This is a genomic window from Paenibacillus sp. Cedars (assembly GCF_003184205.1).
GTDB classification, from domain to species: domain Bacteria; phylum Bacillota; class Bacilli; order Paenibacillales; family Paenibacillaceae; genus Paenibacillus_AQ; species Paenibacillus_AQ glucanolyticus.
Window position 1 is genome coordinate 4,155,975 of the sequence record NZ_CP020866.1, and the last position, 57,671, is coordinate 4,213,645.

Genomic DNA, 57,671 nt, shown 5'->3' on the forward strand with positions numbered 1-57,671 from the left:
AGCGGCGTCGCAAATTTGGACACGCGTTCGAGCTGGTTGTTCGAAACAATAATGAGCTGAAAGCCAAGCTCCTTCACTCTTTTGAACCAAACGACCAGTTCCGGTGTCGCCAGCGGAGCCTTTGCACCAACGAGGGTGTTATCCAGATCCGTAATGATTCCACGATACCCCTGCTCATATAATTCTTCTAGGTTAATATCAAAAACCGTATTGACACGGAGCTTTGGGATTAACATTTCAAACAAGTTCGTCACCTCAATTTCATACGAAAAACTATACCATATTCCGGTTCCTTAGTAAAAATAATCACGAGCCTTTTTCATCCTTCGTACCGCGTAATCATCATGACCAGCAAAAGACCACCCGGCAGCTCAGGAAGAGAGCCGGGCGGTCTTGAAATTACTGGATATCAGAGCACGTATCCATATCGAGGTATCCTGATATCGCAAGAACAACCACCACTATGCGGTCTGTCTTCCTGGAATTACGGCGACAGCCGTTTTTCATGCACAATTCGAATCTTTTTTATAGACTTCTTCAGTTTCTCGGCATCATTTTGAACGGAACGCCACTGCTCCTCCTGCACTTCAGCAGGACTGTAACGTGCAGCCTCGAATTGCTGCAGCAGCGGTCTCATTTCGGATTCCAGCGCAGGATGTGCTTGCAACCAGCGCTTCACCGACTCACGAAGCGTTTCATGTTCCTGGCGTACCAATCCCTTGCGGTGCACGGAACGAATCCAGCGTTCGGTTTCGGCAATGACTTTATCCGCTGCCGTCAGCGGCTTGCCTGCACGAATGCGCGCTCCTGCAAAACGCAGGCTGATACGCATTCTCCACAAAATATACAGAATCCACAATACGATTACAACCGCGGCAGCCGTTACAATCATTTTGACCCACCCGGATTGTTGATCATTAGAGGCGGAAGCAGGAGTGGTTTCATCCTCTGCACTCTCTTCTTCTTCAACGTCTTCCTCAATGACCGGCTCGGCATCTGTGTCGGCTGTCAGGATGGGCATGCTAAATCCCGGCGTTGCCTCAATCGGAACCCATCCGTACTCACCGAAATATACCTCCACCCAAGAATGGGCGTCTGCATTCGTTACGGTATAGTTCCCTGGCTCAATCGGGGTTTGACCATCCATCGGCATGTATTCCGAAGCCGTCAGGCTGCCGGGAGCATAACCCTTTACCCAGCGTGCTGGGATATCAAGGGACCTTGTCATCATGACAAGCGAGGTAGAAAAGTAATCACAATATCCTTCCTTGACCTCAAACAGAAAACCATCCACGAAATCATCGCTCTTCTTGCGGGTAAGGTCAGGGGTGTTCGTATAGGTATAGTTGCTTGTTAGATATTGTTGCAAAAGCATAACCTTCTCATACGGAGTATCTCCTTCAGCCGTAATTTCCTCAGCCAGCGTTGTGACGCGTTCCGGGAAATTTCTCGGCTTCTGGATATAGGCATCGTCCATAGAGCCGGAATACAACTGATCGTATGTTCTTGTGCTCAGCTCATCAATAGGAATAACCGGCACTTCAGAGGTTAAGGTATAACTCTTCGGATAATCTGCATCCCGGACATCATCCAGATGCATTTCCGCGCCTTCCATCTGCCAGCGGAGCCGCCCCGGATCAATATCTTCATCCAGGCCCTCCAGCTGCTTAACAGAGTATGCACCGAACAATACGGGGTACACCGTATCACTCAGCATCGTCACTGATTGCTCCAGTTTCTTGGTGGATAGTGATCCGTTCGATTCACCCGGCAGCTCCTCGCCGATCTCTACGCCTGTACCGGAACGCCGGCTGCTGGCTCCGTCTGCCCAACCTGTGCCGGAATACACCGCTCTGGTCTCGCCGCGCCAGTAGCTGCGTTCATCCGAGGTGATTGACATCACCGGTGAGTAGTCGAAGTTAAAGCCGCCGCCAAGATCATTGTCCTCTCTTCCGTAACCGGACATGCTCTCTGATGAAGACTCGATGAGAGTTCCGGTTCCGGTTGTACTGCCCGTGGACAGCGGCACCCCGCTCCATTCCCTCCATGCCGTATAAGGATCTGTTAATGTCGGCTGCACATGAGGCATATTCACGCCAGCTACAATAATCAAAGAGAATATAACCAAAATGTTAGCAATAATCTTAAACGGGTATTTTGATAAGTTGATCCAGCCCTGAGGAAACCGTCTGCGGAACCGGTTGAAATGGCTGGAAACAAGCCAGCCCATTCCGGCTCCGACCACCCAAGCGATCTCATCCCACAGCACAATTTTTGTAAAGGAATCCAGCACGGCAAAGCTGATGACATTCAGCCCGACAATAAAAAGGACGCGTCCTTTGGTTTTGGCCCAGTGTGCAATGAACAGGAAAATCGCCCAGGCAGCGACAGCGAACCATAAATAGGGAAAGAGATACATGATTTCTTCAGCCAAAACACTTTCACTTGTCATGACAGGAACCGGATTGCCGTAAGACTTCAGCAAACTGTACACGCAATAGAGAATCAAAACAAACTGTATCAGCAGTCTGTAGCCCTGTTTAATGGGAAGCAGGGCTTCAATGACAGCCGTGATGGTTAACGCCGCTATGACAATGGCCGTCGTTTCCGAGAGCCAGATCGTTTCGGTGAAGGATACCCACTGCATGCCCATGATCCAGAGCCAGAGCATCGCCAATGTACTGAAAAAGGTCGTGGACAGTTTATCCAGCCATAGTCTCATCAAACACCACCTCCAAGCGCTGTCGGAAGCTCATCCAGCGAGGAAACCGAATAACTCGATATGCCCCGGGATTGAAGGAGCGATATGGATTCATCCTGCCGCTTCTTTTCGTTCGGGTTATGAATTTGCAGAAAACAAGGGTTCATCCCCCTGGTTTCAACCCAGCGCATAATCTCGGATGCTTCCTTGCCACTCATCGGACTGATCAACAGGAACAAGGCGCCTTTGGGAAAATGACGATAGGACTTCTCCAGGGAAGCGATCAATTTGCCCTTTCGGTTATAATCCACATCAACCAAATGCTGAATCATCCGCATCCGTTCGCCCGCATGGTCGGCGGGAGCGAACATTTTGGCTTCCTGCGTGGTTGTGAACAGACCTGTACCCGCATGCTCCTTGGCACCATATTCAATCAACGACGCCGCTGCCGATACAGCGAGCTCAAACTGCTGGGCGTTATCAAACCCTTCTGCGGTGCAATCCAGAACGATCATCGTCTTCGGAAAGGATTCATGCTCGAATTCCTTCGACTTCCAGGAGCCGGTCTTTGCCGTAGCGTTCCAGTGAATCCGGGAGATCCGGTCACCATATACATAATCGCGGACTCCATTGATCTGCGTTGTTTCCCGTCTTGAAGCCGATATCGTTGTATGCGTGCCGCCTAATCTGGAATTCCGAATGTTTCGATGCCACTTGGGGATATAGATGGTTCTCGGCAATACGCGAAAATCCGTCTGAACTTCAATCCGTCCCTTGTGCTCCATTAAGCCGAAAATATCTTCGCTTATGCATTCCGTCTTGGAAAAAGCATACCGCCCCCGCTCAAGCGGCGGCGTCTGGAATACAAGCTTGCCTGTACCGCGAAGGTTCGGAATGATGCTGTCCTCGAAAGACCAGGAGTCGCCGTTATGCCTCTGCAGCACTTCACGTACAATCATGTATGGCATAGGCAGCAAGCCTGGAACATGAACCTCCAGCTTCACGCGAACCTGTTCACCGGCATGAAGCTGCTCTCCAGCACGCTCCGACCCGCCCAATACGCTGCGCTGCGCCTTGACTCGATTGACACCGCCAAAGCCAGCACCGATCAGATATATCGTCAGGAGGCTCACCATCGAGAACAGCATGAGCGAGGTTTTGCCTCCTTGAAACAAAACGTACATAAGACACAGGCACCATACCGCCAACACCGCTGCCAGTCTGGACGGCTGCATGCCATTCAAAAATAACGAAACCGCACGGCGCATGCCTATTTCCCCATTTGTACAGGCACTTTGACCTGACGCAGTATAAACTCAAGCACCGATTCCGGACTCGCATTGTCGAGTCTGGCTTCCGGACGCAGCATGATCCGGTGCGAAAGTACGTACGGAGCAAGCGTCTTGACATCATCAGGCAAAACATAATCCCGCTCGTTCAAGAAGGCGTAGGCTTTGACCGCGTTCATGAATGACAGGGTTGCCCGGGGGCTTGCGCCCAGCATAACGGAAGGATGTTCACGCGTCGAGCGGGTGATATTCAGCAGGTAGTCGGCAACAGGCTCGCCGATGAAGACGTCCCGAATTTCACGCTGAATGGCGGAGATTGTATCCATATGTGTTACCGGCTGCAGCTTGTCCGCCAGCTGTCCGTCACGTGAACGGTACATCAGCTGCTTCTCCGTTGCGGCATCAGGGTAACCCAGGCTGAGTTTTAACATAAACCGGTCCAGCTGGGCCTCCGGGAGCATGTACGTACCTTCAAAATCGATCGGGTTCTGGGTAGCGCACAGCATGAAGGGATGGGGAAGTTCGTGGGTCGCCCCGTCCACCGTTACACTGCGCTCCTCCATCACTTCAAGCAGAGCCGATTGCGTCTTGGTGGTAGCTCGATTTATTTCATCCGCCAGCAGAATATTGGTCATGACCGGGCCTGGACGGAAGTAGAACATTTCGTCACGAGGGTGGAATACCGAAACCCCTGTTATATCACTCGGGAGAATGTCCGGATTGCACTGAATGCGGCGGTAGTCTCCCTGCATGGATTTAGCTAATGCTTTGATCAATTGGGTCTTTCCTGTGCCGGGCACATCTTCGATCAGAACATGTCCGCCGGCGAGCAGCGCCGTAAGGAGCAATTGGATCTCAAATTCTTTGCCTAGCAGGCACGACTCCAGATTGGTTCGTACCGAGGTAATGATTTTCATGGATTCTTGGCTTACGGGCATGTATGACTAACCTCCTGTAAGGGAATAAATACTTAATTTAGTACTATTGTACATGATCGAAGTCCCGGAGTACATTCGAAGAGATATTTTGGTTATTAACCTGTTTACAGGTCCGCATAAACAGGCAAAAGACCCTGGTACAGTACCAGGGTCTTGCAAACCGCATCATATGGCTTATCCCTTCGGACGGACGAACAAAGCTGCAAGAAAAGAGAAAATGATCGCTGAGGATATCCCTGCACTCGTTACTTCGAATATCCCCGTCACGACCCCGATCCAGCCGTCCCTCCCCAGCTCCGTTAAGGCGCCGTGAACAAGGGAATTGCCAAAGCTGGTGATAGGCACCGAGGCTCCGGCTCCGGCAAATTTGACAAGCGGTTCATATAACCCGAAACCGTCAGCAACGGCTCCGGCCACCACTAAAGTACTCATCGTATGTGCGGGTGTCAGCTTGATAACATCCATCATAATTTGCCCAATAACGCAAATCAGACCGCCTATAATAAAAGCCCACAGAAACTGCATACCATTATCCTCCCATCTCTAAGGCTACGGCATGAGCAATACACGGAATGCTCTCGCCCTGCTGGTACGAAAGCGGCGACAGCAGAGCCCCGGTAGCCACAATCAGCACCTTTTTTAATTCGCCTTTGCGCATCCGTTTCAAGATATGGCCGTATGTGACTACAGCCGAGCAGCCACACCCGCTGCCTCCGGCATTCACATATTTCTGTTTCTCCAAGTCGTAGATCATCAACCCGCAATCGGCAAACACCGTACCGTCCATGATGACATCATTCTTCTTCAGAAGATCCTTGGCGATGGGAAGCCCCACCGAGGCCAGGTCACCGGTGACAATCAAGTCATAATCCTTCGCCTGCCGGCCTGTATCCTTAAAGTGCTTGGTAATCGTATCTGCTGCCGCAGGAGCCATTGCCGCCCCCATGTTGAACGGATCCTTAATACCCAGGTCCACAACCTTGCCGATGGTGGCATAGGTGACCGCAGGGCCATCCCCCTTGTCCGAAACAACGGAGCAGCCTGCTCCCGTAATCGTATACTGCGCATAGGGCGGCTTCTGTGATCCGTACTCCGTCGGATAGCGGAACTGCTTCTCCACCGTGCAGTTATGGCTTGCCGTTCCGGCCATCACATACTTGGCTCCTCCCGAATCCACCAGCATCGAGGCGACGGCCAGACTTTCCATGGAGGTGGAGCAAGCACCAAATACGCCGATATAAGGCACACCCATCTGTCTGGCGGCAAAAGAACTGCTGATGATCTGGTTCATCAGATCCCCGCCGACAAAAAACTGCAGCTGGTCCTCTTTGATGCCCGCCTTCTCCACTGCTTTTCTGGAAGCATCCTCAAGCAGCTTCCGCTCGGCCTTTTCCCATGTTTTTTCATTAATTTCGATATTGTCATACACAAAATCAAAATCATTCGCCAGCGGTCCCTCGCCTTCTTCCGGTCCTACAATGGTTCCCGTGCTGATAATGACGGGTTTATTCTCGAACTGCCAGGTTTGGCCAATCACCTTCATTGAACGTTACCTCCCTTCGATGCCAAAAATGGCATAGATGACACCGATAATAAACGCAGCAACGGTACCAAACACAATGACAGAGCCTGCAAGTTTAAACATGCTGGCCCCCACGCCTAGAACCAAGCCCTCTGCCCGATGCTCCAGCGCTGCGGAGCACATGGAGTTGGCAAACCCCGTAACCGGCACGGCACTGCCTGCCCCGGCCCACTGCGCGATTTTGTCATACACGCCGAAGCTGGTCAGGATGACCGACAGTATAATCAGCACGGCAACCGTCGGATTGCTTGCTTCGGTTGAAGTCATATCGAATACGGACATAAAAAACCGCTGGATACACTGGCCGATCAAACAGATCAAACCTCCGACCAAAAAAGCGCGCAAACAATTTTTAAGGATGGCGCGGGGAGGTTCGTGCTTTTTGGCAATGGCCTGATATTCCGCCGAGCTCATGGTGGTGATATCGGACTTGGACTTTTGATTAGAGCCGGACATTCAAAACACCTCCGCTTGAATTAAGTATGGAATTTCATGAAGCGCCGAAGAGACACTATGGATATCACTCGATATCATTATGCTTTGAATGAACTTCCTTTATGTTTGGAAAATCATCCTTCTCATGGTGAGGCACAGCTTGTCCCCCAGCATATGGAGAATCCGCACGAAAATCAGCCTTCAGGAATACGACCTGAAAGCTGAAAGAAGTCTCGCTGCCATTATGCTTAAGGCTGTCATTATATAAGAATGAACTTCAGCAAAATGACGAGTAGGATGAACAGGACCATAATGAGCAGAAGTTCTCTGACTTCGGCATGATGGTCGTACCAAACAACCCCATGGTGGTTCATATTCTGCCCCTTCCCCGACTGACAAAATTTCACTTGTTTTCCTATCATCCTATTCCTATCCCACATACAGGGTGCTTGTCATTTACTTTTTATTTGGAGTATCTTGCACGGCGCCGGTTTTGTAGACTTTTCAGATATATAGGGGCATACTAGAAAAGTAAAACTCATACATACCTTTTCAAAAGGAGCGATATTCGTTATGAATGAATCAACATTGGAATTATTTCGAACACTAACGGAGTTTCCGGCTGCGCCGGGCTTTGAAAGAGAACTTCGTTCATGGGTGAAGGATGCCCTCTCTCCATATACAGATGAGTTCGTGCAGGATCGCCTGGGCAGTCTGTTTGCTGTTCTCCGCGGAAACGATGAAGGGCCAAAAGTCATGGTAGCCGGTCACATGGACGAAGTTGGATTCATGGTCACCGGCATCACCGAAGCGGGCATGGTCCGTTTTCAGCCTCTAGGCGGCTGGTGGAGCCAAGCGGTCCTTGCGCAGCGCTTGCAAATTATTACAGATAAGGGCGCGGTTGTCGGCGTTGTCGGCTCCATTCCTACTCATCTGCTGGATGAAGCACAGCGCAGCAAACCTGTCGACATCAAAACGATGTATATTGATATCGGTGCGGACAACAAAGCGGAGGCCGAATCGTTTGGCATCCGTCCCGGTCTGCAAGTGGTTCCGATCTGTGAATTCACCCCGCTGGCCAATCCCAAAAAAATCATGGCCAAAGCATGGGATAACCGCTATGGCGTAGGCCTGGCCATTGAGCTTGTGAAAGCTCTTCACGGCGAGAAGCTTCCAAACACGGTATATGCCGGTGCGACGGTTCAGGAAGAGCTGGGGCTGCGCGGGGCGCGCACTTCGGCAAACCTGATTCAGCCGGATATTTTCTTCGGACTGGATGCCAGTGCTGCAAACGACATGATGGGTGACAAGAGCCAGTTCGGTCAATTGGGACAAGGCGCGCTGCTCCGCATCTTCGATCCAACGATGCTGACTCACCGCGGAATGGTGGAATACGTTCAAGATACCGCGGAGACCAACAAAATCAAATACCAGTATTTTGTCTCTCCGGGCGGTACCGACGCTGGCCAAGTACATCTTAGCGGCATCGGTGTTCCATCCACCATCATCGGCATTTGTTCCCGCTACATCCACACTTCTTCATCCATCATCCATACCGATGATTATGAAGCAGCTAAAGAACTTCTGATCAAGCTTGTTAAAGGTCTTGATCGCTCGACGCTCCAGACGATTCTGGACCGCGCATAAGCGATATCAGTTCAAGGAAGCCCCTGCTGGCTTTCAAAGTATATATTTCTGATTATGTTAAATAAGGGTATCCTGCATCGTCTTGATCAGACCGCGGGATACCCTTTTTTTCCTCATGTTCACACTATGAAGACAGCGTCTCTTTATGCCTTGCCAAACGAAAGGAGATAATCATCGTTAAATAGACGATGACCACCAGCACCGTGTTCAGCACAAAAATCATGCGAAATCCGGTCAATCCTCCTGCCGCCTGGCCTGGAAGCGCCAGCATGGCACCGCCAGCCGCCGTCCCAAACATCATGCCCAGATTCCGCGACAGCGCCAGAATACTGCTGATCAAGCCGAGATCGCTCTTGGATGTTCGGCTCATCACCAGAGAATTGTTTGGAGGCGTAATCAGCCCCATGGAACCGCCGAGCAGTACAATCAGGAGAATCAAAAAGAATATGGGGTAGGCAGGCGATACAAAGCCCAGTACGAGTAATGCCGCCGTCATAACCAGCAGACCGGCCGACAGCAGCGGAAATGTCCCCAGCTTGTCCGACAGATTACCGCTCAAGGGAGAGAATATGATCAGCGACAACGGATAACCCATCATGATCAGCCCTGCCGTCGCAGGCTCAATGCCAAGCTCACTCAGCAGGAATACTGGGAGTACAAGCTGGGCCGAGAAAGCCGCCATATAGGAAATGATGGTAATGATAATCCCCACGCTGATGCCCGCATCTCGGAACAGATCCAGCTTCATGAACGGCAGCCGCCCTTTTCCTTGCCGTTCCCAGCGTGAGGACAGACACCACCCGATGAAGGAAGCAGCGCCCACTCCAAACAGAATGAACAGTACCGCAACCTGCCATGAGCTCCAGCCCCACTGAGCGCCCAAATTCACAGCCGTAACCAGACCAGTCAATGATATGGCAAAAAGGGCAGCCCCAGGCACATCCAAACGGCTTTCCGACCCTTCCGGTTTGTCCTTCGGTATGAACCGCTGAGCAAACATCCACGCAATCAGCGACAGCGCCGTCAGCAGCCAGAAATTGCTTCGCCAGCTGAACCATTGGATCAATATACCGCCAAGGCTCGGACCAATCATGGAGCCTGCTGCAACAAACGTGCTGATCAGCCCGAGCGCTTTGCCTCGCTGCTCCTTGGGAAACACAGAAATGATCAAAGCCATATTGGTGGCCTGGTACATGGCCGCCCCTATACCTTGAAGAATGCGGGAGGATATCAGTCCGTTTAATGAAGGCGACACGGCACAGCAGAGAGCCCCGGCCATAAAAATAAAATAGCCGATATTGTGAATTTTCCGTCTGCCCAGCATATCGCCGAGCTTGCCCATCACAGGCAGCAATATGGAAATCACAAGCAGGTAAGCCGTAACGATCCATTGGGCTGTTGGAATAGTTGAATCAAAGGTTCTTGCAATGTCTACAAGCGCAATGTTGAACATGCCGGCTGACAGATTGGACAGAAATGCTCCTAAACAAATGGTGTATTGAACGATCATCCTCGATCTGTTATTCACGCAGGCTTCACCAGCTTATTCATGAATTTGTGCATGCGAAGAGAGGACCCTCACAGAAAAAGCTCCCGCATGCGGAGAGCTTCATTCTGCCTGGATCATGCACTCAGACAACCTAACGCGCGGTCGTCTGAGCCGCCGACATCGGCCTTACTGATTCATCTGGAATCTTATCCATCCAGATATCAATCACATGCTGCACCCCACTAACTTTCCCGAAATACCCTTCAATATTCTCGAGTGTCATATCATGGGCGCTTTGCGAATACGATGCGCAGGCATCCGCTACAAGCACGATATGATAATCCAGCATAAAACCGTCCCTGGCAGTGGATTCCACGCAGACATTGGTGCTGACTCCCGTCATGATTAACGTTTCGATTTTCAGCGTTTTCAACACGGAATCCAGCCTTGTATTCACAAAAGCGCTGTACCGGTGTTTATTGACAATGATGTCATCCTGCTCCGGAGCAACCTCATAGAACTCGGCTCCCCAGCTCCCCCTCCGGCAGACATGGGCCGACCGTCCCGATGACCTGGTAGTCCAGGCGTCGGAATCCGTTGCTTTCTCATGGAGTGTCTGAATGAAAATGACGGGCACATGAAACTCCCTGGCGGACTGAAGCAGCTTATGCAGCTTCGGCATCATCTCTCCTACCCCGCTAACATCGCAGCCCGCTCGGGGCAGCGCTCCCTCCGGATGACAATAATCATTCTGCACATCAACCACGATCACCGCCGCTTTGCTCTCAAGCATCAGCTGATTCAACGATTTCATCGCGACTCTCCCCTTCCGATTGTGTATTTGAAAGAATGAACCCCATCATTTACTTCTTGGCATTGTTCACAAACTGCATGTCCACAAGGGCATCGTAGGAATAATCCCCCTTGAATATCCCCGTTTCGATCATGACATCCATGTCATGTTTCAGCGCGTCTTCCGAGATCAGCCCGTCCAAACTCCATAAATTGTCTTCATAAGCCCGGTCCAGCGCCGCTTGAATCGCATCATCGGAAAGCGTCGGGAATTCGGCCTTCAAATTCTTCTTCGCCAGTTCTTTATCGCTCTGAACAGCTCCAAGCGCTTCGATGATGGCGTCTGTAAAGCTTTGAACGGCTTCTGCATCCTTCTCGATTGTGGACTTCCTCACACTGAGCACCGAATACGAGAAATCACCCAAATCATGAAACTTGTAAAACGGCTCCTCCCACACATTCTTCGATATCCCGTCGCTAATCTGCGGCTCCGCCCCATTGGCGATATCGGCAGCCCCTTGCTGAACCATCGTCACGACCGTGGAGCCGTCTGCCGGCTCAAGCAGCTGCACGTCCTTCTCCGGATCCAGACCAAGCTGAATCAGCAGATAGCGGGTTAACAGATTGGGCGTACCGCCATGGCGCCCGGCATTGATCTTTTTTCCTTGTAAAAAAGCCTTCAGGTCCTCGGGAGAATGGCTGGCGGGTGCGGTGCCTTTCTTAGCCATTAAATACACATTCGCCCGGTTGACAACGTTGACGACAGAGATGATCGGATCGGAATTGTTGTTGTTAGCCAAGGCGTTGGACTCCGTCCCGCCAATGACGCCCCAAGCATCGCCGCTGACCACGGCGGTTACATGCGCACCTCCCGCGGCTTGGATGACCTCGACATCCAGCCCCCTTTTCGCAAAGAAACCTTCGCGCTGGGCCACATATAGAGGAAGATAGCCTGTCGAATGGAGCGGCTCGGCGATCACGATTTTCTTCAGCTTACCCTCGCCGGAGGCGGAGGCAGTGTCATTCTTCTCATTGCCGCAGGCTCCCAGCAGACTTGTGAATATGACAAGTGCGAACAATAGCGAAAGCTTCCTCATTTTACGGTTCATATGAATTCCCCTTTTATATAGAAATAATAAGTTCGATTTCTGTCTATTGTTTGGTCAAGCCCTTGGACAACCATTTCTCTATGACGACTACTCCCCAGTACATCACCATGGACAGCAGCGACAAGACAACTACGCCCACCCACACGAGATTAATATCGAGTATGGTCCCCGCATACATGATCATCCGGCCGACACCCTGGCTTGAAGCGATAAACTCACCCACGATGGCTCCTGCCAGCGCAAGGGCAATGTTAATCCGCAAACTGCTGATAATCCAGGGCATGGACCATGGGACAACGACCTTGGTGAAGACCTGATGCCGTTTGGCGCCCAGGGAATACATCAGCTTTTCCATATCAGGGTCCACGCTCTTTACACCGCTGTATGCGGAAAGCGCAGAAACGACAACCGTCATGGAGAAAGCGAGAGCCACCTTGGAGAAGAATCCAATTCCCAGCAGAATGACGAGTACCGGAGCCAGGGCAAGCTTGGGCATGGCATTCAGAATGATAAGATACGGCTCGCTGATGCCTGCATACGACCTCGACCACCAGAACGATAATCCGAGCAGCGCTCCAAGCAAGGTTCCGAACACAAAGCCGAGGATCGTCGAGCCGGATGTGTACGTAATGTCCCTCAACAGAGTCCCTTCGGCCATTTGAGTCCAGGTCGTGCCAAGAATGGCGCTAGGACTGCTCCAATAATAGGAATCCAGCAGACCGACCCGGGTGAACACCTCCCATACCAGAAAAATAAATACAGCCACAGCGGCGCGTCCCCAGACGATCCGCCGACTCCTGCGGCGCTCCATCGCCTCTTCATCCAGGATGTACGGTACAACCTCCGGCCGTTTGGATGATCCGGTCACCGACTCCGCCGGTGCCACGGCGTGTACAACAAATGCCTCTTTACGTGCAGTTTCCATCGCTATCCCTCCCTCTTCGATGCTTGTCGCTTACGATATTTGCTCTTCTTCATGCCCGGCCGACAATAAATCCATCAGATGATGCTTCAGCTCCATAAATGCAGGAGACGTCATGTCTTCCGTTTTGCGCGGACGTTCCATCGTTACCGTAATTTTGGATTTGATTCGCCCCGGTCTGGAAGAGAACACATAGATATCATCCGACAAATAAATCGCTTCATCGATGTCGTGGGTAACAAACAGAACCGTCTTTCCAAAATCCTCCCAGATCTGCAGCAGCCAATTTTGCATAGTCAGCCGGGTCTGTGCGTCCAATGCGCCGAACGGCTCGTCCAGCAAAATAATATCCCGGTCGTAGAGCAGCGTCCGCAGCAGAGCGGCGCGCTGTTTCATTCCTCCCGACAGCTCCCTCGGATAATGCTTGTCAAAACCCTTCAATCCATACTTCTCCATTAAGGGCAGGGCCCTTTCCACGGCTTCCTTGTAGGGGACGCCTCTAACCTCCATGCCCAGAATGATATTGTCGAGGATCGTGCGCCAAGGCAGGAGCATATCCTTTTGCAGCATGTAACCCACGTAACCGGTTTTGCCCACGATGTCCTTCCCATCAGCCAGCACTCTTCCCGTGGACGGCGGCATCAAGCCGGCGATAATGTTAAACAGGGTTGATTTGCCGCACCCGCTCGGACCAATAATGCTAACAAAGCGCCCTTCCTCAATCGACAGACTCGTCTCCCGCATGGCAGCAATTTCTTCCCCATTTCTGCGGAACCATTTGCTGACACCCGAAATTTCAATTTTGTGAGTCATACCCCTTCCTCCTTCATTCTGATTTCATGATTTTTCAGAAATACCAAACATTTATTTTCAAAAGCGGATGAAAAAAATCGCCAGTCCAGCCCCAATCTATGCACATACGTGCATGCTTGGTACCAAACTGACGATCGGCCCGCTCTCTACTTAGAGTTCCGGCATGTCGTTCAGATATGTTTCTACATCCTTCTCCAAGAATACGATGGTACCGGAGTATTCGGTCTCTGCATCGTAGTCTTTAAGAATGGAGATGATTTTAAATTGAAATTGCGCTTCGAGACAGGTTTTAATCTCCTGTTTGAATACCTGAAATAAAAGATGGTCCAACTGCCGGGTAGAGAGGGGGTAATTCTCATCCAGCAGTTTGAGGACGGGGACTCTACTATTCCTCGATACAATGATGATTTTGTTGCCGACGAAATCGACTTTTTGCTGCTTTACACCCACGTTAAATATTTTCTTATTTATCGCGTTGTAAACCCTCAAAAGATCCTGTTTGAGTTCGCCTGCTGTCGTCATTGTCCAACATCCCTTTGTGTAAATTTTCATTACATTGACCGGGGTAGGTATAGGGTGTTTATCGAGTTTTCTCTGTCCTTGGGTATAATTATAGGCGATTACAGACACTTGTCAATACAATAACGTCAAAAAAGTTACCAAAAATCAATTTTATGTTAAAATATATAACATTAATATGACACAATTTCATTTCTCTACCTTAGCTCTACTCTGTTCTTGTTTCATAGATTGTTAGAGATATCCACTGATTCGGCTAGGCCCTGTGCCCTCTTCTATTCCCCGTTAAAAATCCGCTCCAGGAACAAAACCGCCTCCCGCTTCTGGTATTCATTGACTTCATGGCCCGAGAACGGGTAGTCCCTGATTTCTTTATTCGCCTCTATCCTGTTGTATGCGGCATATATCGTCTCAGGCATGCAAACCGTATCCTTCCAGCCCACGGATACCATGACCGGCGCCTTGATTCTGGGCGCTAAATTCAGCATGTCAAAATGCGCGAGATGCGCCAGAATATGATCCAGCTGCTCCGGGAAACGTTTGATGTACTGGGCGATTTCGGTCAGGGAGCTGACCGAATACAGAATTCCGTAATCCATTCTGCACATATTGGGAATGTCTGCTACGATGGCTGAAACCTTCGCATTCAGAGCCCCTGCGAGCAGCGCCAGACCTCCGCCTTGACTCCCGCCAACCACGGCGATTTTATCCGAGTCCACACCCGGCTGCTGCGACGCTGTTTCAACTGCCCTCACAGCATCCATGGCAATTGCCATGTAATAGGAACGATGCATATCCGTAATCCCCTGTGTCACCCAGCCCTTCACCACGCCGCTGTCCATGGACAGCAGATTTCCCGTCTCCCCGCCCTGTCCCCTGACATCAACTGCAAACACTGCGTAACCGAGCATCACCCAGTGAGCGTACCGTTCGGGAAGTCCCCGATCTCCCGAATAACCCGGGAAGGTCACGATACATGGCATGGTCTTCTTCGTTGAAATACCGCTGGCTGGCGTGATATACCATGCATGGATGGGGGTATCATCATAACCGTGATAGGTAACCTTTGATACTTTCATATGAGGAAATGGCGTATCTTCCGGATGATTGACAATCTGCAGCGGCTTATCGTCGTAGTTCTTGAGCGCCTCCTCCCAAAACCGATTCAGTACCTGCTCGTTCATCGTTGGTTCCGGACGCAGGTTGCCAAGTTCATTCTTGCGAAGCTTAATGGTATCCATCTAGTGTTCAATCCCCTTTTCGCGTGTGAAGTAGAAGTACATGGTTAACATGATTATTCGGCAAGTGACCTGCAATCCCCTTCGATAGAATAGGAAGCAGCCCCGAACAAAAAACGGCAGGTCCTTCGATAAAGCGGTACAAGGAACGGGACGGCTACCCGTTAACCTTTTGTAAAAAATAATAAAAGCTATCATAGATTTATAGAGTCGAACATATCATAATAGAAACTATGAAATAACGAGGGTTGATATAGACGAAGCACTCACCTAACCCCCAAATGACATCTTATAGCGAATGGAGACGATGAATATGCTGCAAGGTTTAACTAGCGCAGGACTCGGAAAACTTGAAAGCGATTTACAGTTTATCGAACTCGCGGCCAAATATGAGTTTCAATGTGTCGATATCGATGCCAAGGGTCTTGCAGACCGTCTTGGAGTAGAAGCGGCAGCCGATCTGCTGCAATCCCATCACTTGGAGATAGGCGCAATCGGTCTCCCCGTTGAATGGAGAGGATCAGACGAACAGTTTCTCAGCGGCCTTGAAAAACTGCCGGCAGCGGCAGCGGCTGCCAAAGCCCTGGGCTGTACGCGCTGCTGTACATATATTCTGCCTGCGACAGATGCGTCCGCAGCACATTTTATGGCGCTCGCCACAACAAGGCTGCGGGCCTGCGCCAGCATTCTCGGAGCTTACGGGATCCGATTGGCGCTGGAATTTGTAGGACCGCATCATTTGCGTACCCAATGGAAGAACCCGTTCATCTGGACCGTCCAAGAGACTCTGGACTGGGTTGATGCAATTGCAGAACCGAATGTCGGGCTTCTGTATGATGCATACCATTGGTATACCAACGAGATGACAACCGCCGATATTCGATCGCTGCGTGCCGAGCAGATTGTCCATGTTCACATTAATGACGCCAAGGACATTCCTGTCCAGGACGTACTCGACAATGATCGGCTCTACCCGGGTGAAGGCGTCATCGATCTGCCGGGCTTCCTTACGGCCCTGAACGATATCGGTTATACCGGCCCGGTTACGCAAGAAATTCTGACCCCGTCTGCACCAACGGGAACACCGGAAGAGCTGGCAGCCAAATCACGCGAAGCCTTTAATAAAGTATTCGGCGCTGCCGGACTGTAGCGTGATCATGTGATTCGTACGGAATGACCGCAAGATAAGTAACATTATGTATGGCAATGAGCTGTTATCCAAGCTCGCGGTTCAGCCGCTGACGGAATGAATTCTCGTGTTCAGGGTACACTGAAACGGTAGTTTAAGTACCTTTTCGGGAGGCCGCAATATGAACGGGTTTGAGAAGGAAGAACGATCGGAAGCCACCGATCTGTCCACCGTTGAGTCACAGCGCAACGATCTGGCACCGGAGGAATTTCCGGAGGGACCCTATGGTTCCGATCTTCGCAGCGAATCCCTCGGCAAGAGCAGTCCGTGGCGCGCGGATCAACGCCCTCCGAATCGATTCGATTATGAGGATCGCAATCTGCACATGGGCATCAAGCGGGATTATCCCGGTGAAGATGAAACCATTCAAGCAGATCCGGGACAAGAAAAACCAGAGTAGAAACTGTATATACCAACCGTCATTCTGTGGACAAGACGGTTGGTTTTTGTCGTAACAGGGCTTGTATGTCCCGGCCGAAGAGCATAACCGCCTATAAAAATACATAAGATGGCATAAAAACCTCAATCGAACACCATGATGCACTGGCTCATGAGCCTTATCGCAATTTACCGAAGATACAGAGATAAGAAGGAGTGGGGGGAGCTGCTTATGCCAAACCAGAGGAAAAACGATGAATTCGTTATCTATGTTGTCACTTTATCCCATGTTACACACTACATGTCCATCGAGTTTATCGGTGGATCCTGCGGCTATATCATCGCACAAAGAGCACTTCAATCCGATCTGCTTGGCATGATCGGCAGTATCCTGGCTCCGATTGCGATTCGCCGCGTGCTGCAGTGGCAGCAGCTTAAATCCGGCAATTCTCCGCACCTGAGTCTGCGCTCGCTGTCAGGTGCAAGGGAGCTAAACCCTACATAGATCAAAGCGGCGGCACCTTGGAGAGGTGCCGCCGCTTTATACTTTCCAACTTGTATTTTTGCTACCGGACAAGGTGTTTAAATTGAACTTCTGCTCAAATGCAAGTAAAAATCAAGATCTGCCTGCAGATGAGATTTCATTAAGCGCTCAGCCTCTTCAGCATCATGAGCACGGATTGCATCCACGATCTGCTGATGCTCATCAATGAGGAACGGACGTTTATGATGCACCACCGCTCTGCGAAACAGATAAATAATGGACTGCATTCGATCAATGATAAGAACAAGCTCCGGATTGCGGCTTGACTGCACAATAATATCATGGAACATCTTGTTAGCTTCCATGGTTTCGCTGACGCTCCCGCTGCGGGCCACAGCTATGCATTCCTGCAGCTGTTCCAGCGTCGCTTCATCCATATAAAATGCCGCACAACGAGCAGCAAAACCTTCGAGCAGCATGCGCACCTGAAAAATATGGCGCAAATCCTCGTCAGACGGATTCACCACCCGCTTATTCTTGATGAGACCTTCCTGCTCCAGCTTTCGGATGGACTCACGGACAGGAGTGCGGCTTACACCCAATTCCTCCGCAAGCCGTTCCTCCACCAATTTCATGCCGCCCGGCAATTCGCCGTTCAATATTCTATCCCTGATCAGCTCATAACAATGGAGATACGCCGCTTGGAATCCTTGTTTAGACATTCATTATTCCCATCCTTCGTTTACACATAGAGCATGACTTATACACCGTCCTTAAATTATAGGGGAAAGCATGGTCCATTAAAAGCTTTCTTTCAATTTTTGTATCCACTACATTTACACTTGTATCCAATAATAATATTTTTGTATACAATTTTAAATTTATTGTGTACAATTAGTTCGAATTTTAAATATCGTTATCATCTAGGAGGAACTTACATGAATATTGGATTCATAGGTCTTGGTATCATGGGTAAACCGATGGCCGCAAACTTGTTGAACAAAGGTTACAGCCTTACCGTTTATGATCTGAATACAGAGGCCATCGATCACTTAGCGCAATTGGGGGCAAAAAATGGACAATCACCTAAAGAGGTTGCAATTGAAAGCGATGTCATTATTACGATGCTTCCAAACAACGCCATTGTGAAACATGTCATTCTTGGAGAAGACGGTATCGTTCAAGGCGCTAAAGCCGGGACGGTTGTCATCGACATGAGTTCGATCTCACCGGTTGTTGCCAAGGAGGTCGCAGAGAGCCTGCAAGACCACGGCATAGAAATGCTGGATGCCCCGGTCAGCGGCGGCGAACCCAAAGCAATCGACGGTACACTGTCCGTTATGGCCGGCGGAAATGAAAGCCTTTTTGAGAAAGTTAAGCCAGTGCTCGCTTGCATGGGCAAGGACATTACGTGGGTGGGTCCCAGCGGCAGTGGTGCAACCGCCAAGCTGGCCAATCAGATTATGGTCAATGTCAATATTGCCGCTATGTCAGAGGCGCTTGTGCTTGCTGCCAAAGCTGGCATCGATATCGAAAAAATGTATCACGCTATTCGCGGGGGGCTTGCCGGGAGCGCCGTTCTTGATGCCAAGCTTCCAATGATCATCGAACGAAATTTCAAAGCCGGTGGACGCGTTGATATCAATCTGAAAGATTTGACAAATGTCATGGAGACGGCTGAAGCATTTGATATGTCCCTCCCATTGACCGAGCATGTCCGCCATATTTTTGAAACCTTGAAGGATGAAGGCAAACAGGCAAATGATCATGCGGGCATTGTCCAATACTATGAAAAAGCAGCAAATGTGGAAGTCAAAAAAATGCCGAACTAAAAATAATATCATTGTAAAGGTGGAAAATACATGTTAACAGGACCTATGCTCATCGTAGTATTCCTTATTGCGTTAGCCTTCTTGTTCCTGCTGATTATTAAATGGAAGGTAGAGCCGTTTCTGGCTCTGACCGTCATCGCATTCGGCACCGCGATTGCCATTGGCATCCCGCTCAAGGAAGTGCCGGGCATCGTAACGTCGGGATTCGGAAACACGCTGGTCGGGGTAGGCATTCTAATCGGTCTTGGCGTCATCTTCGGCCAGTTTCTTGGCGCTTCCGGTGCAGTTGAAAAGATTGCCGGCTCGCTTCTGAAAATATTCGGCATTAAAAATTCACCGGCCGGATTGGCCATGTCAGGTACCCTTGTTTCCATTCCGGTGTTTTTCGATGCAGCCTTCGTCATCTTAAGCGGATTGCTCAAAAGCTTGGCAACTCGAACAGGCATCTCGATTGTTACATTTGTAACCGCTCTCGGCATCGGTCTCATTACTTCCCATAACATGATTGCGCCAACGCCTGGTCCGATGGTGGTTGCCGAGAATACCGGGGCTGATCTGGGCTTGTTTATCTTGTACGGTATCCTGGTGGCAATCCCCGCAACATTAGTGGGCGGTTTTATTTACGGAATGTTTATAGGAAAACGCATCCAAACCACAGAAGAGGTCGTGGTTGCCGAGGAAGCCGAGAACAAAGCTCCGCGCAAAGAAATCAGTACCTCCTTGTCTTTCGGGATGCTGGCACTGCCCATTGTGCTTATTCTGGCTAATACCATCTCCAAAATGCTGTACCCGGGAACAGCCATAGAAACCTTCTTCGGTTTTATCGGCGATAAGAACATTGCACTGTTGATCAGCGTGTTCGCGGCTGTCATTTTCCTGCGTCCTTACATCGCGGAGGATTCGGGCAAGCTTTATTCCGAAGCTATCGCGACCGGCGGTATGATTGTGCTTATTACCGGAGCGGGCGGAGCATTCGGGGCAGTCATTAACCATAGCGGCATTGGCGACTACCTGATCACAACGATGCAAAGCTGGAGCATTCCGGTGTTGATGCTGGCCTTCATATTCTCGCAGATTCTGCGCGCATCGCTGGGCTCCTCAACCGTGGCACTCGTTACGACCTCCAGTATTATGGGGCCGCTCGTTCTCGATCTGGGTGTTTCTCCTATTTTGCTCGGACTGGCCATCTGTGCGGGCGGTATCGGTTTATCGCTTCCGAACGACTCCGGCTTCTGGGTCGTGAACCGCTTCGGCAAGCTGACAGTAACCCAGACGCTGAAGGTATGGACACTCGGCGGTTTCATCGCCGGATTGACAGCGCTCGCATCGGTGTATGTATTAAGTTTGTTCAGCGGCATCTTACCAGGACTATAACGGGCACGACTATACAGATAAAGGGTGATGAGAACCTATGAATACGAAAAAGAGAATGGCAGCAGATGTGTTGGATCACCTGCCTCGCATCGATGAAACATGGGTAAGAGCCAAACTTGCGGACGAATTGGACGGATTTGACCGGAAAATCATCGTGCTGGATGATGACCCAACGGGGGTTCAAACGGTACATGGCATTTCGGTATATACCGATTGGACAGTCAACACCATGATCAAGGGATTTGAAGAGGAGCAGTCGATGTTCTTCATCCTGACCAATTCCCGCGGCCTTTTGGCAAGCGACACAAAAGCGGTGCATCGTGATATTGCCCTTCATGCGGAAGAGGCATCTCAAGCGACAAACAAGCCATATGTGATTATCAGCCGAGGTGATTCCACCCTGCGAGGCCATTACCCGCTCGAAACGGAAACACTGAAAGACACGGTGGAGGCACAATCCGGCATCTCGTTTGATGGCGAGGTTATAATCCCCTTTTTCAAGGCAGGCGGACGGTTTACGGTTGATAATGTGCATTATGTATTGTACGGTGAAGAACTGATTCCCGCCGGTGAAACGGAGTTCGCGCGCGACCGTACGTTTGGCTACACCAAATCCGACCTGGGGGAATGGGTCGAAGAGAAAACCAATGGCGTGTATACCGCCGCGAATACAACCTATATTTCACTTCAATCCCTTCGAGCCTTGGAAATCGAGACCATCGTGGATCAGCTCATGGCAGTTGAGCATTTCAACAAAGTTGTGGTCAACGCAGCCGATGATGTAGATGTCGAAGTATTCACCATTGCACTTATTCAAGCGATTAAAAAAGGGAAACATTTCATGTTCCGAAGCGCGGCTTCCTTCACCAAGGTGATCGGGGGTGTCAGCGACAAACCCTTGCTTACAAAAGAGGAGCTTATCCAAGAATCCTCCACAAGTGGCGGGCTCATCCTGGTCGGATCGCATGTCCAAAAAACGACAGAGCAGCTGGAACAATTGAAAACCGTTGATTCGATTACATTCATCGAATTTGATGTTCACCTGGTCACCGATGCGGCTGCATTCCAGTCGGAAACCGATCGTGTCATCGCTCTAGCCGAGAGTGCTATTGCTTCCGGCAAAACAGTTACGATTTATACCCGGCGCGAGCGGCTGGATTTGGGTGAAGGCAAACAGGAAGAAGAATTGAAGCAATCCATCAAAATTTCCGATGCCGTGACCAGCATCGTGGAGAGACTGCAAGCACGCCCTCGTTATATTATTGCAAAAGGCGGTATAACGTCCAGCGATATCGGCACGAAAGGTCTCCGGGTCAAACGTGCCACGGTAGCCGGACAAATCAAACCTGGCGTGCCGGTATGGATTACCGGAGATGAGAGTTTGTTTCCCGGCATGCCGTATATCATCTTTCCGGGCAATGTGGGAACACGGGATACACTAAAAGAAACAGTCGAACTGCTGGAACGGTAGAACCTGTATTTACGTTCTGCATAAACCAAGTTAAAGCCACCTCCCTAAATGGGAAGTGGCTTTGTTTGCTCTATATGAGAACCATGAACGTTGATCCAAGAAAAACTCCAACGGGCTGCGCCTATCGCTTCTGCTTGTAGAACTCGTGATACAGCTTCATCAGCGCCCTCTTCTCGATGCGTGACACATAGCTGCGTGAAATGCCAAGCTCCTTGGCAATTTCCCGCTGCGTCCGTTCCTCTCCGCCGGCTTCCAGGCCAAAGCGACCAATAACAACTTCCTTCTCGCGATCATCCAGTATATCGAGATTCCTATAGATCTTGCTCTTCTCAATCTTCAGCTGCACCGCATCCACGATATCATCCGCTTCTGTTCCGAGGATATCTATAAGTGTAATTTCGTTCCCTTCTTTGTCCGTTCCTATCGGATCGTGGAGGGATACGTCCTTGCGGGTTTTTTTAAGCGAGCGCAAATGCATCAATATCTCGTTTTCGATACATCGAGCTGCGAATGTGGCCAGCTTTGTGCCCTTGTTGGGCCGGAAACTTTCAATGGCCTTGATCAGACCGATGGTTCCGATGGATATGAGGTCTTCCAAATCCTCGCCGGTGTTATCGAATTTTTTGACGATGTGTGCGACCAGCCGAAGATTATGCTCAATCAGTTTATTGCGCGACTGAGGATCGCCTTCGGCCATTCGCTGCAGATGTTTAGCTTCCTCCTCCTCAGTCAGAGGCTGAGGAAACGCGTTGTTTTTCACGTACGAAACGAGCAGGGTCAACTCTTTAATAAACAAAGCAATTGCGGTAAACAGTCCAGGCACTTTGGGACACCTCCTGCGAAGTTACAATGCAACCGGCCCTTATCGCGCTCGGTTTCTCGGTCTTCTCATTGTATGTAGGCAGCGGCCCAGAAGTGCCTGTACGGGGGAAAGTGATAAGTAAAAAACACAAGATGCAGACATATAACGGGACATATCATTACGCATTAACCATTTATGGCTTTCATAGTCGCACCAAGCTTTAAAAACGGATCCTAGGCAATGGCGGAGGCATATCAGGGCGGTTCAACTGCTCGAATAACCAATCGTAGGAATGCCTGCCGCTGATTTGATGGGCCCCCGGGAACAGATCGGTTTGCAGCTTCTCCTCAGAGCCTTCGCGCCGGTATATTTCCCTGAGCCGATCAACTGCAGCGTTAAAACCGGCAGCGGGAAATATCGGATCATGCGTTCCAGACTCCAGAAACAAGGGCCTGGGAGCCATCAGCCCCAGCCATTCGGGCAGCTCGGCATGATTCAGAATACCGGGGATGTAATTGCACACGCAGTGGCGGATTTCCATGATACTGTCCTTGAAGGTGTTAGGATACCCAGCCAGCACAGCGGCCCGGATTCGTTCATCCAGCGCCGCGCACAGGAACGAGATCAGCCCGCCGCCCGAAAAACCCATAATGCCGATTCTGCCTGGCTGAACCTCGGAGCGCTCGGCCAGATGGCCCACTGCCTCAAGTGTCTCGGCCACGCGCAGACCGGCAACTGTCTTGCCATACATCATCAGCTGGGTAGACAACCGATGGCAGGAGTTCGGGGTATCCGGGTCCCGTGCGAGATCCGCCATAAGGCGACGTTCACCGAAACCGGCTACATCCGGGGCAATTACCACCATGCCCCGCCGCGCCAGCTCAACCGCGAAATGCCGATGGATGCCCGGTTGATCGGTATCAGTTGATCCGTCCTCCCTCAGCCCCACAATCTCCCTGCTTCCATAGCCATGTCCATGAACGGCAACGACGGCAGGCATCGGCTTTCCCTGACTGCCATCCGGAATCAATACATAGGCAGCGTAGGATACACCAGGTACGGCGGACAGCTCCACCCTTTCGCGAACATAGCCTTCACACGGCACCCGTTCAAGCAATACAGGCTTGTGGTTTACATTGATTTCGAATTCGCCAATCAATTGCCGAAGTACTTGCTTCAACAGCAGCTTCCTCTCTGACAGACTCATGGAAACCTGTCTGTCTTTCGCTTCTCTTATTGCTTCGTTATACATGTGCTCCAGCAAAGTATCTGCTTCCCACATCCCGAACCCACCTCCTTCGATTTACTCGCTGTTTCACATAAGGCGTCCCTTGCTTGGATTCATGCACATCCCTGGCCTACCGGGGGTATCAGGGCCCCATAGTGCCGGGCAGACCACGACCACCCTGATCTGCTTTGCCATCTCTTATGTTCTGTTCCTCCGCCAGGAGATCAGAGGCCGATCCTAATCTTTCGGTCATACGAACAAGCTCATCTGAAGAATTCATCAGATGAGCTTGTTTTGTCATCAAGTGTTCTAAAGGTCATGCCCTTTCGGCCTTATTTTCCTTACACTTGTTGTATCGCGGCTTGCGACAAAAATCCAATCTTCCGAAGCCAGCCCTCGCACAGGCCCGTCCATTGCGCGACACTGACGTCCGCTTCGGCCAGCCCAAGTCCATGGCGCCCCTCCGGGAAGACATGAAGCTCAAACGGGATGCGCTGCTCGCTTAGTGCCCTGGCATACATCAGGCTGTTCTCGACCGGAACCGCCCCATCATCCGCGGTATGCCACAGAAAGGCAGGCGGGGTCTCCGGTTTCACCGCCCGCTCCAGAGACAGCGCCTGCCTCTTGTCCTCCGAAGGCTCCTCACCCAGCAGATTGAACATGGAGCCCTCATGGTAGTGATCTTTAAACGATATAACCGGGTAACACAGAATCGAAGCGTTCGGCCGTGAGCTATGCCGCTCCACAGCATCTGCCGACTCCGGGTTCCCTTCATCGAAATAAGTGCTGGCAGTAGCCGCGAGATGTCCGCCGGCAGAGAACCCCAGGATCCCGATGCGGTCCGGATCGATGTTCCATTCCTCAGCATGATGTCTTACCCGACGGATCGCTCGCTGAGCATCCAGCAGCGGATGGGGGTAGCGGTAAGGGGCCACGCGGTAATGAACCACAAAGGCCGATAAGCCAATCGAATTCAGCCACATGGCAACCGGATCGCCCTCGTGGTCTGCACGTCCTCCATAACCACCGCCCGGCAGCACAAGCACGGCTCCGCGAGGCGAATCATTTTCCAAAAGATAAGGTTTCATGTACGGTGCGAATTTCTCTTCCACCGACTCATATCCGGGAATATCCTCTTCCCAAAGCTTCATTATACCCATTCCTTTCTGCCCCCTTGTCAATAGATTCACTTCCCTCCGTTCGCACCTTCCTCAGGTGCCAAGCAAATCCAGTCTGAGCGGTGTAAACGTATCCAAAAGAGCGGATGGCTCAAGGGCTTTCACCCCGTGCTCTGCTCCGCCGGGAATGACGATGGTGTCTCCCTGACGAACAAGGGTCTTCTCTCCGTTGATCTTAAATTCAATGGCACCCTTCAAACAGTAACTCATCTGCTCATGAGGATGGGCATGCAGTGCCCCTTCCGCCCCTTCTTCAAAATGAACCTCCATCATCATCAGCCCGATTCCCGGTTGAAACACCTTTCTTGTAACCCCAGGCTCCGCTTGCTCCCAAACTCCAATGGCCGCCATGTTCCTCCTCCTCTGCTAATCCATGTCTTAACTCTAAGCAATTTCTGCCTTCCGCAAGGAACAACAAGAAGAACAGCTGATGTCGATGTCCCCGCACATCCCCGCTCTTCATGAAAAGGCGTCACCCCTGCGGCTTCCTTATGAACCTGTCTACTTCTTCGCCGCTGGTCCCGCGAATTCCTATATGAACGCCAGATTATTCACCGATCCTTTTCGCATCTGCCCAAAGAGGCAGCAGCTCGGCTTCCGCATAAGGCAGATGTCGTTCCGGCAGTCCTCCAAGCTCGCGCAGGGAGTAACGAATGAGAATGGCCTGCGTTCCCGCATTCATGTCCCCTTCCACCTCACCCATACCTAACGGAACAGCCGCGGGCATGTCGGGATAATACTCTCCCGGCTTTACCTGCGCCACATTCGGAGCTGGCGGGGAGTGATCGATCTCTCTGGAGAATCCTCCATCCTCACGCTTAAGCTGTGCCATGTTGTGCAGGGTAATCTCGGTGATCTCGGCCAATGCCTTCATTGGTAGTTCCATTCTCATCGATGACAGCAGACTGATCGGATTCCGAATATAACACATATCCACTGCCCTCTCATTTCGCAGGGCATGCCGCAATGACCGGTATATCTCTGTCGTCCGCGGCAGCGGAACATGGAATCGGTTATAGAAGGTCAGCAGCTTAAAGGTCCCTGAAATTTGGACGTAGGGGGCGCCTTCTCCCCACAACCCGGTCTCCGGATCCTGCATGCTGGCGAAATAAGACAGCGCTTCTCTTAAAAAGAGCTGCCGCTGCTCCGCTGTCATCTGCATCAGATGCGGAGCAGAATTGCACAATCTGTCGCAGCCGCGCCAGCTGTTCGCCAGACTGACCGAGCGGAGCCATTCGGCATAAACCTCAGGTGAATCGCAGTATTCCGGCGCCATATTGCGATGGCCCGGCAGCGGGTGCAAGGGGGCAGCTCCCAACTTGCCAAGAGCCCCCAGACTATAACCGAGTGCACGGCCGACCATCACATCGTCCCTTCTCATCCGGGGATCAGCATCATAGAAAAAACCCGTTACCGGGTCCTGCTTCGCTTGAAAAAAACGGACGATTCGAGCTCTCCTCTCTGCGCTCAGCAAGCTGCCTGCTCCGCAGCACTCGATGATATTCAGCGCTTGGGCCGTCGATTCGATATCGGGCGTAAACGCCTCTCCCTCCCTGGAGCTGCGTGCATAATAGAAACCGCCGCTCACTTCATCATACTGAAGCGCAAGCCACTCGAAGAAACCTTCAAACAGCCCGTCACCACGTTCAATAATGTCTTCTAAATAGGATTGCATTCAAAGCCCCCCTTTCAGCTGCTTAGGACGTTATACGAAAAATTCCGGAAGATTACCTTGCCTTTACCAACGGCATCCAATCCGATGCGAAGGCTCTGAAATCCGCCAAACGTGTTGTGATGAAACCCTGAGACGTCCACCACCTTGTCGTACCGCACCCATTCCAACCCATCGAAGCTGTAATAGAATGAGACGATATGCGCATCGTTTACCAAACGCAAAAATGCCCTGCGCTGATCATTCGGCATCGTGCCGTATCCCTTGAAGGACCGGAAATGCCGGACTCCGTGCTCGTTGACTCCCATGCCGAGATATGCCGCATCATTATAATAGAGCAGCAGACGACCTTCTGCAGGTCCCTCCACAACGACCTCCACCTCTGCCGAATAACGCTTACTGCCCGCCATATAGAGCAGCGGAGAAGCTGTGGCTTCCTCCGCTGCCGCTTCAGCAACCAGCTCATGATTCCCCGAACGGAACCGGACCGCAGGCTCCACACCCTCGCATTGCCAGTGCAGGCCCAGTTCAGAATCGTCAAAGGTATCAAGAAACGACGCTGCCTCATCTGCTGGAATCGCACCTTCCACACCATCCGGATGATCGATCCCTTGACGGCTTCCCGCAGCACGAAACCACCCGTCCGGGGTCCACTCGACCGGCTCAAGCAGGGTCTGCCTGCCAAGCGAATGAAATCCGTTGGCATAGGCATGGTATACCATCCACCACTGACCGTCCGGAGAATCTATCAATGATACATGTCCTTTGGACCACCATGACTCACTCCTGGATTCCGTGTGAACTATCGGGTTGTACGGAGAATGCTCCCACGGGCCCGAAGGCGTTCTGGATCTTGACGATACGGCCATATGGCTTGTAGGCGGACCAGCCGTCCCGCCTACAGCCACCGTCAAATAATAATAGTCATCGTGAAGGGTGATCTTCGGTCCTTCCAAACTGTATGCCTCCACTACCCAGTCATCCGGATATCGCCAGCCGTCATACACGTGTCTGATTTCACCGGCAATCGCTAATCCATCCGCTGTCAGCTCTACACAATCACCTCCGGACATATGCAGATAACGCTTTCCGTCCGGTCCTACCGTATGCCCTGGATCAATTCCCTTGATGCCCAAATTGATCGGTTTGCTCCATGGCCCTGCCGGACTGGGCGCCGTTACAACCCAGTTCGTTCTCCCCGCCGGATAATAGATATAGTACACCCCGTTATGCTCCACAAAATCCGGCGCCCACACGTCCCCCTCATAACGGGGGAGCGCAGCCCCAACCCTGCTCCAGTTCAGCAAATCGCGCGAATGCCAGATAATAAGCCCGGGCGTCAGCTTATAGGATGAATGCGTCATATAATAATCCGCGCCTACCCGGATGACCGAGGGGTCGGCATAATTCCCGGCAATAACAGGCGCATACTGTCTCTTTTCCATTAGCGATCCACAGCTCCTCTCTACCCCTTGATTGAACCCAGCAGCGCACCTTTCGCAAAATGCTTCTGCAGGAACGGATATACACACAGGATCGGCAGCGTCGCAATGACAATGACCGCCATCTTCACCGTCTGCTCCGGCGGACGGACAAATTCGTCCATACCGGACGTGTCCGCTGCCAATCCGCTGGCCAGAATGACAATCTGCCGCAGGATGACCTGGACAGGCCATTTGGCCGCATCATTCAGATACAGAATCGCCGACATATAGGTGTTCCAGTAGGTTACCGCATAGAAAAGCGATATCGTTGCAATGGCCGGCATCGACAGAGGGATGACAATCCGGAACAGAATGCCCCAATCGCCTGCGCCGTCGATCTTTGCGGATTCCTCCAATCCCTCAGGCAGGTTCTGGAAGAAGTTTCGCATGATAATGAGATTGAAGGCGTTGATGGCCGTCGGGACAATCAGCGCTGCATAGGTATCGATCAGGCCCATCTCCTTCACAACGAGGAACGTGGGAATCATACCGCCGCTGAAGAGCATCGTGAACAATACCATGAACATTATGAAGTTTCGGCCGTCCAGATCCCTCCGCGACAGTCCGTATGCCATCAGGCAGGTTAACAGCATGCTGAACAAGGTGCCGAAGAAGGTTACCCCCACGGAAACGCCAAGCGAGCGAAAAACGGTATTGGTTGAAAATACATATTTATAGGCATCCAGGGACCATACGGTCGGAAACAGGACAAACTGCTTCTGCGCCAGCTCCGTCACCGTTGTGAAGGATCCGGCGATGACATGAAGGAAAGGCAGAATCGTAACCAGGCCAATGATCGACAGCAGCGTATAGTTCACGATATCGAAGATTCGGCTCGAAATCGTTTTATCTTGTACCATAGCGGTCCACCTTTCTGTTATTTAATAGATGCCTTCTTCTCCGGCTTTTTTCGCCAGCTTGTTGGCCAGCATCACCAAGATCAGACCGATCAGTGATTTGAAGAACCCGACGGCTGTACTGAAGCTGAATTGTCCTTGCTTGAGACCCGCAGTGTATACATACGTATCGAATATCTCCGCCACATCCCGGTTCATCGAGTTTAAGAGGAGATAAATATGTTCGAATCCAAGTTCCAGCACATCCCCGATTTTCAGAATCAACAGTACAACGATCACGCTGCGAATGGAGGGGAGCGTAATATGCCACATTTGCCGAAAACGGCTTGCCCCGTCCATTCGGGACGCTTCGTATAAACCGGGATCAATCGCGGCCATGGCGGCCAAATAAATGATGGTCCCCCAGCCCGCTTCCCGCCAGATGACCTGCATGACATACATTGGCCTGAACCAATCGCTGCTCATGAGAAAATTGATTTTGTCGAATCCGGCCATAACCATTAACTCATTAATGATTCCGCGGTCCATCGAGAGCATCACAAACGAAATGGATACGATGATGACCCAAGACATGAAGTGGGGAATGTATACCAGCGTCTGGATAAAACGTTTAAACACCTCGCGCCGCACCTCATTCAGCATCAAGGCTAGAATAATCGGCACAGGAAAATAGAACGCCAGGTTCAAGAAAAACAGCAGCAGTGTGTTGCCAAGGATCGTGAAGAACATCGGCTCGGTAAACAGCCGTTCGAAATGCTTGAGTCCAACCCAGGGGCTGCCCGTAACGCCAAGATAAGCCTGATAATCCTGGAAAGCTATGATCAATCCCGACATCGGGATATATTTAAAGATCAGAAAGTATAAAAACCCCGGAAGAATCATGAGGTAGATCGCCCGGTTTTTTATGATTCTTCTCATTCGGCCAGACTCCGGTATTTTGGGGGTGCTTTTGCGCATCCCGGCCTTCACTGCGGTTTCGCTCATGATCTAAAGACTTCCTTTCTGCCCCGAACCCCCGGGGGGACTGCAGAGCATCGCAGTCCCCCGATTCCTCGGGATGCTGGCCTGTTCATTATTTGGAGGATGAGTAGGAAACATTGAATTCATCTATAATTTGTTGACCGCCGCTCTTCAGCCAGTTATCTACGACGGACTGAAATCCGGCCTCATCGATATCGCCAAGCATGTAGCGATACGTACCGTCCTTAATCATCTCCTGCAGCTGTACGCCTTTTTCGTTAAACGTCTTGGAATCGAGCGCGGCCGACGGGTCCTCAATCAGATAATCATTGTTCTCCGTAATCATCTCTTCGGATTTTGCTTTGACAGGGAGCATATGCTTCGGTTCATAAAATCCTTCGATTGTTAAAGGCCCGCCGACCTGGATCGCTTGATAGGGCTTCACTTCACGATCCGTCAGCTTGGTGTCCTCCGAAGGAATGACCTTGCCGTCCTCCAGCTTGTGATGCGTGCCTTCAACCCCCCAATAGATCAGGTTGCCAAGTTCTGGACTCATCAGTTGATCCATAAATGTAAGGACATTGTTCAGATCCTCTTCTGTTTTAATGGCGGTTTTCGGGAAGAGAATAACCGAGCCATAGCCGGGCACAGACCAGATGCCATAGCCGTTCGGTCCGCCTTCGATTTTATTCTGGACGTCGAGCTCTGCATCCGGGTTCACTTCCACGACCTTCGGATGCAAGCTGGATACATCCCCCATCGCTCCGATGTAAACACCGGACTTGCCAGTGATGAACAGATTTTGCTGATCGGTTTTGCTGGTGACCGGAAAATCCTGATTAATCAGGCCTTCCTGGTGAAGCTTCTTGAAGAAATTCATCGTCTCCATATACTCAGGAAACATGAATTCGGGTGCCAGCTTGCCGTCCTTCTCGCCCCAGTTGTTAGGTGTACCGAGCCAGGAGCTTATCGTCTTGAAGGCACCATAGACCAAATCGTTTCGATCCGTCAGCGGGATGGTATCATCTTTGCCGTTGCCGTCAGGATCGTTCTCCTTGAACTGCTTCAGCATGTTGTAGAATTCGTCGATATGAGTTGGAGCGCTGAGCCCAAGCTTGTCGGCCCAATCCTTGCGGTAAATGATGCCTTGGCGCGACAAGGGCACTTCACGGTAAAGTGCATAAATTTTGCCGTCCACCGCCGTGTTCTTTAACACCTCCGGTTTCAGCCGACTGAGGTTCGGGTACTGATCCAGCAGCGGGCCGATTTCCCAGAATTGACCGTTGCGGATCGCATCACGCATATTCACCAGCGAAGCTGCATTCTTTAGATATGTCACTTGCGGCAGCGTTCCTGTGGCAAAGGATGCATTAACCTTTTCGTCATATGTACCGTCCGGTACCCACTGAATCTCCAGCTTGGTGCCCGTTTTCTCTTCCAGCAGCTTCTCAATCATATCGGAGGGAACTTCAGGGGTATGGAGGTTGGCCATGATCGAGATGGCTACCGGTTCGCTCTTATTCTCCCCTTGCGCTGCACTGCCATTGGAAGTGCCGGTTGCCGCAGGCGCGGAGCTGCCGCCGCCACAACCCGCCACCACCGATAAAGCGGTTACAATTGCCAGGATGGAACTGGCTTTTTTCTTCTTCATCTTCTGACCTCCGTATTAAAATTTGAATGGGCCTGGCAAATAACAGCTTAGATTAGGGCGCTCCGTTACGTATATAATCCCAAGATTGGATGTAGCGATTTCGGGCTCGCCTCATATGTGGAACCACCTAAATCAAATCTAATGATTATGCTGCCACTGTCATGGCACTCGCGCGCCAAGTCAAAAAAACCGCCAGGGAACGTGCTCCCCAGCGGTTTACTCATGCAGATACGCCCCAACCGTCCTTCGGTAAGACGCATTATATTCCTCGATAATTTGCCTGCCCCCATCTTCAAGCCAGCGATCAATCTCGGCTTCATATCCCTTCTCATCCATCATGCCGAGCATGAATTGATATGCGGCGTCCCGCATATGCTCATTCAATCTGACTCCGATCTCATTGTACAGCGGAGATTCCAGCGGGCCGGTCGGATCATAGATCAGGAAGCTTTCATTATCATAAATCAGCTGCTCTGCCTTATCCTTGACCTTATTCGCGTTAACCGGCTGCAGCATGCCCGGTATGGTGCTGAATCCTCCGACCATCAGGGCCTGGTAAGGCTTTACGTCCTTTTCCTTAAGCTCAAAAGCATCCACCGCCATGGCTTTGCCGTTCTGAACGGTGTAATGGGTTCCTTCGATTCCCCAATAAATCAGATTCGCAAGCTCGGGACTCATTAACGCATCATAGAAGGAGAGGATTTTCTTCAATTCCTCCTCCGTTGCAATGGCGGACTTCGGAAACAAGATCACCGTCCCATATCCCTCCGAGGCCCATATGCCGTACCCTTCCGGTCCGAGCACCCGATTATGCACATCCAGCTCTGCTGCTGGATCATGGGCAAGAAGCCTGGATTCCAAAGACAGCACGTCCCCCATCGCTCCGATATATACGCCGGCTTTTCCCGTAACAAACAGCTCCTGCTGATCCGTTTTACTGGTAATCGGAAAATCCTCGTTCATAAGTCCTTCACTATGGAGCTTGCGGAAGAACTTCATGGTCTCCATATAATTCGGGAACACAAACTCGGGCTGCAATGAATCATCGTACCATCCCCAATTATTCGGCGTTCCGTAATAGGAGCTGATGGTCTTAAATGCCCCGTAGATCAGATCATTCCGATCCGCCAAACCCATGGTATCATCAACGCCATTGTTGTCAGGGTCATTGTATGTAAACCCTTTCAGCATTTCGTACAGCTCATCCAGCGTTTCCGGTGCCGAAAGCCCAAGTCGGTCTGCCCAATCCTTACGGTAAATGATGCCTTGACGGGCTAAAGCGCGCTCCTGATACAGGCTGTACAGTTTACCGTCAATGGAGGTATTGTTCAGAACCTCCGGTTTCAGGTTCTTTAGATTCGGATAGTCCGCAAGCAGCGGTCCGATCTCCCAGAAGAGCCCGCTCCGAATCTCATCTCTGAAATAGGACAAGGATGCGGCATTTTTTAAATACAGCGCCTGCGGCAGCGTCCCTGTTGCAAGCGAAGCATATACCTTCTGGTCATAACTGCCGTCCGGAACCCACTGAATGTCCAGCTGAGTGCCCGTTCGTTCCTCAAGCCATTTCTCAATCCAGTCGGATGGAACCTGTGCGGTGTGCAGGTTGGCCATAATAGAGATGCTGGTTAATCGACCAGAAGACGTACTTCCGTCATCCTCGCCTGAGGATCTGGCCATGCTGAGGCAAGCAGCAGAGACAATAAGGACAGCCAGCGTAAGAAATACATAGTTTGACAGACGGGTCATCACTTCCGTTCTACCTCCGTTCCCACCATGCTTCTTGCAATTCCCATATGAATGGGATGATCATACCATATGTACATCTTTTTACATGATAAGCCCATGATGATCAAATACAGTGATTATTCATTTCGAAATGATTATTGAATGAAACCAGGGTTGCCCATACAATGATTATACACTTTGTAAAATGGGAAGGTGTAACCTATTGCATCCAAAAAGTAGCTTTTATTCTAAAATGGTCCTGTTCGGCTGTGTCATCAGCATCCTCCCTCTTGCAGCCCTCGGCTTCTTCTCGTTCATGAAATCATCAACCTCTGTGCAAAACCATGTAAACGGCAGCAATATTCAGATTATGAATCAAACGAACAGCAATCTGGAGCAGGTGCTGCGGACGGTGGACTATACACTTAATTACGTGATTAATTCCAACATTCTGCAAAGTGCGCTGTATCGGCCGCTGTCCTACTATGACTTTCAATTGTATAACAAGCTGAGAGAAGAAATGAGCCTGCTGCAGTCTCCTGAAACTAAAGTAACGGATGTCATTCTCGCGAATACAACCACGAACTGGCTGATCAACAATCGGGGCATGTACCCATTTAATGAATACGCTTCCAAAAATACACTCTTGACACTGATGGAGCTTCAGGGGAATTCCAACTGGGTGATGCTGGATACGGAATCCCTTGGCTCCAGCGATACGCTCAGTTATGCCTGCCCTTACACTATTGCGCTTGTTAAGAAAATGCCGCTCTCCGCCTCCATCGCCCGGGGAGTCGCACTTGCCACCATTCCGAGCTGCAGTCTCGCCGCGATGATGGACAGCCCTTCCGATTCCCGTGAGGTGATGGTACTGGACCATGACTACCGGATTATCGTGCATCCCGAGCAAGCGAAGCTTGGTCAGTACCTGACGGATAACGGGTATGCGAAGGAGGCGCTGAACCATTTTGACAGCAAGTCGGGGCAATTCGAAACGAAGATACATAACAAGCCGGTGTCGGTTACCTATGCACGGTCCGATTTTAACGGCTGGCTGTATGCCTCCTTCACCGAAATGTCCGCCATTACCAAGGAGTCCCGCTCCATCGGCTGGTTTACGCTGTATATCTGCCTGCTGATGATCGGCCTTAGCGTTCTGCTGGTATGGGTAGGTACCCGCAAGATGTATACACCCATCCGCCGCATCTTCCAACATATCGTAGAGCGCCTGCCGGAAATTCAAGCGAATAAAAAGAGCGAGCTGCAAGTCATCGATGAACATATCCGTGATATGTTCAATTCGAACACCAAGCTCCGCAGCGAGCTGCGGCAGACCAGCCAGCAGCTGCGCACCTTTTTCCTCCATAAACTGTTCCTCGGCAAAATCAGTCCCCAGGAAGTGATGGAACAAATCGAATTGTTCGGCTTCGAGGAGCAAGTATCCGCTTGGGAGCACCTGGCGGTGTTTACCCTTCAGATCGACATGCTGGATGAAACGCGTTATGAACGCAAGGATTCCGATCTGCTGCTGTTTGCCATCAACAATATTATTGAGGAGATGATCCCCTCCGCCCATCGGCTGCCGTCCGTCATTATTGACCTAACGCAGGTTACACTGATCGGACGGGGCGGGATTTCCCTGGAGGAATTCAATAATGATCTCTATACGTTATCTGAAGAGATCCAGAAAACGACCCGCCATGTCCTGGATCTTGAAGTCAGCATCGGCATCAGTTTGCCATATGAGAGCTTATCCAAAACATCACGCGCGTATCAGGAAGGGCTCGAAGCGCTCAAGCACCGCATCAAGCTCGGCACCGGCGTCATCATTCCCTATTTCAGTCTCAACTCCGGCAAGCATACGCGGGTCTATTTCTATCCGATGCAGCTTGAGAACGAGCTGATTGATGCCATTAAGCTGGCTGACGAGGAACGGGCCATCGAGCTGCTGAAGCAGTGGCTTGATGAAGTGTTTCGCAAGGATCGCACGCCCCATGATTACCAAATCTCGCTCATCCGGCTGTTGAATGATCTGATGATTGTGATGCAAGAGAACGGGATCATGCTGGAGCAGCTTGATATCCGGGACAGCTCCCTGGTGGAGGAGCTCCTTCGGCTCTATACTAACCCCGATATCGAGAGCTGGTTCAAATCCCGTATTATCCGGCCGATGGTGAGTGTATTCCGGGATCGCCAAGACTCCCAATATCAGAATCTGTCGGAGCAGATGATTGAGATGATCCGCAATGAATTTGACCGCAATATTACGCTTGAGGAATGCGCGTCACGCCTGCACTACAACAATTTCTATCTAAGCAGTGTATTTAAAAAAGAAACCAACATGTCCTTCAGTGAATACCTGTCCCAATACCGCTTCAAAATGTCCAAGAAGTGGCTTGTCGAAACAGATATGCCGATTAAGGATATCGCCGAGAAGCTGAGTTACAACAATTCGCAAAATTTTATCCGCTCCTTCCGCAAGCTGGAGGGAATGACGCCCGGACAATATCGCAGCAAGTACAGAGCCGCGCCTTAAACCGTAGCAATACCGCATCAAATTACCAAAAAAGGTCACCTGTGTCCCGTACTTTTCCTTTGGTAGAGAACCTACAATTAGAATAGTCACTTTTTTGTTCTGATCATGTGGATCACTCTAAACCATCCCCAAAGGAGAATCTGTGTAATGACACAACAAATGCAGGCCGATATCGTCATTCTCGGCGGCGGGACAGGTGGAACAGCTGCCGCGCTCGCCGCTGCGAAATCAGGAAAAACCGTCATCATGACGGAGGAGACCGCCTGGATCGGAGGACAGCTGACAAGCCAGGCGGTTCCGCCCGACGAGCATCCATGGATTGAATCATTTGGCTGCACGCGCAGCTACAGGCAGTTCCGCGAAGGCGTCCGCCAGTACTATCGCGATCATTTCCCCATGACTCCCAAAGCAAGATCCAATGTACAGCTAAACCCCGGCAGCGGCATTGTCAGCCGGTTATGCCATGAGCCCCGGACCGCATTAGCTGTGCTGCAACAAATGCTGGCCCCCTATATTCACAGCGGGCGGCTCACGATCCTGTATCGATATGCGGCGGTGTCTGCCGACGTTAGCGGGGATCACGTGAACAGCGTAACCATTCAACATCTTGAGACCCAGGATCAAATCCTGCTCCAGGCCCCGTACTTCGTGGATGCCACCGAGCTCGGGGACCTGCTTCCGCTGGCGGGTATCGAATATGTTACCGGAGCGGAGTCCAAATCCCAGACAGGCGAACCGCATGCCGTCGATGGGGAGCCGCTGCCGCAGGACATGCAGGGCTTCACGTATTGTTTTGCCGTGGATTATCTGGAGGGCGAGGACCATACGATTGAGAAGCCAGAGCTGTATGATTTTTGGCGCGATTACAAGCCCGATTTCTGGCCGGATAAGCTGTTAAGCCTGACCGCCGTCAAGCCGTCCACGAATGAGCCGATTGAGTATGAGATTTTTCCGGGCCACGGCAAATTCCCTCTCTTTCAATACCGGCAAATTCTGGACCCGAAGCATTTTGCCGAAGGCACGTTTGAAGGCCCGGTTTCTCTGGTAAACTGGCCGCAAAACGACTATTGGCTGGGCTCCATTATCGATGTACCGAAGGAAGACGCGGACCATCGTATGTATCAGGCCAAGCAGCTGAGCCTGTCCCTGCTGTATTGGCTGCAAACCGAGGTGCCGCGGCCGGATGGCGGGCAGGGCTACCCCGGGCTGCGCCTGCGGCCGGATGTTGTGGGTACGGAAGACGGAATGGCCATGTATCCTTATATCCGTGAATCCAGAAGAATTCAAGCCGAGTTTACGGTACTGGAACAACATGTGGCAACTGAATCGCGGCCGGACGGTGTTGCCGAGACGTTCCAGGATTCGGTCGGCATCGGCTGTTATCGGATCGACTTACACCCGAGCACCGGAGAGCGCCCTTACATCGATATCTCTTCCCTGCCATTCCAGATTCCGCTGGGCAGCTTAATCCCGAAACGGATGAAGAATGTGCTGGCTGCAAGCAAGAACATAGGTGTAACCCATATCACCAATGGCTGTTACCGATTGCATCCCGTTGAATGGAACATCGGCGAAGCCGCCGGTTATTGCATCAGCTACTGTCTGGATCAAGACATCCTGCCGACAGACGTGCGAAACGATGCAGAAAGACTGGCCACGTTCCAGCAAAGGCTGGTCAGTGCAGGGATTGAGCTTGCGTGGCCGGCACTGCGCCCGGTCTGATCCCACTCATAACAGAAACGCCAAAAAACCAGCTCAGGGGCCATCCCCTGGGCTGGTTTTTTTCCTGACTATTCACAACTCCTCAGCCGTTACGAACCGGATGCGTTCGGGGAAATGCTGGCAGGTACTGCATACCGACAGCTTGTAGCCTTCTTCCAGTGCATACTGTTTAAAAGAATACGTCTCTCCACTCTCCCCAACAACAGGTGCCCACTTGCCCTCCTTCAATTCCAATGCAAAAGAATCCAGCGGCAGGTGCAGCCCCTTGCCCACTGCCTTAATATAACTTTCCTTTAACGTCCACAGATCAAAGAAGTGAGAAAGCCGCGCCGACGGATCACGGTCTAACAGTGCGTGAAACTCGGTTTTATGGAAAAAGCGCTTGGCGATATCCATATCGATGGCCTCCATCTTCTCCACGTCGATCCCGACGGGCTCATGGCTGACGGCGCACACAATCCAATGCCCTGAATGCGAGATATTAAAATGCAGGTTCTCATAATCCTTCAGGAACGGCTTGCCATATGTATTTCTTATGATTTCTATGTGATTGCGACCTTGCCCCAGCTTCTCTCGAAGAACCCGGTGGACCATGGCATCTCCAAGCACTGAGCGGTGGTAATCGCTCACCCTTCTGAATTTGGATACGTAGTCCTGCCTTTGGGGTGACAACGTCAGGAATAAGGCTCGGAACGTCTCATCACGGATATGGTCCGAATTCTTGATTGCATATACCTCGACAGCGCCGGGTTGGTCCTGATTCAATGTAGCCATAACTCCGTCCTTTCACCAAATAAATAGTCCACTGTTTCACTTCGATGCACAGGTACAATTCCCCTGCTTGCCAGGTGTAGTCTGCCCCAATTACTGTAACGGCTGCAGCCAACGCCGCCAATTGACAAGGAAATAATCCCCAAACATAATGGATGAATATCACATAAGTTAAAGGTGGGCATCAAGTTGGACACACCCTTGGTTTTGAATCGTGTTGTAGAATTATTTAAAGAGGAGCTTGGTGGCAATCTGGTCGGCATATATTTGCATGGGTCATTGGCAATGGGATGTTTCAACCCGGACACCAGCGATGTGGATCTGCTGCTCGTGGTACGGGACAAGCTGACCCGGGAGCAGATGAGACGGCTTGCCAAGAACATCATTGATTTACACGATACCATGCCCAATCAGCAGGGATTGGAGCTTAGCCTTGTTCTGGAATCCAGCCTGCAGAATTTCGTGTATCCGCCCCCGTTCGAATTCCACTATTCCGCCTTTCATCGCGAGAGGTACCTGACCGACAACGAATATGTTTGTGGTGGATTCGAGGACGCTGACTTGGCCGCTCATTACACCGTGATCTATCATCGCGGCATTGCTTTGTACGGGAAACCGGTTCGAGAAATCTTTGATCTTATCGACCGGCAGTATTACATCCAGGCGATTGTACAGGATGTGGAAGGAGCGGTGCAGGACATCACCAACTCACCCATGTACTATACGCTGAACCTGTGCCGAGTGCTGTACTATCTGAAGGAGGGCGTGGTATCCTCCAAAAAAGAAGGCGGTGAATGGGGCCTGCACGCACTCCCCTCCAAGTATCGTCCCTTGATTCAGCGCGCTTTAGCTCAATATAGCGGCGGTGCCCGTAATGCTGCGGATTCCGCACCGGATGAACTCATGTCGTTTGCGAGCGATATGCTCGCTCAAATTTATGAGTCGCTGGAATAGACAAGGGATACGCAAACCTTATAGAATGATATCGTTTATAGTTTCAATGAATCGTTTTTGATCTTGAGGATTATAGGCATCAGGCAAAAGACGGAGCAATTCATCTGTTCGGTTTTTCAAGTCTTCAAACGTGCTAATATCATAATCTTCTAAATTAAATGCAGACATCCGTTCAAACATTGCCTCGTCGATATAAGATAAAAATAGTTCTATGCTATGCGAGTTCATCTTGGTTGAAGCCATAGAATTCTCAAATCGTATAAACGAATGAATGGATAAGTTAAGCCTTTCATCTGCGTTAATCAACAGATTCATATTTTCAACTTTTCCATTTGTTTCTACGACCTCACCCATCGTTTGACTGAAATACTCAAGCCTGTGGATAAATATTCTGTACGAGTTGGTATCTCCGATTCCATAATTATTTTTATGATGTGTGTATTGAAATAGAAATACAGCAGACAATAAAACATTCAAGATGATAGAAACGATTAGAGTGATTTTTAGAGGTTTTTTCAATTTTTCCATTCCATTCAAATAGGATTCATGTATTGTATAATTAACAGAAGCAGCAATGATTCATCCATTGCCAGGATACGGTTTAAATCCTATCATTATTAAAATAAAGATAGTAAACGAAATATTTACTATTATTTGAAATAATCGGTTTTATATGAAAAAAATGACCGATCAAGAGGTGAATATGATGAACGGTAAGACATTTGTTATTATCATGGTTGTTGTTTTGCTGGTAATTGGCGCATTCGCTTTAATCGCGGCGGAGCTCCTGAATTCATTAGGTAGCCCGGATAGCAATTGACACCTGTTTTCGGCTGCTTCGGACTAAAGCTGCATCAAGATCTGTGCTATTCCAGAGGCCTAATACATAAAAAATCCCCGTTCGTTGATAACGAACGGGGATTTTGACTTTATCGATTCATGAATTCTGCCATCTGCAGCATTCTGGTTAATACTACCGCTCCTTCAGCCCGGGTGGAATGAGCTCCCGGCACGAACCTGTCGGCCGAACGTCCCTCCATCAGGCCTGATCTTACAATGGCCGATACGGCCTCTTCCGACCAGGCTGCAATGCTGTCGCGATCCTTGAATCCTTCCAATATAGATGCGGGGTCTCCTGCCTCCAATTCCGTTCCGGCAAGCTTCAGCGCCCGGAGCAGCAAGACACTCATCTGCTCACGTGTAATCTCTTCGTTCGGACGGAACGTACCATTGCTGAAGCCCTCGATCAGCCCATTCTCCACAGCAGTGGCCACAGCGGCTGCATACCAATCGTTTGTCTTCACGTCCTGGAAGCCCGCATCGGCTCCCTGCTCCTTCAGTCCAAGAGCACGAACGAGCATCGCGGTAAACTGCGCCCTCGTGATCGGCTCATTCGGACCAAAACGCGTATCACTTAAACCCTCGATCACTTTTTTCGAAGCCAGCAGCGATACGTCCTCGCGTGCCCAATGACTTGTTAAATCCGCAAACGTCTTCGCATAGGAGACAACGGAATACACTCCACTCTCCGTCCATTTAAACTCCGCATGGGATTTTCCGTTGGCCGTTCGAATGAGTGCCGGCACGAACACTGCCTTGCCGGATGCCGGATCCCATCGTAACACCGTCGTTTGGGATGGGCTGACGACACGGGACAGCACCTTGGTAAACTTCGCGTAAGCTCCCTTCAGTGCTGGCAGCGTCGATAATTTGTCACCCTGTTTCCAAGCCAAGGTTAAGGCAAGCGACGCATCCAGCATGGAGGCTCCATCCTCCATGGCTGCCTTCATCCGGTCCTCTTCTTCTTTCGAAGCAAAACCGATGCGAATTTGCAGGCTATCGGCCGCCCCCCGACGCTGCAGCGCTTCCGTCAGCGACTGCAGCGGAATTTCCAAGCGGCCAAGGGAGGATTCCAACAGGATGGATCCCCCTGGTAGCTCCTTCACCGCAGCGCTCAGTCCCTGAACCGGCAAGTGAAGAACGACGGAATCCGACGTGTCCGTCACCGTATACGTAAGCAGGCGCGAGGCCGCAGGCAGTTTGCTGAGACGTTCCACATCCGCGAGCATGGCGCTCTCGCTTGCATCCGCTACGATGACCGTACGACCACCCTCAGCCGTTTCTTTTTTGATACTCAGGCGCTCTGGCACAGGTGGTTTAGGAGATGTCGTTCCACCGGATGAACCGGAGCCGCTGCCCGGAGAACCTGGATGGCCTGGCTCCGATCCGCCATCACCCGTTGAGGTCCGGATCACCTCAAATGTTTTACTGTTTGTTTTGTATTCGTCAACGAATACATCCACCGTGATGGAGTTCACACCGGTCGCCAGCGGAATATTGGCAGTAAATTCTCCGCTCGCTGACATGACGGCCTCCGCACCATTAACCTTCACGGTTGCTTTGCCTGGTCCCAGAACTTCAACCATGCCTTTTAATGCAAGCTGGCTGTCGCGCGTTTCTTTGCCTTCATCATCCATCAGTCCGCTTAGTACCGCCGAACGAACCTGGTCGCCCGTATTATAGGCATTGGCAACAAGCTGCCGCAGCGTTCTTGTGCCTGAAGGATCCAGCGTCGAAATCACGAAGCCGCCTTGCGGAATGACGCTGTTGTTCTCCTCCGGCGATCCCCAGCTCCATTTAATGGCTTGGTTCCGATTGACCACGCGTGTGACGTGACCCGTGGCGTCCACAACCACTTCAACCCCGAAGCGGTTCGTACCGGTTGAGTAACCGAAGGCCTCCGTCATCACATTGACGTTGCCCTCAATCCGGTTAATATTATAGAAATTGCCTTCGAGGAATGAATCCGGACTTCCAGGCAAACTCATGCCAAGCTGGTAATCCTTCACCCACTCCTTATCCTGCAGAGCAGCTGCCGCAATCGGCCAGTTGACCTGGGATGCATCAAACAGCATAAGTCCGTTCGTGGATTTCAAGCCCGCCTGGAACACTTCGCGCTGAACGGCCGGTGCCTGCACATTGTTCATCGCAATGCCCGCATACAGCGGAATTTCCCCGTTCGTAACGATGTTGCCAAGCGTGATGTATTTCTGAATTTCCTGACTGGTGGTTTGATACGCCCCGATCATCAGGAAATCCAAATGCTCGATATACCCGGTCTGATAATATTCCGGCGTATACACCGATTCGTCCGGCATGCCGAGCGCGGGATTAAACCGGAAGTTCTTGCTGCCCCAGTTAACGCCGTTCAAATAATACGTTTCGTACCAGGATCCTACATAGGAGGAGACTTCGATCTTTCTTCCCTTTGACGCTTCGTAGGAATCCACCAGCGTCTTCACTTCGCCGAAGAAGCTCTGAATCGTCCCTGAGCGGAATTCCCACCAATCCTGAATCAGTGGGCCGTATACTCTTGCATTGTTTTCATAGTAGAAGATATCGTTTGGCCAGTTGACAAGCTGCTTGCCCCGGGCCTGCAAAAACTGCTCGAACTTCACGTGGGTTTCGTCACTGAAATCGGCCCCTTCGTTGTCATACCGGCTCCGGTCATGGATAACGCCGTCCACATCATAGTTCTTCATGATTTCTTCAAAGGTTCTAAGCTGATAATTTCGAACCTCGTCATTGGACGGGTTGACAAAGGCTACCAAGCCCTGCTTTTTGCTTTCGCGAAGACGCTTGATCTCCCCGTTGTTTTCAGGAAAATACACTCGCTCCTCCCAGTCGAGGTGATCGTTCAGAACCGCATACTCGTTATGAGCGATCGATCCCTCGGCAAACACGTTGATTGCCGCATGAATCTCCAAACCAAGCGCATGGCCGTGGTCAATGAACTCCTGCAGCAGGTCCAGATCCGGGCTTGCTCCCGCTTTTTCGGGTGCCTTGATCTCACTGACGTAAGGTCTGCCTGTCAGGTCATTCTTTTTATACGATACATACCCTTCAACGCCTTTTACATCAAACGCAATCGAAGTAACACCCGTCTCCTTGGCTTTTGTCAGAAAAGCCAGAACATCCTCGCTGGTTTTGAACTTTCTCGCATTGGAAGCCTGGTCCACCCAGAGAATAACTTCTTTTTCCGGGGAAAATCCAGGTCTTGCAAACACCGCAAGATGACGAACATCCTGCTCGATGTCATTCTTCAGCACTTTGACTTCGATATAGTTGGTCCCATTCGCAAGCGTATAAGTGTAGGAGAATGAACCATCTGCTTGAAAAGAAATCTCGTTATCGTTCATCAGCAGTTTAATCGCCGTGATATCGTCCATGTTGTCAATGCGGCCAGAAATCACGGTGCTGCCTTCCGTTACCGTATACATCGCCTGGTTATCCAGCGTAAGCCGGGCAATAAGCCCGTTGCCGCTCATGATGTCGCGTACCTGTACCACTTCTCCGTTCTTGCGCAGCTTAATCATGTCCCCAACCTTAAAGTTCTCGGCCAAATACCGCTTGATGTTATTGCCTGCATAGCTGTTGTCCTGTGCCATCAGCACATAACCGCCTTCAGGTATTTCAAGATCGGTCGGTCCAGTCCATACCGGAGGTTTGCCGTCGATGGATGGATTAATGACCCTTAGTACACGATTGTTGGCATCCACCTGCACGGCAACATTGGTCTGAGGAATCGTGATGGAGGTGCCATAATCCCTTGTAAATACCGCCACGATGTTAGGCACGCCCGTGACATCCTTGTCAACGTAATCCAGCTGCTTGCGCGGACCTTCAATGTCGATGGTAATGTCCTTTGGCGCCGCCTCAACTTCAATATAATCCTGGTTCTCAATCGGTTCATACACGATGTTCAGCGTTTGAGCAGCCAGTTCGCCCTCTCCCTTGAACAGCTTAACTTCAGCTGCGTTCGGACCCGGTTCCAAATAAACATTCGTGCGAAACACCCCATCCGCTGTAAGCGTGCTCTCATCGCCATTGACGGTGACGCGTAAATCCAGGTCCTCGGCATAGTTCGCCACAAAACCCGCAATCTCAATGACCGGAATATCCACAATCGTATCCGTTTGTGTGATCAGATGCAGCTCCGGCGGCAGCGGATCCGGACCTGGGCCTGGCTGCCCCGGCAGGAAATCGGCCGCAGTCACCTCTACTCCAGCTTGCATCAGCTTCACCGAGTCTCCCGTTTTGTTATGATTAAAGAGAGGTTTCTGAAAAAGGGATTGATCCCACGCATTGGTGCCGCCAGCTACAACAACGTAACCCCCAACAGGAATCGGCAGCAATGTGCCGGGATCCCAGGCAGTCGGCGGATCGCTGTCCGGTCCAACGATATCCTGCACGATGCCGCTTGCATCCACAGCAACCGCAACCTGCAGCGTCGGAACCCACACCTCGCCGGTATATACGGAACCCGTAACGGTTGCACCGCTGGTGTACAGTGCCAAATAATCATTTTCCCCTTCCAGCGGGTCACCTGCCACGTTAATATCCGTAAATTCCAGACTCTGTCCGCCTTGGGAGACCAGCGTAACCGGGTCGGGACTCGCGCTTTGAGCCGGGGAAGCTTCGTTATCCGCGAACGCGGAAGAACCAACCGGCACGATGAGTGATACGATCAGCGAAAGACTGAGTAGCAGAGCAATCCGCCTGCGAAATAAACGATACATTAATGATTACCACCCTTCTTTTATTAAGAATGAACCGTGCTCTTTAAATTCAACCAACACCTCTTTATTCTTAATTTTGAAAAAGCAGCTGCAAATGCAGACTGCTTCTTCAAATGAAATCATTTACTTCGTGGATTGAAACCATTCATTCGCTGCGTTTACCATATCGGCTCCACCCTCAGCTCTCCATTGAGCAAGGAATTGATCGTATGCATCAATCGGCTTCGCTCCGGAAATGAATTGCAGCACATTGTCATCCAGCATGGTTGTCAATTTCAGCAGATTTTTGGATACAGCTTCGATTGGCGGTGCCGTTGACATCGGATCCACTACGATAATACCCTCGGCATTTTTCTGGAAGGCCTCGAAATGCGCTTGCAGAATTGGATCTTTACGTACACGCGCCTGCCAGTAGATCGGATATTTCTCCTCATCGACACCTGTCAGGAAACTGCTTGCATTGTTGAGCTCATCATTAAAGATCGGCAGAATTGGATAGTACTTACCGTCCTTCACTTCATGATGGACGCCTTCTTTACCCAGCGCGATGCCTTTGAACGTCTCAGGCTCCATCTTCGCGTTCAGGAATTCCATGGCCGCATCCTTGTTCTTCGAGGATTTCAGAATGGCCACATACCAAGTAGTGTTCGCCTTGGCCCCGACAACGGCTTTGCCATCCTTGCCTTTCAGATAAGGAATGATGGATGTCTTGGCATCCGGGAAGTTTTTCTCCAGAGCTGCAATCGTTGTTCCTGCATTCCACCAGGCCAGCTTATACATCGCAGCATTGCCGCCCGAGAATTTCTCGATGGATTTCTGCGCCGTATTGATCGGCGTTTCGGTATCGAGCAAGCCTTCTTTGTACAGTTTGTTCATAAACGTAATATATTCTTTCATCTCAGGCTGCTCTGCCCGATGCAGAAGCTTGCCGTCAACTTCTTTCCAATCCGTCAAAATGCCGAATGTTGTGGCAATATCGCCATAAAGGGAATCTTTGCTCATCGTGAGCGGGATTACCTTTTTCTTCTCTTTGATCGTTTTGAGCACATTGTAAAGCTCATCTGCGGTCGTAGGCGTGGACAGTCCCAATTCATCCATCCAATCCTGTCTGACCACCAGCTCCTCACCGATGCTTACGCCTGCTCCGGTTTCAGGAATGCCGAATATCTTGCCGTCAATTGTTGCGCTTCCGAAGGATTCCTGCTTAATGGATTGCTTAATATAATTGCCGTGGGATTCCAGCAGCTCATCAATTGGCTCAAGTGCTCCCGCAGATGCCAGATTGTAGAACTGGGCTGCATTCAATTTCACCAGATCATAATTGTCTTTGCTGGACACAAGCAGGTTAAGCTTCTCGTCCGCATTTTCTGCCGGCAGCAGTTCATATTCCACATTGAATCCGGTTCTTTCCTGGATGTACTTGGCCACGTATTCGGTCTTCGGATCAAACAATCCATATTGCATAATCATGCGCAGACCCGGTTTTTCGGCAGTTTTCCCTCCGTCCCCTTCATCTTTCGGGGTCGTAGCCGGCGTATCCGAAGGCTGGGCCGCCGGTGTATCGGTCGTGCCGCCTCCCCCGCCGCCGCATCCGGACAGCGCCAGCGTAAATCCGAGAATTCCAGCCAATACTGCGGATTTTTTAATCTTAATCATGGATAACCCTCCTTGTGATTGAGAAATTCAATGAATCCTGCCACCTGAGCAATACGAAGCGCATCACCACCTTTATCAGAGAACCCCACAAAGTGGGGCCTTGCTCCGAAGTCCATTCAGGTACTTTGTGGGGACCCCGGAAATTATAATAATGTTAAGAAAAACGTCTATCGACGTGCTTTCTCTGAAGATCGACCGCTTATAGCGAACATTTTTCCTGCGAAATAAGGCAGGTAACCCTCCGGTACTTCCTTGTCTCTTAAGAAACACCTGATGAATCTAACCTTTAACCGAACCTACCAGCACGCCTTTGACAAAGTACTTTTGCAGGAATGGATACACCAGCAAAATCGGGATCGTTGCCAGCAGGATCGAAGAAGCCTGTATGGACTGAGGTGTTGCGTTAATCGCGGCGTCGACATTATCCTTCAGGAAGTCCCCGCTGGACGAAACCAGCAGCTCCTTCAGGTATAGCTGCATGGGTTTGATCGCCGGATCGGTAATGTAGATCATCGCCGCAAAATAGTCATTCCAGAAAGCGACCGCAAAGAACAATCCAATCGTTGCCATGACGGGAAGCGAGAGCGGCACAATGACCGAGACGAGGATGCGGATATTCCCCGCGCCGTCCAGCTTGGCGGATTCCTCCAGCTCATCCGGAAGACCCTCGAAATAGTTTTTAATAATGAGCATGTTGTACACATTCACCATCGCTGGCAGGAACAACACCGGGAAGGAGTTTACCAAGTTCAAGTTCTGCATAAGCAGATAAGTCGGAATCAGGCCGCCGCTGAAGAGCATCGTGAATACGAAGATCAACAGCAGTCCTTTTCGTCCCCGCAGTCGGTATTTGGACAACGGATAAGCCGTGAGCGTAGTCAGGAACAGACTGCAGGCCGTTCCAACCACTGTCAAAAAAATGGACACCTTGAGCGAATTCAGGAACATGGAATCCTGAAGCACATATTTGTAGGTTTCGAATTGAACCCCGACCGGGAGCAGCCCTACCTGCCCTGATATGACGGCGCCCTCGCTGCTCAAGGATTTGGCGATCAAATTCATGAAAGGCAGCAGCGTGGTTAAGCCCATCACAATGAAAAAAGCATAATTGAATACCGAGAAGCATTTTTCCGAAAACGAGGTTTGGATGACACCTCGGGTGGTGTTTGTTCCTTCCAAAGCTTTTTTGTGATCCATATGCGCCACCCTTTCTTTACCAGATCCCGCGCTGTAAGTATTTTCTGCTCATAGAATTGCCAATGATGACCAACGTGAAGGATATAATGGCTTCGAACAAGCCAACCGCGGTGGAGAAGCTGTAATCCTGGTTCCCGAGACCCTGCCGGTATACATAGGTTCCGATGACATCCGACACCTGGTACACCACCGGATTATACATGACAAGAATTTGCTCCGTTCCCGCTTCCAGCACGTTCCCGAGCCGCAGGATAAACATCAGGACAATAATCGGCGCGATCCCCGGCAGCGTGATATGCCACAGCTGCTTCCAGCGTCCGGCCCCGTCAATCTTCGCGGCTTCATACAGCATCGGGTCAATCATTGTAAACGCTGCCAAATATACGATCGTGCTCCAGCCCGTTTCCTTCCAGCCTGCGGACGTGATCAGCACGCCCCGGAACACGCTGTTATCCAGGAAAAAAGCAATCTGCTCCATCCCCAGGGATACCAGCAATTTGTTGACGATTCCTCCGTTTGTTGAGAGGAGATCGATAAACAATCCGCCAACGATGACCCAGGACAGGAAATGCGGAAGATAGATGACGGTTTGCACCGTGCGTTTAAATACCATATTCCTCAGCTCATTGAGCATCAGGGCAATCATAATGGGGAGAGGAAACAAAATCACGATTTTCAGGAAGCTGATGATAACCGTATTTTTGAATACCTGCGCAAAGTCCGGCGACGTGAACAGCTTCTCGAAATGCTTCCATCCTACCCACGGGCTGTCGGCAAATCCGGCGAAGATGTTGAAATCCTTAAATGCAATCGTAATCCCGTACATCGGTGTGTATTTGAACAGTAAAATGAACAAGATGCCCGGCACGAGCAGCAGGTAAAGATCCCACTCTTTCCAAATGTCCGTCCCTAAACGGCCCCAGTATCCTCGTTTTGGTTTTATCTCTCTATGCGGTGCCGGCGATGGTTCTATCGTGGGTTTCATCGACTCGTCTCCCCCTCTCTATTGATTCAATCTCCTTGGTTACTACACATTGTAATTCGCGCCGAGGAGACTGAGTAGGCGAGGATGATTACTATTTATGGTAATATGATGTTGTGTTGGGGCATGGACGTCAGTAATTATGACATGAGGTTGCGGCAGGTATTTCATGAGGTGTTAACTTGTCACGATCGGCTAATTGCTGCCAACGAAATTCAAATCTGAAATTCAAAGCATACACTGCCAAAAAAGAGGATGGTTCATCACTCCGCATACGGATTGTTCTTCCGATCCCTGTTACCCCCGGATTTCATCTGAATGGATAGATAATGTGGAAATCCGGGGATAAAGGGGACCGCTGCCGCTTCTCCAGAACAATTCCGCCTGCTCCGTTGAAGCTTACTCAATAGGGTTTAGGCGGTCGATTTATGGCTTGCCGTGCACCGTCGCCAAAGGCAGCGCCTCGTCTGCTCTGCGCTGAGCTTAGCCTTTCTGCACAACCATCTGAAGCGCCCATGCGGGTGATTACTTCCGTCCTGCCGATGGTTGGGTCTGGAGGGATAAACAAACGAGCCGTTCGGGATGTATGCCCCGAACGGCTCGTTTGGTTAGTTTATGTACTGCGCGCGCTCTGCTGCGCTGCGTTTTACCCCCTCCCCCACTTCAAGGGGGAGAGGCTTTGGGGGTAGTATGAACCCACTCGGACCAGCGGAGAGGACATATCGATTCCGGAAAAGCGGTAGCGGTCGGCTGAAAGTTTTCCATAGGAAAACTCACATCGAAAGCATAATTTGGAGCCGAATTTCTTCCTCCGTAACCATCATTCCAGAAATTCGGCGACAACAGCGATTGGAGGAACGATACGACCGCGGAGCGGGCTTCACGTTTCTTCCTCCACCCAACTACAAGGGGGAGAAGCTTTTTGTGGGCATGACCTCCACGGACCAGCGGAGAGGACGTATCGATTCCAGAAAAGCGGTAGCGGTCGGCTGAAAGTTTTCCATAGGAAAACTCACATCGAAAGCATAATCTGGAGCCGAATTTCTTCCGCTGTCATCATCATTCCTGGAAATTCGGCGACAACAGCGATTGGAGGAACGATACGACCGCGCAGCGGGCTTCCACATCTCTACCTCCCCCACCCTCATGGGGGGAGGCTTTTTGGGGCGGTTTGGACCCACGCGGACCAGCGGAGAGGACGTATCGATTCCGGAAAAGCGGTAGCGGTCGGCTGAAAGTTTTCCATAGGAAAACTCACATCGAAAGCATAATCTGGAGCCGAAATTCTTCCGCTGTCATCATCATTCCTGGAAATTCGGCGACAACAGGTATTGGAGGAACGATATGACCGCGTAGCGGGCTTCACGTTTCTTCCTCCCCCCAACTACAAGGGGGAGAAGCTTTTTGTGGGCATGACCCCCACGGACCAGCGGAGAGGACGTATCGATTCCGGAAAAACGATAGTGGTCGCCTTTGGAGCCGAAATTCTTCCGCTGTAATCATAATCCCAGGAATTTCGGCGACAACAGCGATTGAAGGAACGATACGACCGCGGAGCGGGCTTCCACCTTTCTTCCTCTCCCCACTTCAAAGGGGGATACGTTTTTTGTGGGCATGACCCGCACGTACCAACGGAGAGGACGTATCGATTCCGGAAAAGCGGTAGCGGTCGGCTGAAAGTTTTCCATAGGAAAACTCACATCGAAAGCATAATCTGGAGCCGAAATTCTTCCGCTGTCATCATCATTCCTGGAAATTCGGCGACAACAGCGATTGGAGGAACGATATGACCGCGTAGCGGGCTTCAGATGTGTGCAGTAGTGCCGTACAGCCTCTCCCGCATGCTCATCCCTTAAACTCCCCCGGGTTCACGCCCCAATACTTGCGAAACACCTTGGTGAAGTAACTGACATCGCGGTACCCGACCAGCCTGGCGGCATCGTACACCTTAAATCCATCCTGCAGCAGCGACTTGGCCCGCTCCATTTTGCGCTCCAGCACATAGGTAGAGAAGACTACCCCCATTTCCTGCTTGAACAGCCGGCTGAGGTAGGAGGAATTGACGTATAAACGGTCTGCTACCGTATGCAGCGTAATCTCCTGGTCCATCTCCTCCTCAAGCAGATTCAGAATATCCTTCACCACCTGATTGCTCGTCGTTTTCCGCTGCTCGCTCATAAACGCGACAATATGTTTCACCGTTCGCTCCAGGAGCGAGAACGTCTGCATTTTAGTGCTGAGCAGTTTGACGTTTTGGAAATAATCGATATCTTCGCCAACCACGCGTTTCACCGTCCAGCCCTGCTTCTGGATCATTCGGGTGAAAAAACTGTTCATATAAAGAACCGCCTCATGGAATTCGTCCGAGGATTCGGATCTCGTAAAGGCCTCCTCCCACAACCCCTTGAGCGCCTCCAGCGCCTTACTTTCGTCCGCCGTTTCCAGCGCGATCTCAAGTGCCTTCTCCAGGTTCTGCTGCACGATCACGCCCTGGATATCCCGTCTCAGCTGTTCCCGGTAAGGAATCGCGAGATCGTGTCCATACACGACGCGCTCCTGCAGGGCCCGGCAGGCCTGTACATACAGCAGGCTCATTTCTTCAATCGTGCCGATGGATGCACATATGCCCGCACTTGCCGTTAACTTCAGCACTTCCCTCGTTTGCGAGAGGAGCTTGGATACATCCGCGTTCAGCCGCAGCATGGCCTCCTTGGCATCCTGGTCCTCCTCCACAATCAGCACCAACAGCAGCAGGTTGCCCGAATCCGATGTAATCCAGCGGGAAGGATGGGGCAGCAGCTCCTTCGCCAGGCACTGCATGGTAAACTGCAGCAGCTCCACATCTCCACGTTGAAACCGGGTCTCATGCTCAGGCAACGGGTCCAGATCCACCACAGCCACCGCAATACGGTCATGCTCCTTCAGCGGAATATATAACTCCCTGCTCTTGCTGAGAATGTCCTGCCTCGTATATTTGCCGCTGATCCATTGGATGAAAAATAGGTTTTGCAAATACGGAAGATTATCCTTCCATTTCTGCTCCAGCGCCGCCTTGCGCTGCCACTGCTCCAGATCCCCTCGAAGCTGCTGTCTCGCTTCCAGCACAGCCTCGAGAATTTCTTCCTCGCCGGCCGGCTTCAACAAATATTTGGACACCCCGTATTCCAGCGCAATCTGCGCGAATTCAAAGTTATCATGTCCGCTCAGGATGATCATTTTCATTAATTTGCTGATTTCCTGCCGGCTTCGCAGTTCGCCAAGGAGCGTCAGTCCATCCATTTCAGGCATCTGCACATCGATCAGCATAATATCAGGCTTCTTCCTGCTCACTAGCTCAAGTGCCTCGACTCCGTTAGATGCCATTCCCACCACTTCAATCCCGTGTTTGTCCCACGGGATATTGTGGGCTAGTGCATTGCGCAGCCGAGGTTCATCTTCCACAATCATGAGATTCATTCAGGTCCTCCCCTTTTAAGCCAACTGGATATGAACTATAACTCCATATTAACTTCCTTGCAGCGGTCCAGCGGAATGGAGATGGTGACGGTTGTGCCTTCGCCAGACACACTGTGCACCGTCAGATTGGCCTCCCTGCCGTAATACAGCTTCATCCGGCTAAATACATTACGAAGACCAAACAGATCCTTCACATTCTCCTCATCCTGGGAGGAAGCCGGCACGCTCCGGGAGCCCATCATTGCAAGCTCATGCTGTATGTAACGCAGCCGTTCCTCTCCGATGCCCGGTCCATTGTCCTGCACACTGATCACTACCGTATTCCCCTTCTCAATGCAGCTGGAAATCTTCAGGCATCCCCCTGATGACTTCCCCTCCATGCCATGAATGATGGCATTCTCTACCAAGGGCTGAAGCAGGAGCTTCAGGAGTGGTACTCTCTTGCTGTCTTCCGAAATCTGATAGTCTACGGTGAAATTGTCCATGAAGCGAAGCTGCTGAATGCGCAAATAGTAGTGCAGGTGGGTGATGCTCTCCTCAATCGTGAACACCTGCCTGCCCTTGTTCAGGCTCAATCGGAAAAACTTCGACAGATTCATGACCATCTCGCTGATCTCATCCGCATCATAATTCTTCGCCGTCCAATAGATCGAATCCAGCGTATTGTACAGAAAATGCGGGTTGATCTGGGATTGCAAAAATTTCAGCTCCGTTGTGGTCAATCTCAGCTGCTGCTCATAATGGTCCTCGATCAGATGCTTCTGTACCACAGCCATTTTGTTAAACGACTGGATAAGAAAACCGAACTCGTCCTTTCGCTTGGTATCAACGTGGATGTTCAGCTCCCCGCTGCTGAGCCGCTTCATTCCGCGTGCCAATTTGAGTACAGGGGACGCAATTCCACTGTAAACCACCCACGAAATAATGATGGCCAGCAGGACGCTAAGCACGATAATCGCAACCGTGAACAAGCGCAGCTGATCGGTTTCTTTATACAGCTCACTCTTCGGCTGGACCAGCTCAAGACGCCATGTTGAATAATCCGAGTCAATGGTGACGGTCATCTCTTTGTCGGAGATCTCCTCCTCGTACACTCTGCCGGTCTCCACCACCACTTCTCCCTTTTCGTTTAACAGGGCAATCCGGCTGTTCTCCGAAGGCAGCAGCGTCTTGATAATATTCAACAGCTTGCTCTCGCTGAAAGACACGACCAGCAGGTTCGACTGCCGTTCACCGTTATATAAGTCCATGGCCCGAATCAAGGAAATGCTGTCCGTATTGGTCATCTGACCAAAAGAGACGCCTTCCGCCACAGGGTATTCCGACATAACGTAGGAAATCCCCGTCCCGTTTCTCCGGGCAGCTTCGACGAGCCATTCCTGCTGAGTTTCGCCCGTCAACCTTTTACCTCCGTAATGGGTGGAAATAAACATGTTCGATGCCTGGTGGTACACGGTAATATGGGAGACATACCGGTTTACCGACACAAAATCCGATAACTGATCCAGAATATAGGAGAAATCCACAATCGATTGAGGTGAGAAATTGGTGCTGTTTTTATTGAGCAGCTCGTTCATTCTAAGATCACCCGAGATCAGGGAAGAGATCTCCTCCACATTTTGCAGTGCCAGATCAAAATGATTCATCGCAGACGATAAGGCCATCTCTGTCCGTTCGACGGCCTGTTCATAGAGAATGGCTCTGGACCGCTCTACCGCAAACAGGCTGATGATGACCAGCGGCAGCAGGATCAGCAGAAAATAACCGGTCAGCCGGGTTTGAATATTTTGCGAAAATCGATCCCTGATCCAGCGAAACATCGCCATCATTCCATCTCCCCCTCCCTCGCCCAAATCGTCCTCATGGTTTGGCATACCATTCATTAACTTCCTTCGTAATTTCATCTCCTCCTTCTTCCTTCCACGTCTTCACATAGTCATCGAAGGCATCCAGGGGCTCAAGTCCCATAATGATTTTCGTAAACACATCCTCCAGATTTTTAAGCTTATTGTTGTACTTTGTCATGGCAGGTGTAGGGACTCCGTAGAATGCGTTGGGAATGATATGATGATTAATCATCTGCAAGTTGTTGTATAAATTGAAGTCGCCGAGCGAGTCAAGCCGTTCCTTAAACAGCAATTCATCCGGCACGTCGACCAGGGACTGGTAGATCCCGCGATATAAATGCTTGTCATGAAGCGTAAAATCCGTAACAATCTCCCCGTCCTCCCACTTCCAAATTTCATTCTCGAAGCCCAGCTTCAGCGTTTTGTAATCACTGGCGATAAAATCCAGCATCTTGATCACCTCGGCAGCATTTTCCGAGCTGGCCGGAATGACATTGTAGCCGCGGATAATATCCTTGCCTTCCACCCCTTTAAAACCGGAAGGTCCAGTCGGATATGGAAGCGGAATCCATTCTGCCTCCGGATCCTTGTTCATGTTGGCCGCAATCGGCCCCCGCGTGTCATACCATGCCGCGGAGAACAGCCCTACCGTGCCATTTTCTATTTTTTCGAACAGATTGTTCTGTAAATTCAAAGGGAATTCCCGATCCAGTAAATTCTCCTGATACAACTTGGCAAAAAATGCGAGGGTCTCCTTCGTTTCAGGCAAAATGTTTCCGTTCACAAGCTGCCCGTCCCGTTCAAACCACATATTCCGCTGCGTACCGAAAGCACCGAAAAACGGGGAGGAGCGCCCCAATTTCGAGGTAAGGGTTAACCCGATCGTATCCTGAAGGCCGTTGCCGTCCGGATCATCCAGGGTAAAGGCGCGGATGACTTCATAATATTCCTCCAGCGTTTCAGGAGGTTTCAGGCCGAGCCGATCGAGCCAATCCTTGCGCGCATACATGAGCTCTGCTCCGGTCACTTCATTCAAGCTGGGAACCGCATAGATTTTGCCGTCATATCTCACCCGATCCCACACCTCCGGCGGAATTTTCTCTCTCAGATGGGGACCATACTTGTCAATTAACTCGTCCAGCGGCATAAACGCTTTCTGTTTGACATAGTTGTCAAACCATACCGGCTCATAGGTATGAAGCATATCCGGCAAATTGCCTGAAGACATAATCACATCAAGCTTCTCGTTGTATACCTCAGGCGGCGGCAGATTAACCCCAATCTCAAGTCCGGTACGCTCTTCAATGTAATTTAAATACGGATTGTCATTCTCATCCATGCCTGCAGGGAACGTCATCCCGAGACTCGAAATGACGATGTTGATTGAAGCACTCTTCGGTTGATTTTCCGGCGGGCTGTCCTCCTCTGCAGGATTTGGACCGCTGCATCCGGCAGCAAAGAATATCAGAAATACACATAGAAGAATTAGAACGTTACCTTTTAGCAGCCTTGACCCCTCTCGACCCACTCGTTGAATAAACTCATCATTACAGGCCTTGTTCTTCGGCATATGTCCTCACTCCCTCTAACTGGTAAGCTAATACTACTATATAACGATTTTATGGTGAGTTAGATCACCTTTATAATCATTCTGTAATGAAATGCGGCTTCCTTCACCCAGGCAAAAGAAAAGAGCCGATACCCCGGTCATTCCCGAACCAGGGTACGGCTCTACATGAAGCAACAAATATGGATCCTGTCATACTCCAACTACTATTTCGGCTCCTCTTGGTCTCGAGTCTCCTCCAGCAAGGGGATTTCTTTGCGCAACTCTTCCGATTGCACTTGGATCACTTCGAACGTACGACCGCAGTGGGCACAGAATTTGGCGTTGAGCGCTGAGCTGTTGCCACAGCCTCTGCATACCTTCTCATCCGTAAGATTGGCGATGTGAAGCAGATTTTGCTCGATTTCGAAATTCAATTGATGGATCTTGGCTACATAGCTTTGGATGCTCTCCTCTTCGGGCGGCCATTGCCCCGCCTCAGTTGCAGCAAATACAACTTTTCCGATTTCCAGCAGCTGCTCATCGATATCACTCTTCTTACCGTTGTTTTGCAGCTTTAACCGATTAACTTCAACCAGGATTTTGGCTTTGTTTCCGGCGTCTGACACGCCGGCCTTAAATTTATCAAAAAAACTCAAGCTGCACTCTCCCTCTCTGTTTGACTTCTTTTTCGAGCTGTCATCATTTTATTCCTTCAGTGCGATTCTCAGAATTTTATCATGGTCCGTGTAGTTAATGCCAGCACCAAGCCCTCTTGCGAATACCTGAACAGGCACATAAGTCACGCCATCGATGACCTTGGGAGCAACTGCCACGGTCTCCGATTTACCGTTGTAATATATCGTTTTGCTTCCGATCGTAAGCGTTATTTTATGATTCCCTCTTTGCACACCAATGCTGGCAGCTTCACGATTCCAGGTGACCTTAGCCCCCATTCCCTCTGCAATTTCCCGCAGCGGCACCAAGTTGATGTTGTTATACACCAAGGGCTCACTATCAAATTTCACCAGGCCGCCGTTGACATAAACCTTAAGACCGGACTTGGCATAGGCCGGAGCAGCCGGCTTCGGCGCGGACTTAGGCGTGCTGTTTTGCGATGATTTCGCCTTGGGTGCGGATGAAGACGACTTGCTGCCGGAAGAGCTTCCTCCCCCGTTATGATAATGATACTCCCCATATGACAGCCCCCAGCGTTCACAATTGGTTCGGCAGGTGTGCCCGCCGTTGGCATCCGTTCTTCCCGGATGTGCTGATACGACCGAGCCTGATACAAGCAGTAAAGCAAGGGTACAGCATAACATTTTTTTCTTCATGACATCGTAACCCCCTGGTATAATATCCCTCCAGTACATTCTAGCATATTCCTATATAGGAGATTCATATATGTAATTACATTATATAGAAGGAAAAATTTTTCCATTCTGCTTATGCCTTCATTGTTTCACTTTCTTCCCCTGCGTTTATTCGTTACATAGAACCGATCCTTTTGAGCCAAAATATTGCCAGAAAGGAAAGTGATCCTAATGAGCAAAAAGAAACCCGAATTCGACGGACAATTCCCTGGCGTTGACCCCATTCCCGAGCCAGACCGTCCGGATCAAGCCGCAACCGACAACATCGATGATCTTGTCCTTGGTATTTTGGA

Annotated in this window: 49 protein-coding genes (2 of these 49 cut by a window edge); 13 read left to right on the plus strand and 36 right to left on the minus strand. The window is 50.7% G+C overall.

Annotated features, from left to right (window positions below):
• From B9D94_RS20945 to spoVAC, 7 genes are all read right to left on the minus strand, one after another.
• A protein-coding gene (locus B9D94_RS20945) for a YqeG family HAD IIIA-type phosphatase (RefSeq protein ID WP_006208975.1) crosses the window boundary here: on the minus strand, nt 1-245 show its start. The gene continues 286 nt to the left of window position 1, outside the view; only the first 245 of its 531 coding nucleotides appear in the window; the start codon lies at nt 243-245; its stop codon lies off the left edge, out of view.
• Between the two features lie 239 nt (nt 246-484).
• Nucleotides 485-2,722 carry a DUF4129 domain-containing transglutaminase family protein gene (locus tag B9D94_RS20950; protein ID WP_231888034.1) on the minus strand — a complete coding sequence of 746 codons (2,238 nt, stop codon included), beginning with the start codon at nt 2,720-2,722 and terminating at the stop codon, nt 485-487.
• Entirely contained in the window at nt 2,722-3,969 is a 1,248-nt protein-coding gene (locus B9D94_RS20955; protein WP_148247908.1) for a DUF58 domain-containing protein, read from the minus strand. Before B9D94_RS20955 ends, B9D94_RS20950 begins: the two co-directional genes overlap by 1 nt.
• A gap of 2 nt (nt 3,970-3,971) precedes the next feature.
• On the minus strand, nt 3,972-4,928 hold the full coding sequence (locus tag B9D94_RS20960; RefSeq protein WP_006208973.1) for an AAA family ATPase: 957 nt from the start codon (nt 4,926-4,928) through the stop codon (nt 3,972-3,974).
• A gap of 174 nt (nt 4,929-5,102) precedes the next feature.
• Nucleotides 5,103-5,453: a stage V sporulation protein AE gene (spoVAE, locus tag B9D94_RS20965; protein ID WP_006208972.1), complete on the minus strand. Its 351-nt coding sequence runs from the start codon at nt 5,451-5,453 to the stop codon at nt 5,103-5,105.
• A 4-nt stretch (nt 5,454-5,457) separates the two neighbouring features.
• Entirely contained in the window at nt 5,458-6,471 is a 1,014-nt protein-coding gene (gene spoVAD, locus B9D94_RS20970; protein WP_006208971.1) for a stage V sporulation protein AD, read from the minus strand.
• Nucleotides 6,472-6,477: 6 nt separating this feature from the next.
• Nucleotides 6,478-6,966: a stage V sporulation protein AC gene (gene spoVAC / locus B9D94_RS20975; RefSeq protein WP_006208970.1), complete on the minus strand. Its 489-nt coding sequence runs from the start codon at nt 6,964-6,966 to the stop codon at nt 6,478-6,480.
• A gap of 552 nt (nt 6,967-7,518) precedes the next feature.
• Between spoVAC and B9D94_RS20980 the strand changes: the two genes are divergently transcribed.
• Nucleotides 7,519-8,592, plus strand: coding sequence for a M42 family metallopeptidase (locus tag B9D94_RS20980; RefSeq protein ID WP_148247910.1), 1,074 nt, complete (start codon nt 7,519-7,521; stop codon nt 8,590-8,592).
• Nucleotides 8,593-8,716: 124 nt separating this feature from the next.
• Here the strand turns inward: B9D94_RS20980 and B9D94_RS20985 are convergent, their stop codons facing one another.
• The 7 genes from B9D94_RS20985 to B9D94_RS21015 all read right to left on the minus strand — a co-directional run bounded on the left by B9D94_RS20985 (nt 8,717) and on the right by B9D94_RS21015 (nt 15,477).
• Nucleotides 8,717-10,120 carry an MFS transporter gene (locus B9D94_RS20985; RefSeq protein ID WP_148247912.1) on the minus strand — a complete coding sequence of 468 codons (1,404 nt, stop codon included), beginning with the start codon at nt 10,118-10,120 and terminating at the stop codon, nt 8,717-8,719.
• Between the two features lie 112 nt (nt 10,121-10,232).
• Nucleotides 10,233-10,895: a cysteine hydrolase family protein gene (locus B9D94_RS20990; RefSeq protein ID WP_006208966.1), complete on the minus strand. Its 663-nt coding sequence runs from the start codon at nt 10,893-10,895 to the stop codon at nt 10,233-10,235.
• 49 nt (nt 10,896-10,944) lie between these two features.
• On the minus strand, nt 10,945-11,982 hold the full coding sequence (locus tag B9D94_RS20995; RefSeq protein ID WP_148247914.1) for an ABC transporter substrate-binding protein: 1,038 nt from the start codon (nt 11,980-11,982) through the stop codon (nt 10,945-10,947).
• 43 nt (nt 11,983-12,025) lie between these two features.
• Nucleotides 12,026-12,907: an ABC transporter permease gene (locus tag B9D94_RS21000; RefSeq protein WP_148247915.1), complete on the minus strand. Its 882-nt coding sequence runs from the start codon at nt 12,905-12,907 to the stop codon at nt 12,026-12,028.
• Nucleotides 12,908-12,937: 30 nt separating this feature from the next.
• On the minus strand, nt 12,938-13,717 hold the full coding sequence (locus tag B9D94_RS21005) for an ABC transporter ATP-binding protein (protein WP_006208963.1): 780 nt from the start codon (nt 13,715-13,717) through the stop codon (nt 12,938-12,940).
• Between the two features lie 150 nt (nt 13,718-13,867).
• On the minus strand, nt 13,868-14,239 hold the full coding sequence (locus tag B9D94_RS21010; RefSeq protein ID WP_006208962.1) for a Na-translocating system protein MpsC family protein: 372 nt from the start codon (nt 14,237-14,239) through the stop codon (nt 13,868-13,870).
• A gap of 272 nt (nt 14,240-14,511) precedes the next feature.
• A complete protein-coding gene (locus tag B9D94_RS21015) occupies nt 14,512-15,477 on the minus strand; it encodes an acetylxylan esterase (RefSeq protein WP_148247917.1) in 966 nt (321 codons plus the stop codon).
• Nucleotides 15,478-15,787: 310 nt separating this feature from the next.
• Between B9D94_RS21015 and B9D94_RS21020 the strand changes: the two genes are divergently transcribed.
• The 3 genes from B9D94_RS21020 (at nt 15,788) to B9D94_RS21030 (ending at nt 17,546) form a co-directional block, all read left to right on the plus strand.
• Nucleotides 15,788-16,624, plus strand: a complete 837-nt coding sequence (locus B9D94_RS21020; protein WP_076152266.1) for a sugar phosphate isomerase/epimerase family protein — start codon at nt 15,788-15,790, stop codon at nt 16,622-16,624.
• A gap of 160 nt (nt 16,625-16,784) precedes the next feature.
• Entirely contained in the window at nt 16,785-17,063 is a 279-nt protein-coding gene (locus B9D94_RS21025) for a hypothetical protein (protein WP_006208959.1), read from the plus strand.
• 210 nt (nt 17,064-17,273) lie between these two features.
• Complete coding sequence (locus B9D94_RS21030; protein WP_076152267.1) at nt 17,274-17,546, plus strand: hypothetical protein; 273 nt, start codon at nt 17,274-17,276, stop codon at nt 17,544-17,546.
• A 77-nt stretch (nt 17,547-17,623) separates the two neighbouring features.
• Here B9D94_RS21030 and B9D94_RS21035 read toward each other — a convergent pair whose 3' ends face one another.
• Nucleotides 17,624-18,247 carry a GntR family transcriptional regulator gene (locus tag B9D94_RS21035; protein ID WP_006208957.1) on the minus strand — a complete coding sequence of 208 codons (624 nt, stop codon included), beginning with the start codon at nt 18,245-18,247 and terminating at the stop codon, nt 17,624-17,626.
• Between the two features lie 216 nt (nt 18,248-18,463).
• Between B9D94_RS21035 and garR the strand changes: the two genes are divergently transcribed.
• The 3 genes from garR to B9D94_RS21050 are packed head-to-tail and all read left to right on the plus strand — an operon-like array spanning nt 18,464 to nt 22,202.
• Entirely contained in the window at nt 18,464-19,357 is an 894-nt protein-coding gene (garR, locus tag B9D94_RS21040) for a 2-hydroxy-3-oxopropionate reductase (RefSeq protein ID WP_148247919.1), read from the plus strand.
• A 30-nt stretch (nt 19,358-19,387) separates the two neighbouring features.
• Nucleotides 19,388-20,731 (plus strand): GntP family permease, encoded by a 1,344-nt coding sequence (locus B9D94_RS21045; RefSeq protein WP_036644544.1) that lies wholly within the window; start codon nt 19,388-19,390, stop codon nt 20,729-20,731.
• Nucleotides 20,732-20,768: 37 nt separating this feature from the next.
• Nucleotides 20,769-22,202 (plus strand): four-carbon acid sugar kinase family protein, encoded by a 1,434-nt coding sequence (locus B9D94_RS21050; protein WP_148247921.1) that lies wholly within the window; start codon nt 20,769-20,771, stop codon nt 22,200-22,202.
• Between the two features lie 121 nt (nt 22,203-22,323).
• Here the strand turns inward: B9D94_RS21050 and sigK are convergent, their stop codons facing one another.
• The 10 genes from sigK to B9D94_RS21100 all read right to left on the minus strand — a co-directional run bounded on the left by sigK (nt 22,324) and on the right by B9D94_RS21100 (nt 33,780).
• Nucleotides 22,324-23,025: an RNA polymerase sporulation sigma factor SigK gene (sigK, locus tag B9D94_RS21055; protein WP_006208952.1), complete on the minus strand. Its 702-nt coding sequence runs from the start codon at nt 23,023-23,025 to the stop codon at nt 22,324-22,326.
• Nucleotides 23,026-23,224: 199 nt separating this feature from the next.
• A complete protein-coding gene (locus B9D94_RS21060) occupies nt 23,225-24,286 on the minus strand; it encodes a dienelactone hydrolase family protein (protein ID WP_148247923.1) in 1,062 nt (353 codons plus the stop codon).
• A 287-nt stretch (nt 24,287-24,573) separates the two neighbouring features.
• Nucleotides 24,574-25,383, minus strand: a complete 810-nt coding sequence (locus tag B9D94_RS21065) for an alpha/beta hydrolase (protein ID WP_148248833.1) — start codon at nt 25,381-25,383, stop codon at nt 24,574-24,576.
• 60 nt (nt 25,384-25,443) lie between these two features.
• A complete protein-coding gene (locus tag B9D94_RS21070; RefSeq protein WP_006208949.1) occupies nt 25,444-25,761 on the minus strand; it encodes a cupin domain-containing protein in 318 nt (105 codons plus the stop codon).
• A 196-nt stretch (nt 25,762-25,957) separates the two neighbouring features.
• Entirely contained in the window at nt 25,958-27,085 is a 1,128-nt protein-coding gene (locus B9D94_RS21075; protein WP_148247925.1) for a hypothetical protein, read from the minus strand.
• 14 nt (nt 27,086-27,099) lie between these two features.
• Entirely contained in the window at nt 27,100-28,527 is a 1,428-nt protein-coding gene (locus tag B9D94_RS21080; protein WP_148247926.1) for a family 43 glycosylhydrolase, read from the minus strand.
• A gap of 20 nt (nt 28,528-28,547) precedes the next feature.
• Nucleotides 28,548-29,426: a carbohydrate ABC transporter permease gene (locus tag B9D94_RS21085; RefSeq protein WP_006208946.1), complete on the minus strand. Its 879-nt coding sequence runs from the start codon at nt 29,424-29,426 to the stop codon at nt 28,548-28,550.
• A gap of 21 nt (nt 29,427-29,447) precedes the next feature.
• Nucleotides 29,448-30,380 (minus strand): ABC transporter permease, encoded by a 933-nt coding sequence (locus B9D94_RS21090; RefSeq protein WP_063479772.1) that lies wholly within the window; start codon nt 30,378-30,380, stop codon nt 29,448-29,450.
• 115 nt (nt 30,381-30,495) lie between these two features.
• The gene (locus tag B9D94_RS21095; protein ID WP_063478910.1) at nt 30,496-32,034 is read right to left on the minus strand and encodes an extracellular solute-binding protein; all 1,539 of its coding nucleotides are present in this window, start codon (nt 32,032-32,034) and stop codon (nt 30,496-30,498) included.
• Between the two features lie 216 nt (nt 32,035-32,250).
• Complete coding sequence (locus B9D94_RS21100; RefSeq protein WP_148248834.1) at nt 32,251-33,780, minus strand: extracellular solute-binding protein; 1,530 nt, start codon at nt 33,778-33,780, stop codon at nt 32,251-32,253.
• Between the two features lie 202 nt (nt 33,781-33,982).
• Here B9D94_RS21100 and B9D94_RS21105 point away from each other — a divergent pair, with 202 nt between their 5' ends.
• Both B9D94_RS21105 and B9D94_RS21110 read left to right on the plus strand, forming a co-directional pair.
• Nucleotides 33,983-36,295, plus strand: a complete 2,313-nt coding sequence (locus tag B9D94_RS21105) for a helix-turn-helix domain-containing protein (protein WP_172963977.1) — start codon at nt 33,983-33,985, stop codon at nt 36,293-36,295.
• Between the two features lie 147 nt (nt 36,296-36,442).
• Nucleotides 36,443-38,017 carry an FAD-dependent oxidoreductase gene (locus B9D94_RS21110; RefSeq protein WP_063478908.1) on the plus strand — a complete coding sequence of 525 codons (1,575 nt, stop codon included), beginning with the start codon at nt 36,443-36,445 and terminating at the stop codon, nt 38,015-38,017.
• Nucleotides 38,018-38,089: 72 nt separating this feature from the next.
• Here the strand turns inward: B9D94_RS21110 and B9D94_RS31960 are convergent, their stop codons facing one another.
• The gene (locus B9D94_RS31960; RefSeq protein ID WP_148247927.1) at nt 38,090-38,791 is read right to left on the minus strand and encodes a 4'-phosphopantetheinyl transferase family protein; all 702 of its coding nucleotides are present in this window, start codon (nt 38,789-38,791) and stop codon (nt 38,090-38,092) included.
• Between the two features lie 186 nt (nt 38,792-38,977).
• Here B9D94_RS31960 and B9D94_RS21120 point away from each other — a divergent pair, with 186 nt between their 5' ends.
• Nucleotides 38,978-39,742 (plus strand): aminoglycoside adenylyltransferase domain-containing protein, encoded by a 765-nt coding sequence (locus tag B9D94_RS21120; RefSeq protein WP_036644574.1) that lies wholly within the window; start codon nt 38,978-38,980, stop codon nt 39,740-39,742.
• An 18-nt stretch (nt 39,743-39,760) separates the two neighbouring features.
• On the opposite strand, the gene B9D94_RS21125 is transcribed toward B9D94_RS21120, so the two are convergent.
• From B9D94_RS21125 to B9D94_RS21145, 5 genes are all read right to left on the minus strand, one after another.
• Nucleotides 39,761-40,261, minus strand: a complete 501-nt coding sequence (locus tag B9D94_RS21125; RefSeq protein WP_172963978.1) for a hypothetical protein — start codon at nt 40,259-40,261, stop codon at nt 39,761-39,763.
• A gap of 410 nt (nt 40,262-40,671) precedes the next feature.
• Nucleotides 40,672-45,321 carry an S-layer homology domain-containing protein gene (locus B9D94_RS21130; RefSeq protein WP_148247929.1) on the minus strand — a complete coding sequence of 1,550 codons (4,650 nt, stop codon included), beginning with the start codon at nt 45,319-45,321 and terminating at the stop codon, nt 40,672-40,674.
• Between the two features lie 123 nt (nt 45,322-45,444).
• The gene (locus B9D94_RS21135; RefSeq protein WP_148247930.1) at nt 45,445-46,977 is read right to left on the minus strand and encodes an extracellular solute-binding protein; all 1,533 of its coding nucleotides are present in this window, start codon (nt 46,975-46,977) and stop codon (nt 45,445-45,447) included.
• 279 nt (nt 46,978-47,256) lie between these two features.
• Nucleotides 47,257-48,174: a carbohydrate ABC transporter permease gene (locus B9D94_RS21140; protein ID WP_006208934.1), complete on the minus strand. Its 918-nt coding sequence runs from the start codon at nt 48,172-48,174 to the stop codon at nt 47,257-47,259.
• A 16-nt stretch (nt 48,175-48,190) separates the two neighbouring features.
• A complete protein-coding gene (locus B9D94_RS21145; RefSeq protein WP_148247931.1) occupies nt 48,191-49,159 on the minus strand; it encodes an ABC transporter permease in 969 nt (322 codons plus the stop codon).
• An 846-nt stretch (nt 49,160-50,005) separates the two neighbouring features.
• Here B9D94_RS21145 and B9D94_RS31100 point away from each other — a divergent pair.
• Together B9D94_RS31100 and B9D94_RS31105 are read left to right on the plus strand one after the other, a co-directional pair.
• On the plus strand, nt 50,006-50,149 hold the full coding sequence (locus B9D94_RS31100; RefSeq protein ID WP_172963979.1) for a hypothetical protein: 144 nt from the start codon (nt 50,006-50,008) through the stop codon (nt 50,147-50,149).
• A gap of 338 nt (nt 50,150-50,487) precedes the next feature.
• Complete coding sequence (locus B9D94_RS31105) at nt 50,488-50,655, plus strand: hypothetical protein (protein WP_159063512.1); 168 nt, start codon at nt 50,488-50,490, stop codon at nt 50,653-50,655.
• A gap of 346 nt (nt 50,656-51,001) precedes the next feature.
• Here the strand turns inward: B9D94_RS31105 and B9D94_RS21150 are convergent, their stop codons facing one another.
• From B9D94_RS21150 to B9D94_RS21170, 5 genes are all read right to left on the minus strand, one after another.
• Nucleotides 51,002-52,612: a response regulator transcription factor gene (locus tag B9D94_RS21150; protein ID WP_063478903.1), complete on the minus strand. Its 1,611-nt coding sequence runs from the start codon at nt 52,610-52,612 to the stop codon at nt 51,002-51,004.
• Nucleotides 52,613-52,647: 35 nt separating this feature from the next.
• Nucleotides 52,648-54,441: a sensor histidine kinase gene (locus B9D94_RS21155; RefSeq protein ID WP_172964067.1), complete on the minus strand. Its 1,794-nt coding sequence runs from the start codon at nt 54,439-54,441 to the stop codon at nt 52,648-52,650.
• Between the two features lie 31 nt (nt 54,442-54,472).
• Nucleotides 54,473-56,029, minus strand: a complete 1,557-nt coding sequence (locus B9D94_RS21160; protein ID WP_006208928.1) for an extracellular solute-binding protein — start codon at nt 56,027-56,029, stop codon at nt 54,473-54,475.
• A 203-nt stretch (nt 56,030-56,232) separates the two neighbouring features.
• The gene (locus tag B9D94_RS21165) at nt 56,233-56,664 is read right to left on the minus strand and encodes a hypothetical protein (RefSeq protein WP_006208927.1); all 432 of its coding nucleotides are present in this window, start codon (nt 56,662-56,664) and stop codon (nt 56,233-56,235) included.
• A 48-nt stretch (nt 56,665-56,712) separates the two neighbouring features.
• Entirely contained in the window at nt 56,713-57,339 is a 627-nt protein-coding gene (locus B9D94_RS21170) for a stalk domain-containing protein (protein WP_006208926.1), read from the minus strand.
• A 210-nt stretch (nt 57,340-57,549) separates the two neighbouring features.
• On the opposite strand from B9D94_RS21170, the gene B9D94_RS21175 reads away from it, so the two are divergent.
• On the plus strand, nt 57,550-57,671 hold the 5' portion of the coding sequence (locus tag B9D94_RS21175; protein ID WP_006208925.1) for a hypothetical protein. Its footprint extends 70 nt past the window's final position; the window shows 122 of its 192 coding nt (coding positions 1-122); it begins with the start codon at nt 57,550-57,552; the stop codon falls past the right edge of the window.

Excerpts from the sequence above, each read along its gene's own strand:
- B9D94_RS20950 (WP_231888034.1), bottom strand. The coding sequence starts at position 2,722 with ATGAGACTATGGCTGGATAAACTGTCCACGACCTTTTTCAGTACATTG.
- B9D94_RS20955 (WP_148247908.1), bottom strand. The coding sequence starts at position 3,969 with ATGCGCCGTGCGGTTTCGTTATTTTTGAATGGCATGCAGCCGTCCAGA.
- B9D94_RS20960 (WP_006208973.1), bottom strand. The coding sequence starts at position 4,928 with ATGCCCGTAAGCCAAGAATCCATGAAAATCATTACCTCGGTACGAACC.
- spoVAE (WP_006208972.1), bottom strand. The coding sequence starts at position 5,453 with ATGCAGTTTCTGTGGGCTTTTATTATAGGCGGTCTGATTTGCGTTATT.
- spoVAD (WP_006208971.1), bottom strand. The coding sequence starts at position 6,471 with ATGAAGGTGATTGGCCAAACCTGGCAGTTCGAGAATAAACCCGTCATT.
- spoVAC (WP_006208970.1), bottom strand. The coding sequence starts at position 6,966 with ATGTCCGGCTCTAATCAAAAGTCCAAGTCCGATATCACCACCATGAGC.
- B9D94_RS20980 (WP_148247910.1), top strand. The coding sequence starts at position 7,519 with ATGAATGAATCAACATTGGAATTATTTCGAACACTAACGGAGTTTCCG.
- B9D94_RS20990 (WP_006208966.1), bottom strand. The coding sequence starts at position 10,895 with ATGAAATCGTTGAATCAGCTGATGCTTGAGAGCAAAGCGGCGGTGATC.
- B9D94_RS20995 (WP_148247914.1), bottom strand. The coding sequence starts at position 11,982 with ATGAACCGTAAAATGAGGAAGCTTTCGCTATTGTTCGCACTTGTCATA.
- B9D94_RS21000 (WP_148247915.1), bottom strand. The coding sequence starts at position 12,907 with ATGGAAACTGCACGTAAAGAGGCATTTGTTGTACACGCCGTGGCACCG.
- B9D94_RS21005 (WP_006208963.1), bottom strand. The coding sequence starts at position 13,717 with ATGACTCACAAAATTGAAATTTCGGGTGTCAGCAAATGGTTCCGCAGA.
- B9D94_RS21010 (WP_006208962.1), bottom strand. The coding sequence starts at position 14,239 with ATGACGACAGCAGGCGAACTCAAACAGGATCTTTTGAGGGTTTACAAC.
- B9D94_RS21015 (WP_148247917.1), bottom strand. The coding sequence starts at position 15,477 with ATGGATACCATTAAGCTTCGCAAGAATGAACTTGGCAACCTGCGTCCG.
- B9D94_RS21020 (WP_076152266.1), top strand. The coding sequence starts at position 15,788 with ATGCTGCAAGGTTTAACTAGCGCAGGACTCGGAAAACTTGAAAGCGAT.
- B9D94_RS21025 (WP_006208959.1), top strand. The coding sequence starts at position 16,785 with ATGAACGGGTTTGAGAAGGAAGAACGATCGGAAGCCACCGATCTGTCC.
- B9D94_RS21030 (WP_076152267.1), top strand. The coding sequence starts at position 17,274 with ATGCCAAACCAGAGGAAAAACGATGAATTCGTTATCTATGTTGTCACT.
- B9D94_RS21035 (WP_006208957.1), bottom strand. The coding sequence starts at position 18,247 with ATGTCTAAACAAGGATTCCAAGCGGCGTATCTCCATTGTTATGAGCTG.
- garR (WP_148247919.1), top strand. The coding sequence starts at position 18,464 with ATGAATATTGGATTCATAGGTCTTGGTATCATGGGTAAACCGATGGCC.
- B9D94_RS21045 (WP_036644544.1), top strand. The coding sequence starts at position 19,388 with ATGTTAACAGGACCTATGCTCATCGTAGTATTCCTTATTGCGTTAGCC.
- B9D94_RS21050 (WP_148247921.1), top strand. The coding sequence starts at position 20,769 with ATGAATACGAAAAAGAGAATGGCAGCAGATGTGTTGGATCACCTGCCT.
- B9D94_RS21060 (WP_148247923.1), bottom strand. The coding sequence starts at position 24,286 with ATGTGGGAAGCAGATACTTTGCTGGAGCACATGTATAACGAAGCAATA.
- B9D94_RS21065 (WP_148248833.1), bottom strand. The coding sequence starts at position 25,383 with ATGAAGCTTTGGGAAGAGGATATTCCCGGATATGAGTCGGTGGAAGAG.
- B9D94_RS21070 (WP_006208949.1), bottom strand. The coding sequence starts at position 25,761 with ATGGCGGCCATTGGAGTTTGGGAGCAAGCGGAGCCTGGGGTTACAAGA.
- B9D94_RS21075 (WP_148247925.1), bottom strand. The coding sequence starts at position 27,085 with ATGCAATCCTATTTAGAAGACATTATTGAACGTGGTGACGGGCTGTTT.
- B9D94_RS21080 (WP_148247926.1), bottom strand. The coding sequence starts at position 28,527 with ATGGAAAAGAGACAGTATGCGCCTGTTATTGCCGGGAATTATGCCGAC.
- B9D94_RS21085 (WP_006208946.1), bottom strand. The coding sequence starts at position 29,426 with ATGGTACAAGATAAAACGATTTCGAGCCGAATCTTCGATATCGTGAAC.
- B9D94_RS21090 (WP_063479772.1), bottom strand. The coding sequence starts at position 30,380 with ATGCGCAAAAGCACCCCCAAAATACCGGAGTCTGGCCGAATGAGAAGA.
- B9D94_RS21095 (WP_063478910.1), bottom strand. The coding sequence starts at position 32,034 with ATGAAGAAGAAAAAAGCCAGTTCCATCCTGGCAATTGTAACCGCTTTA.
- B9D94_RS21100 (WP_148248834.1), bottom strand. The coding sequence starts at position 33,780 with ATGACCCGTCTGTCAAACTATGTATTTCTTACGCTGGCTGTCCTTATT.
- B9D94_RS21110 (WP_063478908.1), top strand. The coding sequence starts at position 36,443 with ATGACACAACAAATGCAGGCCGATATCGTCATTCTCGGCGGCGGGACA.
- B9D94_RS31960 (WP_148247927.1), bottom strand. The coding sequence starts at position 38,791 with ATGGCTACATTGAATCAGGACCAACCCGGCGCTGTCGAGGTATATGCA.
- B9D94_RS21130 (WP_148247929.1), bottom strand. The coding sequence starts at position 45,321 with ATGTATCGTTTATTTCGCAGGCGGATTGCTCTGCTACTCAGTCTTTCG.
- B9D94_RS21135 (WP_148247930.1), bottom strand. The coding sequence starts at position 46,977 with ATGATTAAGATTAAAAAATCCGCAGTATTGGCTGGAATTCTCGGATTT.
- B9D94_RS21140 (WP_006208934.1), bottom strand. The coding sequence starts at position 48,174 with ATGGATCACAAAAAAGCTTTGGAAGGAACAAACACCACCCGAGGTGTC.
- B9D94_RS21145 (WP_148247931.1), bottom strand. The coding sequence starts at position 49,159 with ATGAAACCCACGATAGAACCATCGCCGGCACCGCATAGAGAGATAAAA.
- B9D94_RS21150 (WP_063478903.1), bottom strand. The coding sequence starts at position 52,612 with ATGAATCTCATGATTGTGGAAGATGAACCTCGGCTGCGCAATGCACTA.
- B9D94_RS21155 (WP_172964067.1), bottom strand. The coding sequence starts at position 54,441 with ATGATGGCGATGTTTCGCTGGATCAGGGATCGATTTTCGCAAAATATT.
- B9D94_RS21160 (WP_006208928.1), bottom strand. The coding sequence starts at position 56,029 with ATGCCGAAGAACAAGGCCTGTAATGATGAGTTTATTCAACGAGTGGGT.
- B9D94_RS21170 (WP_006208926.1), bottom strand. The coding sequence starts at position 57,339 with ATGAAGAAAAAAATGTTATGCTGTACCCTTGCTTTACTGCTTGTATCA.